Annotated in this window: 54 protein-coding genes (1 of these 54 only partly in view); 30 read left to right on the top strand and 24 right to left on the bottom strand. The window is 62.6% G+C overall.

All coding sequences use genetic code 11. From position 1 onward, the window contains the following. Nucleotides 1-773: the 3' portion of a LacI family transcriptional regulator gene (locus tag ACE04I_RS22055; protein WP_052760408.1), read on the top strand. Its footprint begins 280 nt before the window's first position; the window shows 773 of its 1,053 coding nt (coding positions 281-1,053); its start codon lies off the left edge, out of view; it ends in the stop codon at nucleotides 771-773. Nucleotides 774-813: 40 nt separating this feature from the next. Here ACE04I_RS22055 and ACE04I_RS22050 read toward each other — a convergent pair whose 3' ends face one another. From ACE04I_RS22050 to ACE04I_RS22030, 5 genes are all read right to left on the bottom strand, one after another. Then, nucleotides 814-2,319 (bottom strand): tripartite tricarboxylate transporter permease, encoded by a 1,506-nt coding sequence (locus tag ACE04I_RS22050; RefSeq protein WP_046794865.1) that lies wholly within the window; start codon nucleotides 2,317-2,319, stop codon nucleotides 814-816. A gap of 9 nt (nucleotides 2,320-2,328) precedes the next feature. Next, nucleotides 2,329-2,790: a tripartite tricarboxylate transporter TctB family protein gene (locus tag ACE04I_RS22045; RefSeq protein ID WP_046794866.1), complete on the bottom strand. Its 462-nt coding sequence runs from the start codon at nucleotides 2,788-2,790 to the stop codon at nucleotides 2,329-2,331. Between the two features lie 195 nt (nucleotides 2,791-2,985). Then, complete coding sequence (locus ACE04I_RS22040; protein WP_046794867.1) at nucleotides 2,986-3,969, bottom strand: tripartite tricarboxylate transporter substrate-binding protein; 984 nt, start codon at nucleotides 3,967-3,969, stop codon at nucleotides 2,986-2,988. A 204-nt stretch (nucleotides 3,970-4,173) separates the two neighbouring features. Then, nucleotides 4,174-5,547 carry a sigma-54-dependent transcriptional regulator gene (locus ACE04I_RS22035; protein WP_046794868.1) on the bottom strand — a complete coding sequence of 458 codons (1,374 nt, stop codon included), beginning with the start codon at nucleotides 5,545-5,547 and terminating at the stop codon, nucleotides 4,174-4,176. Beyond that, nucleotides 5,544-7,370, bottom strand: coding sequence for a sensor histidine kinase (locus ACE04I_RS22030; protein ID WP_487207604.1), 1,827 nt, complete (start codon nucleotides 7,368-7,370; stop codon nucleotides 5,544-5,546). The genes ACE04I_RS22035 and ACE04I_RS22030 overlap by 4 nt, the downstream gene beginning before the upstream one ends. A 234-nt stretch (nucleotides 7,371-7,604) precedes the next feature. Between ACE04I_RS22030 and ACE04I_RS22025 the strand changes: the two genes are divergently transcribed. From ACE04I_RS22025 to ACE04I_RS21960, 14 genes are all read left to right on the top strand, one after another. Beyond that, nucleotides 7,605-8,081 carry a DUF4126 family protein gene (locus tag ACE04I_RS22025; RefSeq protein ID WP_046794870.1) on the top strand — a complete coding sequence of 159 codons (477 nt, stop codon included), beginning with the start codon at nucleotides 7,605-7,607 and terminating at the stop codon, nucleotides 8,079-8,081. Continuing rightward, entirely contained in the window at nucleotides 8,078-9,451 is a 1,374-nt protein-coding gene (locus ACE04I_RS22020) for an FAD-containing oxidoreductase (protein ID WP_046794871.1), read from the top strand. Before ACE04I_RS22025 ends, ACE04I_RS22020 begins: the two co-directional genes overlap by 4 nt. 102 nt (nucleotides 9,452-9,553) lie before the next feature. Further along, on the top strand, nucleotides 9,554-11,521 hold the full coding sequence (asnB, locus tag ACE04I_RS22015; RefSeq protein WP_046794872.1) for an asparagine synthase (glutamine-hydrolyzing): 1,968 nt from the start codon (nucleotides 9,554-9,556) through the stop codon (nucleotides 11,519-11,521). Between the two features lie 4 nt (nucleotides 11,522-11,525). Further along, nucleotides 11,526-12,836, top strand: coding sequence for a lipopolysaccharide biosynthesis protein (locus ACE04I_RS22010; protein ID WP_137326642.1), 1,311 nt, complete (start codon nucleotides 11,526-11,528; stop codon nucleotides 12,834-12,836). Between the two features lie 17 nt (nucleotides 12,837-12,853). Then, complete coding sequence (locus tag ACE04I_RS22005) at nucleotides 12,854-13,990, top strand: GNAT family N-acetyltransferase (protein WP_137326646.1); 1,137 nt, start codon at nucleotides 12,854-12,856, stop codon at nucleotides 13,988-13,990. A 110-nt stretch (nucleotides 13,991-14,100) separates the two neighbouring features. Continuing rightward, nucleotides 14,101-15,729, top strand: coding sequence for a GumC family protein (locus ACE04I_RS22000; RefSeq protein ID WP_082118346.1), 1,629 nt, complete (start codon nucleotides 14,101-14,103; stop codon nucleotides 15,727-15,729). A gap of 12 nt (nucleotides 15,730-15,741) precedes the next feature. Then, entirely contained in the window at nucleotides 15,742-17,070 is a 1,329-nt protein-coding gene (locus tag ACE04I_RS21995) for an O-antigen ligase family protein (protein WP_046794876.1), read from the top strand. After that, nucleotides 17,063-17,836 carry a polysaccharide deacetylase family protein gene (locus ACE04I_RS21990; RefSeq protein WP_046794877.1) on the top strand — a complete coding sequence of 258 codons (774 nt, stop codon included), beginning with the start codon at nucleotides 17,063-17,065 and terminating at the stop codon, nucleotides 17,834-17,836. The genes ACE04I_RS21995 and ACE04I_RS21990 overlap by 8 nt, the downstream gene beginning before the upstream one ends. Then, entirely contained in the window at nucleotides 17,833-19,089 is a 1,257-nt protein-coding gene (locus tag ACE04I_RS21985) for a glycosyltransferase family 4 protein (protein WP_046794878.1), read from the top strand. The genes ACE04I_RS21990 and ACE04I_RS21985 overlap by 4 nt, the downstream gene beginning before the upstream one ends. A gap of 388 nt (nucleotides 19,090-19,477) precedes the next feature. Then, on the top strand, nucleotides 19,478-20,593 hold the full coding sequence (locus tag ACE04I_RS21980; protein ID WP_046795102.1) for a glycosyltransferase family 4 protein: 1,116 nt from the start codon (nucleotides 19,478-19,480) through the stop codon (nucleotides 20,591-20,593). Beyond that, nucleotides 20,590-21,645: a glycosyltransferase family 2 protein gene (locus tag ACE04I_RS21975; protein ID WP_046794879.1), complete on the top strand. Its 1,056-nt coding sequence runs from the start codon at nucleotides 20,590-20,592 to the stop codon at nucleotides 21,643-21,645. Before ACE04I_RS21980 ends, ACE04I_RS21975 begins: the two co-directional genes overlap by 4 nt. Beyond that, nucleotides 21,584-23,752, top strand: a complete 2,169-nt coding sequence (locus ACE04I_RS21970) for a glycoside hydrolase (protein WP_046794880.1) — start codon at nucleotides 21,584-21,586, stop codon at nucleotides 23,750-23,752. Before ACE04I_RS21975 ends, ACE04I_RS21970 begins: the two co-directional genes overlap by 62 nt. A gap of 72 nt (nucleotides 23,753-23,824) precedes the next feature. Then, nucleotides 23,825-24,043, top strand: a complete 219-nt coding sequence (locus tag ACE04I_RS21965) for a hypothetical protein (RefSeq protein WP_046794881.1) — start codon at nucleotides 23,825-23,827, stop codon at nucleotides 24,041-24,043. Nucleotides 24,044-24,223: 180 nt separating this feature from the next. Further along, a complete protein-coding gene (locus ACE04I_RS21960; RefSeq protein WP_046794882.1) occupies nucleotides 24,224-24,439 on the top strand; it encodes a hypothetical protein in 216 nt (71 codons plus the stop codon). A 43-nt stretch (nucleotides 24,440-24,482) separates the two neighbouring features. Here ACE04I_RS21960 and ACE04I_RS21955 read toward each other — a convergent pair whose 3' ends face one another. Next, nucleotides 24,483-24,992 carry a ferritin-like domain-containing protein gene (locus ACE04I_RS21955; RefSeq protein WP_046794883.1) on the bottom strand — a complete coding sequence of 170 codons (510 nt, stop codon included), beginning with the start codon at nucleotides 24,990-24,992 and terminating at the stop codon, nucleotides 24,483-24,485. A gap of 213 nt (nucleotides 24,993-25,205) precedes the next feature. Here ACE04I_RS21955 and ACE04I_RS21950 point away from each other — a divergent pair, with 213 nt between their 5' ends. The 3 genes from ACE04I_RS21950 to ACE04I_RS21940 all read left to right on the top strand — a co-directional run bounded on the left by ACE04I_RS21950 (nucleotide 25,206) and on the right by ACE04I_RS21940 (nucleotide 27,214). Next, nucleotides 25,206-25,385, top strand: coding sequence for a hypothetical protein (locus ACE04I_RS21950; RefSeq protein ID WP_046794884.1), 180 nt, complete (start codon nucleotides 25,206-25,208; stop codon nucleotides 25,383-25,385). A 27-nt stretch (nucleotides 25,386-25,412) separates the two neighbouring features. Then, nucleotides 25,413-25,619 carry a hypothetical protein gene (locus ACE04I_RS21945; RefSeq protein ID WP_046794885.1) on the top strand — a complete coding sequence of 69 codons (207 nt, stop codon included), beginning with the start codon at nucleotides 25,413-25,415 and terminating at the stop codon, nucleotides 25,617-25,619. A gap of 98 nt (nucleotides 25,620-25,717) precedes the next feature. After that, complete coding sequence (locus ACE04I_RS21940) at nucleotides 25,718-27,214, top strand: phospholipase D-like domain-containing protein (protein ID WP_487207603.1); 1,497 nt, start codon at nucleotides 25,718-25,720, stop codon at nucleotides 27,212-27,214. Here the strand turns inward: ACE04I_RS21940 and ACE04I_RS21935 are convergent. Further along, nucleotides 27,194-28,135 (bottom strand): lysylphosphatidylglycerol synthase domain-containing protein, encoded by a 942-nt coding sequence (locus tag ACE04I_RS21935; protein ID WP_046794887.1) that lies wholly within the window; start codon nucleotides 28,133-28,135, stop codon nucleotides 27,194-27,196. The two genes, ACE04I_RS21940 and ACE04I_RS21935, sit on opposite strands and share 21 nt — an antisense overlap. A 65-nt stretch (nucleotides 28,136-28,200) precedes the next feature. On the opposite strand from ACE04I_RS21935, the gene ACE04I_RS21930 reads away from it, so the two are divergent. Continuing rightward, nucleotides 28,201-28,953, top strand: coding sequence for an endonuclease/exonuclease/phosphatase family protein (locus ACE04I_RS21930; RefSeq protein ID WP_046794888.1), 753 nt, complete (start codon nucleotides 28,201-28,203; stop codon nucleotides 28,951-28,953). Between the two features lie 7 nt (nucleotides 28,954-28,960). Here the strand turns inward: ACE04I_RS21930 and ACE04I_RS21925 are convergent, their stop codons facing one another. The 4 genes from ACE04I_RS21925 to ACE04I_RS21910 form a co-directional block, all read right to left on the bottom strand. Beyond that, nucleotides 28,961-29,638, bottom strand: coding sequence for a phosphoribosyltransferase (locus ACE04I_RS21925; protein ID WP_046794889.1), 678 nt, complete (start codon nucleotides 29,636-29,638; stop codon nucleotides 28,961-28,963). 145 nt (nucleotides 29,639-29,783) lie between these two features. Beyond that, nucleotides 29,784-30,032, bottom strand: coding sequence for a hypothetical protein (locus ACE04I_RS21920; protein WP_046794890.1), 249 nt, complete (start codon nucleotides 30,030-30,032; stop codon nucleotides 29,784-29,786). 25 nt (nucleotides 30,033-30,057) lie between these two features. Then, on the bottom strand, nucleotides 30,058-30,261 hold the full coding sequence (locus ACE04I_RS21915) for a hypothetical protein (protein WP_046794891.1): 204 nt from the start codon (nucleotides 30,259-30,261) through the stop codon (nucleotides 30,058-30,060). 45 nt (nucleotides 30,262-30,306) lie between these two features. Next, nucleotides 30,307-30,579 carry a hypothetical protein gene (locus tag ACE04I_RS21910; protein WP_046794892.1) on the bottom strand — a complete coding sequence of 91 codons (273 nt, stop codon included), beginning with the start codon at nucleotides 30,577-30,579 and terminating at the stop codon, nucleotides 30,307-30,309. 491 nt (nucleotides 30,580-31,070) lie between these two features. On the opposite strand from ACE04I_RS21910, the gene ACE04I_RS21905 reads away from it, so the two are divergent. Together ACE04I_RS21905 and ACE04I_RS21900 are read left to right on the top strand one after the other, a co-directional pair. Continuing rightward, nucleotides 31,071-31,712 (top strand): TetR family transcriptional regulator C-terminal domain-containing protein, encoded by a 642-nt coding sequence (locus ACE04I_RS21905; protein WP_046794893.1) that lies wholly within the window; start codon nucleotides 31,071-31,073, stop codon nucleotides 31,710-31,712. Between the two features lie 13 nt (nucleotides 31,713-31,725). Beyond that, nucleotides 31,726-32,919 (top strand): pyridoxal phosphate-dependent aminotransferase, encoded by a 1,194-nt coding sequence (locus tag ACE04I_RS21900; protein ID WP_046794894.1) that lies wholly within the window; start codon nucleotides 31,726-31,728, stop codon nucleotides 32,917-32,919. 8 nt (nucleotides 32,920-32,927) lie between these two features. Here ACE04I_RS21900 and ACE04I_RS21895 read toward each other — a convergent pair whose 3' ends face one another. From ACE04I_RS21895 to ACE04I_RS21875, 5 genes are all read right to left on the bottom strand, one after another. Next, nucleotides 32,928-33,218, bottom strand: a complete 291-nt coding sequence (locus ACE04I_RS21895; protein WP_046794895.1) for a hypothetical protein — start codon at nucleotides 33,216-33,218, stop codon at nucleotides 32,928-32,930. 31 nt (nucleotides 33,219-33,249) lie between these two features. After that, nucleotides 33,250-34,233: a TIGR03885 family FMN-dependent LLM class oxidoreductase gene (locus ACE04I_RS21890; protein WP_046794896.1), complete on the bottom strand. Its 984-nt coding sequence runs from the start codon at nucleotides 34,231-34,233 to the stop codon at nucleotides 33,250-33,252. A 3-nt stretch (nucleotides 34,234-34,236) separates the two neighbouring features. Further along, nucleotides 34,237-35,874, bottom strand: a complete 1,638-nt coding sequence (locus tag ACE04I_RS21885; protein WP_046794897.1) for an alpha-amylase family protein — start codon at nucleotides 35,872-35,874, stop codon at nucleotides 34,237-34,239. Nucleotides 35,875-35,955: 81 nt separating this feature from the next. After that, the gene (locus tag ACE04I_RS21880; protein ID WP_046794898.1) at nucleotides 35,956-37,206 is read right to left on the bottom strand and encodes a DUF763 domain-containing protein; all 1,251 of its coding nucleotides are present in this window, start codon (nucleotides 37,204-37,206) and stop codon (nucleotides 35,956-35,958) included. 26 nt (nucleotides 37,207-37,232) lie between these two features. Continuing rightward, entirely contained in the window at nucleotides 37,233-38,402 is a 1,170-nt protein-coding gene (locus ACE04I_RS21875; protein WP_046794899.1) for an aminotransferase, read from the bottom strand. A 74-nt stretch (nucleotides 38,403-38,476) separates the two neighbouring features. Here ACE04I_RS21875 and ACE04I_RS21870 point away from each other — a divergent pair, with 74 nt between their 5' ends. Beyond that, entirely contained in the window at nucleotides 38,477-39,139 is a 663-nt protein-coding gene (locus ACE04I_RS21870) for a sulfite oxidase-like oxidoreductase (RefSeq protein WP_046794900.1), read from the top strand. A gap of 39 nt (nucleotides 39,140-39,178) precedes the next feature. Here ACE04I_RS21870 and ACE04I_RS21865 read toward each other — a convergent pair whose 3' ends face one another. Genes ACE04I_RS21865 through ACE04I_RS21855 form a run of 3 tightly spaced genes read right to left on the bottom strand, consistent with a single transcriptional unit; the run spans nucleotide 39,179 to nucleotide 42,926 of the window. Then, nucleotides 39,179-41,473, bottom strand: a complete 2,295-nt coding sequence (locus ACE04I_RS21865) for a xanthine dehydrogenase family protein molybdopterin-binding subunit (RefSeq protein ID WP_487207602.1) — start codon at nucleotides 41,471-41,473, stop codon at nucleotides 39,179-39,181. Continuing rightward, nucleotides 41,470-42,453 carry an FAD binding domain-containing protein gene (locus ACE04I_RS21860; RefSeq protein ID WP_487207601.1) on the bottom strand — a complete coding sequence of 328 codons (984 nt, stop codon included), beginning with the start codon at nucleotides 42,451-42,453 and terminating at the stop codon, nucleotides 41,470-41,472. Before ACE04I_RS21860 ends, ACE04I_RS21865 begins: the two co-directional genes overlap by 4 nt. Beyond that, a complete protein-coding gene (locus ACE04I_RS21855) occupies nucleotides 42,453-42,926 on the bottom strand; it encodes a (2Fe-2S)-binding protein (RefSeq protein WP_046794903.1) in 474 nt (157 codons plus the stop codon). Before ACE04I_RS21855 ends, ACE04I_RS21860 begins: the two co-directional genes overlap by 1 nt. Before the next feature lie 236 nt (nucleotides 42,927-43,162). On the opposite strand from ACE04I_RS21855, the gene ACE04I_RS21850 reads away from it, so the two are divergent. Then, entirely contained in the window at nucleotides 43,163-43,753 is a 591-nt protein-coding gene (locus ACE04I_RS21850) for a TetR/AcrR family transcriptional regulator (protein ID WP_046794904.1), read from the top strand. On the opposite strand, the gene ACE04I_RS21845 is transcribed toward ACE04I_RS21850, so the two are convergent. Further along, nucleotides 43,754-44,557 carry a helix-turn-helix domain-containing protein gene (locus tag ACE04I_RS21845; RefSeq protein WP_046794905.1) on the bottom strand — a complete coding sequence of 268 codons (804 nt, stop codon included), beginning with the start codon at nucleotides 44,555-44,557 and terminating at the stop codon, nucleotides 43,754-43,756. Next, nucleotides 44,554-44,919 (bottom strand): nuclear transport factor 2 family protein, encoded by a 366-nt coding sequence (locus ACE04I_RS21840; protein ID WP_046794906.1) that lies wholly within the window; start codon nucleotides 44,917-44,919, stop codon nucleotides 44,554-44,556. The genes ACE04I_RS21845 and ACE04I_RS21840 overlap by 4 nt, the downstream gene beginning before the upstream one ends. Before the next feature lie 172 nt (nucleotides 44,920-45,091). Here ACE04I_RS21840 and ACE04I_RS21835 point away from each other — a divergent pair, with 172 nt between their 5' ends. The 3 genes from ACE04I_RS21835 (at nucleotide 45,092) to ACE04I_RS21825 (ending at nucleotide 47,020) form a co-directional block, all read left to right on the top strand. Further along, nucleotides 45,092-45,904 carry an AraC family transcriptional regulator gene (locus tag ACE04I_RS21835; protein ID WP_052760409.1) on the top strand — a complete coding sequence of 271 codons (813 nt, stop codon included), beginning with the start codon at nucleotides 45,092-45,094 and terminating at the stop codon, nucleotides 45,902-45,904. A gap of 94 nt (nucleotides 45,905-45,998) precedes the next feature. Further along, nucleotides 45,999-46,493 (top strand): nuclear transport factor 2 family protein, encoded by a 495-nt coding sequence (locus ACE04I_RS21830; protein ID WP_082118348.1) that lies wholly within the window; start codon nucleotides 45,999-46,001, stop codon nucleotides 46,491-46,493. 11 nt (nucleotides 46,494-46,504) lie between these two features. Then, nucleotides 46,505-47,020, top strand: coding sequence for a nuclear transport factor 2 family protein (locus tag ACE04I_RS21825; RefSeq protein ID WP_487207600.1), 516 nt, complete (start codon nucleotides 46,505-46,507; stop codon nucleotides 47,018-47,020). A gap of 15 nt (nucleotides 47,021-47,035) precedes the next feature. On the opposite strand, the gene ACE04I_RS21820 is transcribed toward ACE04I_RS21825, so the two are convergent. From ACE04I_RS21820 to ACE04I_RS21810, 3 genes are read right to left on the bottom strand one after another with little or no spacing between them, the layout of a single operon-like run. Then, the gene (locus ACE04I_RS21820) at nucleotides 47,036-47,809 is read right to left on the bottom strand and encodes an enoyl-CoA hydratase (RefSeq protein ID WP_046794907.1); all 774 of its coding nucleotides are present in this window, start codon (nucleotides 47,807-47,809) and stop codon (nucleotides 47,036-47,038) included. Beyond that, the gene (gene mmsB, locus ACE04I_RS21815) at nucleotides 47,806-48,714 is read right to left on the bottom strand and encodes a 3-hydroxyisobutyrate dehydrogenase (protein WP_046794908.1); all 909 of its coding nucleotides are present in this window, start codon (nucleotides 48,712-48,714) and stop codon (nucleotides 47,806-47,808) included. Before mmsB ends, ACE04I_RS21820 begins: the two co-directional genes overlap by 4 nt. 19 nt (nucleotides 48,715-48,733) lie before the next feature. After that, a complete protein-coding gene (locus ACE04I_RS21810; RefSeq protein ID WP_046794909.1) occupies nucleotides 48,734-49,888 on the bottom strand; it encodes an isobutyryl-CoA dehydrogenase in 1,155 nt (384 codons plus the stop codon). Between the two features lie 265 nt (nucleotides 49,889-50,153). Here ACE04I_RS21810 and ACE04I_RS21805 point away from each other — a divergent pair, with 265 nt between their 5' ends. The 4 genes from ACE04I_RS21805 to ACE04I_RS21790 all read left to right on the top strand — a co-directional run bounded on the left by ACE04I_RS21805 (nucleotide 50,154) and on the right by ACE04I_RS21790 (nucleotide 56,113). Continuing rightward, nucleotides 50,154-52,382 (top strand): putative bifunctional diguanylate cyclase/phosphodiesterase, encoded by a 2,229-nt coding sequence (locus tag ACE04I_RS21805; RefSeq protein WP_052760411.1) that lies wholly within the window; start codon nucleotides 50,154-50,156, stop codon nucleotides 52,380-52,382. 1 nt (nucleotide 52,383) lies between these two features. After that, complete coding sequence (locus ACE04I_RS21800) at nucleotides 52,384-53,322, top strand: amino acid ABC transporter substrate-binding protein (RefSeq protein WP_082118350.1); 939 nt, start codon at nucleotides 52,384-52,386, stop codon at nucleotides 53,320-53,322. Nucleotides 53,323-53,333: 11 nt separating this feature from the next. Next, entirely contained in the window at nucleotides 53,334-54,233 is a 900-nt protein-coding gene (locus tag ACE04I_RS21795; RefSeq protein WP_046795108.1) for an amino acid ABC transporter substrate-binding protein, read from the top strand. Between the two features lie 104 nt (nucleotides 54,234-54,337). Next, nucleotides 54,338-56,113 carry an ABC transporter ATP-binding protein/permease gene (locus tag ACE04I_RS21790; protein ID WP_046794910.1) on the top strand — a complete coding sequence of 592 codons (1,776 nt, stop codon included), beginning with the start codon at nucleotides 54,338-54,340 and terminating at the stop codon, nucleotides 56,111-56,113. Nucleotides 56,114-56,161 lie beyond the last annotated feature (48 nt).

The raw sequence follows: 56,161 nt of genomic DNA, 5'->3' as shown, positions 1-56,161 counted from the left end.
CGCACGAGGAAATCCTCGGCTATGCGACCTCGATGATCAGTGGGATCACCGCGGCCCTTCGCGGCACGCCCTACCACCTGGTCATCACACCTCATTTTTCCGATCTGCCGCAGGTCGAGCCCGTGCGCCACATCATGCGCAACCGCATGGCGGACGGCATCATCTTCAGCCGCACCGAGCCCGCTGACGAGCGCGTCAAGCTGCTGGTGGAGAACAACTTCCCTTTCATCTGTCACGGCCGGACGGAACTCGCGACCCCGCACCCTTATGTCGATTACGACAATTACGGCTTCGCCTATGAGGCCGCGCGAAGGCTGATTGCCGCCGGCAGCCGGAAGCTCGCGATTATCCTGCCGCCGGAACGCTTCACCTTCGCCCACCACATGCGACACGGCTTCATGACCGCCGTGCGCGAAGAGGGAGTGGCTTTCGAGTTTGCAACAGGGATCACGCTCGACAGCAAGTCGCATGAGATTCGCGACAGCATTTTCAAACGCCTTGGAGAACCTGACCGGCCGGACGGTTTTGTCTGCGGCGGCGAAGTCTCGGCACTCGCGGTCATGGCCGCCTCCCAGGACCGTGGGCTGGAGCTCGGCAGGGACATCCGCCTCGTCGCCAAGCAGACCTCCGGCCTGTTCGACGAGATCCGCCCGCGCGTCGAGACGATCTACGAGGATCTCTCCGAGGCGGGCCTGTTGATGGGAAGACTTCTTCTGAAAAGGATCGCCGGACCTGTACCGGTGGGCGAGCTCCAGGCTTTACAGACGCTCTGAAGCAAGATGGGCCGCGCGGGTAGGCGCGGCCCATCTTATCTCAATCCTCTTCCTGGAACACGGCCTCGCGCTTGGCCTTCACGCTCGGCATGAAGACGACGACGAGAACCAGTGCGGCGAGGAAGAGGAGGCCTGCGCTGATGGGGCGCGTGATGAAGGTGGTTGCATCCCCACGCGACAGGATCATGGCTCGCCTCAGGTTTTCCTCGAGCAACGGCCCCAGCACGAAGCCGAGCAGCAGCGGCGCGGGCTCGCAGCGAAGCTTGGTGAGCACATAGCCGATGAGACCGAAGAACGCGACCGAATAGAGATCGTAGACGTTCGAGTTGACGCTGTAGACCCCGATCGAGCAGAAGGCCATGATGATCGGGAAAAGCACGTAATAGGGGATCGTCAGCAGCTTCACCCAAAGCCCGATCAGCGGCAGGTTGAGGACCACCAGCATCAGGTTGCCGATCCACATGGAGGCGATGATGCCCCAGAAAAGCGCCGGCTGCTCGGATGCGACGTTCGGTCCCGGCACGATGCCCTGGATGATCATCGCGCCGATCATCAGCGCCATGACCGGATTGGCAGGAATGCCGAGGGTCAGCAGCGGGATGAAGGAGGTCTGGGCGCCGGCATTGTTGGCCGATTCCGGCCCAGCGACGCCTGCGACCGCGCCGCGGCCGAACTCTTCCGGATGTTTGGAAACCTTCTTCTCGACCGTATAGGAGGCGAAGGAGGCCAGGATCGCGCCCCCGCCCGGCAGGATGCCGAGCACCGAGCCGATGACGGTGCCGCGCAGCACCGGCGCGATCATGCGCCTGAAATCCTCCTTGGTCGGCAACAGCCCGCTGACCTTGGCCATCAGCACCGTGCGTGTCTTCTCGCTCTCCAGATTGCGCAGGATTTCCGCGACGCCGAAAACACCGACGGCAACCGCCACGAAATTCAGGCCGTCGGAATACTCGCGGATGCCGAGGTTGAAGCGCGGCGTGCCAGTGTAGATGTCGGTGCCGACAAGGCCGAGAAGCAACCCGAGCACCACCATGGCAAGCGCCTTGACGACCGAGCCGTGCGCAAGCGCGATCGAGGAGACGAGGCCGACGATCATCAGGGAGAAATATTCCGCCGCACCGAACTGCAATGCGATTTCCGTAAGCGGCGGCGCGAAGATGGCGACGAGGAAGGTCGATACCGTGCCCGCAAAGAAGGAGCCGAGCGCGGCGATGGAGAGCGCTACCCCTGCCCGGCCGTTGCGGGCCATCTGGTAACCGTCGATAGCGGTTACGGCCGAAGAGGATTCGCCCGGCATGTTGATGAGGATCGCAGTGGTCGAACCGCCGTACTGCGCGCCGTAATAGATGCCCGCCAGCATGATCAGCGAGGAGACCGGCTCGAGCTGGAAGGTGATCGGCAGCAGCATGGCTATGGTCGCAGTCGCGCCGATGCCGGGCAGAACGCCGATCAATGTCCCGAGAATAACGCCGATGAGGCAGAAGAACAGGTTTTCAAACGAGGATGCCGTCGAAAATCCGAGTGCCAGATTGCTGAAAAGATCCATCCGCCCCTCCTAAAAATTGAGCCAGGGGCCGAAGCGCCGGAAAGGCAGGCCAAGACCGTAGCTGAACACCGCTACCGAAAAGACCGTCAGCAGCGCCGCCAGAACGAGCGCCGTCAGCGGCTTCATCCGGCTGGAAGCGAAGGAGGCGAAGAAGGCTGCCAGGAACAGCGCCGGCACGAAACCGAGGCCGCGCACGGTAAGCCCGAAGAAGATCGGCGCCGGCAGAATGAAGAATATGCCGCGCCAGGCGATCGGCCCGATCGGCTCGCCCTCCGCCCTGAATGCCTGGGCGAGGATGATGAGACCGAAGAGAACCAACGCGCCGGAGAGAACCAGCGGAAAATAGCCGGGTCCCATCCGGAAGGCCGTGCCGAGTTCGAGCTGAAACGATTGGAAGGCAAAGAAGAAGCCGAGCCCGACGAACAGAAGTCCGCAGATCAGGTTGGTCCTATCGAATTGCAAGGATTTCATGATGTCTCCGATGGGCTGGAGGAGGCACGGGGGAGGTTCTGCCCCTCACCCTAACCCCCTCCCCGCGCGCGGGGAGAGGGAACGTGCCCAATCCATCGTTCGAGGATGGCGTGACGGCGCGGCATATCCCTTCTCCCCGTCAAGACGGGGAGAAGGTGGCGGCAGCCGGATGAGGGGCAGCCGACCAGCGGAGCCTCAGTCGGCGTATTCGCCGGCCGCTTCGATCACCGGCTTCCAGCGGTTGATCTCGCCTTCGAGCTTGGCCTTCAGCGCTGCCGGGGTGGCGTCCGCTTCCGGCGAGGGCAAGGTGCCGAGTTCGGCGAAGCGAGCGACGACGTTCGGGTCCTTGAGCGCCACCTGCAGCGACTTGGAAAGGCGCTCGGTGACTTCGGCCGGCGTGCCCTTCGGCGCATAGATGCCGTGCCAAATGCCCACCTGCATATCGGGCAGGCCGGATTCGGCGACCGTCGGGATATCCTTGAGAACGTCCAGGCGCTCCGGCGAGGTCACGGCATAGGCCTTGATGGTGCCGCCCGTGATCTGCTTCGTCGTGTTCGTGGTCTGGTCGCACATGATGTCGACCTGGCCGCCGAGCAGATCGGTCATGGCCGGACCCGTGCCCTTGTAGGGAACGGTGACGAGCGGCGTCTCGATGGCGCTCATAAACAGCATGCCGCACAGATGCGAAGCCGCGCCGATGCCGGCATTGGCGACGGTGACCGTATCCTTGTTGGCCTTCGCATACTCGATCAGACCCTTGAAGTCGGTCGGTTCGAGATCCTTGCGGGCGACGATGGTCATCGGCACGTCGGTGACGAGGCCGACATATTCGAAGGCGTTCAGCGTATCATAGGGCAGCTTGCGGTAGAGCGTGGCGCTGGTCGCCATGCCGATGTGGTGCAGAAGCAGCGTGTAACCATCGGCGTCGGCCTGTGCGACGCGGCCAGCACCGAGCGTGCCGCCGGCGCCGCCGACATTTTCGACGATGATCTGCTGGCCGAGGTCCTTCGACATGGCTTCGGCAACGAGACGGGTGACCGTGTCGGTCGGGCCGCCCGCAGAGAAAGGCACGACCATAGTGATCGAGCGCTCCGGATAACCCTGCGCTCCCGCCGAAACGGAGAAGAGCGAAAGAGCCGCGAATGCGGTTGCGCCGAGAACGGCGTTGAACATTTTCATTGTGTTTCCTCCTGCGTCAAAGCCAGTGGGCGCAGCTCCTCCCGCGCCCGGCCTGGATGACCCCATTTGCGCACCATGGCAGTTTGCCGCAATCGCTACGGAGGGCAACTCCGTATTTTCCGTCCATGCGCTTTCACAGCATGGGTGGAAATGGGAACAACCTTCCCAAAGGATGGGTGGATTTCCACCCATCACCCTCTCCGCTCAGGAATCCCGGTCTTCCTGCAACACCTGCTCAGGCCCCAGCAGCTTCTTGTCGAGGCCATATTTCTGCATCTTCTCATAGAGCGTCTTGCGGGAAATGCCGAGAGATTCGTAGACCGGGCGAAGCGCCCCGCCATGCGCCGCGATCGCACCCGCGATGATGTTGCGCTCGAAGGCGGCCACCTTGTCCGCCAGTCGGCCGGCATCCGGGCGCGATGGACTGCCGGGCTCTCCCGGCCCGCTGTCCAGGCCTAGAACGAACCTGTCGGCGGCATTGCGAAGCTCCCGCACATTGCCGGGCCAATCGCGCTGGGCGATGCTCGATATCAGCTCCTGCGGCACGTCCGCATCCTCCCGGCCGTAGCGGGCGGCAGCCTCGCGCACGAGCTGGAGGAACAGAAGCGGGATATCCGGCCGCCGTTGCGCCAGCGAGGGCACATGAATGGTCGCGACGTTCAGGCGGTAGAAGAGATCCGCGCGGAACCTTCCGGCGGCGACTTCGGCTTCCAGGTCCACCTTGCTGGTGGCGATGAACCGAACGTCGAGCGGTACCGTCTCGTTCGAGCCGAGCCGCGTGATCACCCTCTCCTGCAGCACGCGCAGGAACTTCGCCTGAAGATCGACGGGCATGGAGCCGATCTCGTCGAGCAGGATCGTCCCACCCCGCCCGTGCTCGAACTTGCCGTAACGCGGCCGGAGCGCACCGGGAAAGGCACCGGCCTCGTGACCGAAAAGCTCGCTTTCGATGAGATTCTCCGGCAGGGCCGCGCAATTGATGGCGATGAAGGGGCGGTTCGCGCGCGAGCTGATGTCGTGGAGGGCCCGCGCCACCACTTCCTTGCCCGCGCCCGTCTCGCCGATGATCAGCGTATCGGCATCCGATGCGCCGATCGCCCGGATGCGGTAGCGCAGGTCCACCATGACCTGGGTACGTCCGGGAAGCCGCGCTTCGAGATCGTCGCGCTTGCCGGCCACGGCCCTCAGCCGCCTGTTTTCGAGCACCAGGCCCCGCCGATCCATCCCGCGGCGGATGATGCCCGCCAGATGCTGTGGGGTGAACGGCTTTTCGAGGAAATCATAGGCCCCTTCCCGCATCGCCTTGACCGCAAGCTGCACGTCGCCGTGCCCGGTGACGAGGATCACCGGTATTTCCGCGTCGAGTTCGCGGATCCGGTGCAGAAGCGTCATGCCGTCGGTGCCTGGCATGCGGATATCGCTGACGACGACCCCGTCGAAGCTGAAGCCGGTCAGCTCCAGCACATGGTCGGCCGTCGAAAAGGTCTGGACGGTTAGCCCGAACAGTTCCAGCGCCTGGGCGGTGGAACGGCGCAGCTCCTCCTCGTCATCGACCAGCAAAACCCTCTGCTCGCTCACTCGGCCGCCTCCTGCAGGTTCTTATCGGCGACTTCGAGCTCGATCAGGAAGAGCGCGCCGCCCTCCGGATGGTCGGAAACGCTGAGGCTGCCGCCGAAATCCTTGACGATGTTGTAGGAGATCGAAAGGCCGAGACCCAGCCCCTTGCCGATGCCCTTCGTGGTGAAGAAGGGATCGAAGATACGCTCGCGGATGGCGGCGGCCACGCCAGCGCCACGGTCACGCACGGAGACCAGGATCTTGTCTTTCACCCTTTCGGCCGAGACGGTGATGCGCCGGTCATCGAGCCCTTCCACGGCATCCGCCGCATTGGTGATGATATTGACCAGCACCTGCTGCAGGCGCACCGAACCTGCCTTGACGGGCGGAAGAGAAGGATCGAGCTGCAGTTCGAGAACCGCATCCGCCGCCTTGAGCCGGGTCGCGACGATCTCCATCGTATCGCGCAGAACATCGTCGAGGACCACCGGCCCGAGCTTCTCGTTCGGCTTGCGGGCGAAGTTGCGCAAGTGCTTGCTGATCGATGCCATGCGGTCAATGAGCGCCGAAATGCGTAGGACGTTATCGCTCGCCTCCGCCGTGCGCCCCCGCTCGATCAGCACGCTGGCCGTCTCGGCATAGGTCTTGGCCGCGGCGAGAGGCTGGTTGAGTTCATGGGAAAGAGCTGCCGACATCTGACCAAGTCCCGCAAGCTTGCCGGCCTGGATGAGATCGGCCTGGGTCTGGCGCAGCCGCCGCTCCGTGGCGCGGCGTTCGGCGATCTCCTGCTCGATGCGACTGTTGACGCGCGCAAGATCGGCCGTGCGCTCGGCGACCCGCCGCTCGAGTTCGTTACGCGCCTCCGCCTGCAGGAGCAGGCGCTCGTTGAGCCGGGCCCGGCGCTGGAGAAAGATCGTGAGCGCCAGACCCGCCAGGCAAAGCGTCAGCAGCACGGCCGCGATCGCCGTTTTCGTGCGGGCATGCACGGAATTGGTATCCATCAACACGTTGACGGTCCAGCCCGCCTCGGACATCGACTGGGAGACGACGAGATATTCCTTTTCCGCGCCGTCCTCGGCGATCGTCATGATCTGATGCCCGGCGAATGTGCCGCGCCTGACGGGAAGCTCGCGCACATAGGCATCCGCGTAACGACGGGAAGCCTCGGTGCGGGCAATTCGTTCCGGCGTCAGCGGCAGGAGGGTCGAATAGAGCCACTGTGGGCTGCCGGTCATGAAGATGATGCCTTCGGGATCGGAGACGAAGATCCTGTTGTCGCCGCCACTCCAGGAATCCTCGATCATGTCGATATCGACCTTGAAGACGATCACGCCCCTGATGATGCCATTGATCTCGATCGGGGAGCCGAAATAATAGCCGCGCTTCAACGAGGTCGTACCGAGCGCATAGAAGCGCGATTGCTTGCCGGCCGCCGCATCCTGAAAATAGGGCCGATAGCTGAAATTCTCGCCGACGAAGCTCAAAGGCTGGTCATGATTGCTGGCGGCGATGGTCTCACCGTCCATGGTCATGACGTAGATGTCGGAGGACTTCAGAAGTGCATTGATATCTTTGAGGTAAGCATTCGTTCTCGTTTTGAGATAGGGGTCGTCGGGATTTTCGATCAGAGTCTCGATATTGCCCTGGTCGGCAATCAGCGCCGGCAAGGCTTCGTAGCGTTTCAGATGACCGTCGAGCGCCGACACCGCAAGGCGCAGCGTCGTGCCGGCCTGGACCGCGGCCTCGTTCATATAGCTGCGGGCGGCGAAGTCCCTGCCGGGAAAGATCACGGCAACGCCGAGCCCGGCAAGCACGATCAAGGCTAAGAGAACGCGATGTCTCAAGAGATGACGGGCTCCTCTCCCGATTTCCGCGACACCTCCCATTGTAAATTCCGGGCCGCGGATTTCCATCTAATCTTGCGGACCGGCGAGCCGGTCAAGTGAGATACGGTCGGGAAATCCGGAGCGACAGGGCTTCAAACCCGAAATGTCGGCCTTTCCCTTGCTTGACTCGGTCGAGATTCATGATTGGATCAAGCGGAGGGTAACGCCGCGCGAAGGCGGCAAGGAGGGTCTGTGGTCTACTTGCTTGCACTTCTCATCGGCGTCGTTGCCGGGCTCCGTGCCCTGACTGCGCCCGCCGCCATCGGCTGGGCCGCCTGGCTCGGCTGGCTCGATCTTTCCGGAACCTGGCTCTCCTTCATGAGCTCGATCTGGGCTGTCGTGATACTCACCGCGCTCGCCATCATCGAACTCGTCACGGATCAGCTTCCCTCGACGCCGAGCCGCAAGGTTCCGCAGCAGTTCGGCGCCCGCATTCTGATGGGTGCGGTTGCCGGTGCTGCGATCGGCGTCGGCGGAGGTTCCTGGACAGCCGGACTGTTTGCAGGCATCGTCGGGGCGATCATCGGCACATATGGCGGGGCGGCTCTGCGTGCAAAGCTCGCCACGAGCTTCGGCAAGGACCCGCCGGCTGCCTTCATCGAGGATGCCATCGCCATTATCGGTGCCTGGCTCGTCATTGCGGCCCTGCCGATGCCGGTGGCGACATGAAGAGCTTCGACGCCATCATCATCGGTGCAGGCCAGGCGGGCCCGTCCCTTGCCGGCAGGCTCACCGCCGCCGGCATGACCGTGGCGATCGTCGAGCGCACGTATATCGGCGGCACTTGCGTCAACACCGGCTGCATGCCCACCAAGGCGCTGGTTGCCAGCGCTTATGCCGCCCACATTGCCCGCCGCGCCGACGATTACGGTGTGGTGATCGAGGGCCCGGTCAAGGTCGACATGAAGAAGACCATGCAACGGTCGCATCAGGTGACGCTGAACGCCCGCAACAACAATGAAAACTGGCTGCGGGGCATGGAAGGATGCACGCTGATCCTCGGCCATGCCCGTTTCGAAAGCCGCAACACCATCCGTGTCGGCGATGAGCTCCTGACCGCGCCGAAGATATTCCTGAACGTCGGCGGCAGAGCCGCCATTCCCGATTTTCCGGGGATCGACGACGTGCCTTACCTCACCAATAGCTCGATCGTCCTTCTGGACCGGTTGCCCAGACACCTCGCCGTCATTGGCGGCAGCTATATCGGCCTGGAATTCGCACAGATGTACCGACGCTTTGGCGCAGACGTCACCGTCGTGGAGAAGGGTCCGAGGCTGGTAGGACGCGAAGACGAAGATGTTTCGGAGGCGATCCGAGGCATTCTCGAAGCGGAAGGCATCAAAGTCCGCACTAATGCCGAATGCATCCGTTTTCGGCCGCACGAGGAAGGCGTTGCCGTCGGCGTGGATTGCACGGAAGGCGAGCCGGAAATCATCGGCTCGGATGTCCTGCTCGCTGTCGGCCGACACCCGAACACCGGCGATCTTGGCCTGGACAAGGCTGGCGTGGAAACGGATCAGCGCGGCTATATCAAGGTCGGCGAAGATCTCTCCACCAATGTCGAAGGCATCTGGGCGCTTGGCGATTGCAATGGACGCGGCGCCTTCACCCACACCGCCTACAACGACTTCGAGATCATCGCGGCCAATCTGCTGGACGGGGAGAACCGCAAGGTTTCCGACCGATTGCTCGGTTATGCCCTCTATATCGACCCGCCGCTCGGCCGCGTGGGCATGACGGAGACCGAAGCGCGCAAGGCAGGCGGACAAGTGCTCGTCGGCAAGCGGCCGATGAGCCGTGTAGGCCGCGCCATCGAAAAGGGCGAGACACAAGGTTTCATGAAGATCGTCGCGGACGCTGAGACCCGCAAAATCCTCGGGGCGGCCATCCTCGGCACCGGCGGAGACGAAGCGATCCACGGCGTGCTCGACATGATGAACGCGGGCGCGACCGTCGATGCGCTGCGCTGGGCGGTACCGATTCATCCCACCGTTTCGGAACTCTGGCCGACGGTGATCCTGGAGATGCAACCGGCTTAACCTTGCGTTTACCGCGTGTCGCTTTTCACAACCTTCTTAACAGGCCGAGCAAGGTTTTTCCCTTATGAACGGAGTTGATGTCCCTGTTCATGATGGAAACAGATGTGCGGTTTTGCTGGCTTCTTCGGTGACATATCGGCTCCGGGCGGCCCGGAGGCCCTTTTGTCCTCCATGGCGCGCGCGATCGCCCATCGCGGTCCCGATGGTCAGGGCGTATTCGCCGCGCCGGGCATCGGATTGGCGCATGTCCGCTTGTCGATCGTCGGCCTCGCCGATGGCCAGCAGCCGATGTCCAATCCTGAAGGCAACATCACGATCGCCTTCAACGGCGAAATCTTCAACTATGTGGAATTGCGCGAGGAGCTGAAGGCGCGCGGCATCCGCTTCCGCACCGGCAGCGATACCGAGGTCCTTCTGCAGCTCTACGCGATCTATGGAGACGAGTGCCTCGACCGGCTCAACGGCGACTTCTCCTTCGCGATCTGGGATGCCCGCAGGCGCCGCATCCTACTTGCCCGCGACCGCATGGGCGTGCGCCCTCTCTTCTACGCCGAGAAGAACGGCACGCTTTATTTCGCCTCCGAGGTGAAGGCGCTGTTGGAAGTGCCGGGCATAGAGGCTGAGCTTGATCCCATCGCGCTCGACCAGATTTTCACCCTCTGGGCACCCATTGCGCCACGCACTGCCTTCAAGGACATCTTCGAGCTGGAGCCGGGAGGATATATCACGATCGAGAACGGCCGGATGAATGTCCGGACCTACTGGTCGCTCGATTTTCCCGATGCAAATGATGTCGATCCAAGCGCGAACCAATCCGCAAAAGAGGAAGAACTCCGGGCGCTGCTGACGGACGCGACGCGGCTGCGCATGCGGGCCGATGTGCCGATCGGCGCCTATCTTTCGGGCGGTCTCGATTCATCGCTGATCGCAGCGCTGGCCGCACCCATGGCGCCCTCCGGCCTCAACACCTTTTCCGTGACGTTCGACAGCGAGGAACACGACGAAAGCCGCTTCCAGATGGAGATGGCGAAGGCACTCGGCACCAACCACCGCTCGATCCCCTGCCTTGCAGGCGATATCGCCGAAAGCTTCCCCGAAGTGATCCGTTTCACCGAGCGGCCGGTGCTGCGCACCGCACCGGCGCCCCTCTATCGTCTCTCCGGTCTCGTTCGGGACGCGGGCATGAAAGTGGTGCTGACGGGTGAAGGCGCCGACGAGGTTTTTGCCGGATACGATATCTTCCGCGAGGCGCGGGTCCGCCGCTTCTGCGCCCGCCAGCCGAGCTCGACGATCCGGCCGCACCTGTTCCGCAAGCTCTACCCCTATATTCCGGGGCTGAAACAGCAATCTCCCGAATACCTCTCCGCCTTCTTCGGCGCCGGCGACGAGCGGAGCGACGATCCGCTCTTTTCGCATCGCCCGCGGTTCCGCAGCACCTCGGCGGCCAAGATTTTCTATTCGGAAGATCTGCGATCCACGCTCGGCGAGTACGATGCGGCCGAAGAGCTCGCCTCGCGCCTTCCCTCCACCTTCCGCCGCTGGCACCCGCTGCATCAGGCGCAATATCTCGAAAGCCGTTTCCTGCTGCCGGGCTATATTCTCTCCAGCCAGGGAGACCGCATGGCCATGGCGCATGGCATCGAAGGCCGTTTTCCCTTCCTCGATCACCGCCTCGTGGAATTCGCAAGCCGGCTGCCGCCCGGCATGAAGCTCAAGGGCCTGGAGGAGAAGCATATCCTGCGCCGCGTCGCCAAGGATCTTCTGCCCGATCTCATCAGCCGCCGCCCCAAGCAGCCCTATCGCGCCCCGGACAGCCGTTCCTTCACCGGCGGAAGCGAGCGGGGCTATGTCGCGGAAATGCTGTCGGAGGCGGAAATCGGAGGCGGCGGTCTCTTCAACGCCCGCGCGGTATCGAAGCTTCACCGAAAATGCAGCACCCAGCCGGTCTCCGGCTTTCGCGACAACGCCGCCTTCGTCGGCATCCTCTCGACCCAGCTCTGGCTGCGGAATTTCTCGGCCGCAAGGCAGCGGACCGAAACCCGCGTGCTGGCCGCGCAAGGCAGGGGATAGACCGATGCCAGGCCGCCCGTCCAAAATCCAAAGCTACCGCGCCATGCTGCCGATGGTGATGTCCTATGCCGCGTCCGGCACCAGCCTCATCATCAGTTCGGTCGCGCAGCTCGTCACCTTCGCGGTGCTGGCGCGTTCCCTCGGCGTCCACGAATTCAGCCTCTTCGTGGCGATAACGGCGGTTTCCAACATCGCCCTGCACCTGTGCGGGCTCGGCGCGACCGAATGCCTGGTGAGGCGCGTTGCCCGCGATCATGCCATGTATCCGGCCATGCTGGGGCATAACATCATCCTGACCTCGATCAGCGGGCTCCTGCTCCTCGTGGTCGGCGCGATCGTCCTGCCCTTCTTCTTCGATGTCGATCCCGATCCGGTCGCCAATGCCGCGATGATAACCGTGATGCTCGTCACCAACATCGTCCTGGTGCGCGCGATCCTGTTCTGCGAGCAGGTATTCATCGCCTTTTCCGATTTCGCCACGGCCAACAAAGTGGTGGTGGGCTTCGCGCTGGTTCGGACCGCTGCGGCGGTTCTTGCCTGCCTGGTCTTTGGTGTATCGACACTGGAAGGCTGGATCGCCTGGCAATTCGCCGCCCACCTGCTGTTCTTCCTCGCCTGCATTGCAGCGGTTCGCCGGCTGGGAGTCCCGAAATACGGCATCGTCCGCGAGGAACTGCGGCTCGGTCTTTTCTTCAGCATCCCGTTCATCCTGAAGGCCGCCCGCCAGAATGCCGACCTCCTGGTCCTGAGCCTCGTGGCGAGCGCCGAGATCGTCGCCAGCTACAGCGTGGCCCGCCGCATCATCGAAAGCAGCTATCTCTCCGTCGATGCCCTGAACCGGATCGTCTATCCTGGAACGGCAAGGGCCAGCGTCGGCGGCCTTCATCATGCCAGAGAGCGGGTTACGAAGATCTTTGCCATCGCCCTTGCGATCAGCATTGCCGCCGCCGCCGCAGTCTTCGTGCTGGCACCTGTCCTTCCATACCTGTTCGGGCACGAATACACCTCGCTGGTGACCTTCGTACGTGACCTCTGCTGGGTGCTGGTTCCGGTTTCCGGCTGGGCGATCGCCGTCGAGGCGCTGGGGGCATCCGGCCACCAGGGCGCGCGCGCCTCCGTGCTCGGGGTCGGAAGCCTGCTCGGCGCCATCCTCGCCGCCTGGGCCACGTGGTATGCCCCGCCGATCGGCACTTTCGTCTCCTATTACGTCATCGAGACCGCCATGGCGATTGCCGCCTGGGCAGTCTACCTGCGGATCGTCCGGCAGGATGGCAAGCGGGAAACCCTCGTTACGGCGGGAGCGGCGGCCGAATGAATCAAAGCCTCGACAAGATGCCCCTGCTAGACAACACCTCCCTTGCCTCTCTCCATGCACAGCCCCGCAGCGTGCGCGCCATGGAGGCGGGTGATCTTCAGACGGTTGGGCGGCTGTTCAACAAGGCCTTCCGCAACAAGGTCCAGGAGCCCGGCGGGGATCTGCTCGACTATCTCGACCAGGTCTTCCTGAAACCTCCCGGCTATTCGCCGGAGCTGGGAAGCATCGTCCACGAAAACAGCAAGGGGCAGATCGATAGCGCATTGCTCGCCATGCCCATGGCCTTCGACATCGGCGGGCGGAGGATTGCCGCCCGGCTGCTCTGCGCCTTCATGGCGGATGGCCGATCAGGGCTGGTGGGTGCGGCGCAGCTTACCCGCGCGATACGATTGTCTCAGCCCGATCTCTGCTTCTCCGACAATGCCTCGCCCGCCAGTGCCGATCATTGGGGGGCCGCCGGCGGCATGATGCTGCCCATCCAGAGCCTCGAATGGCAGCGTATCTTCAGGCCCTCCCGGGCCGGCTTGCGGGAGCTTCAGACGAAACTCCCCTCATCCCGACATCTACCCCTCGGACCATTGCTTGGAGGTATCGACTCCCTTGCGAGGCGTTATTTCAAGGCCTTTACGCCGCCAATTCCGAAGGGGCTGGTTTCACAAGCGGCAAGTCTGGATGAATTCTTCGCGCATTCCCGGAAGATGACGGAACGCTTCTTCATCCGCCCGGCATGGTCGCGCGACGACCTGGCATGGCTGATGGAGACCGCATCCCTCAACAGGACGCTCGGCAACCTCCAGTGCCGCACCATATTCGATGCGAAGGGTGAGACGGTCGGCTGCTATCTCTTCTTCGGCCAGCAAGGGGGATGGGCGCATGTCCTCAACATACTGTGCCTCGAAGATCGGGAATTCGATGTCGTCGGCCAGATGTTCGCCGATCTCGATGCGAACGGTTATGCGGCCGCCCATGGCATGGCGCAGCCCTTCCTGATGAATGCGCTGATGCGCCAGCGGCAGATGAGTTTCCGGCATCGCGGCTATTTCTGCATGCTGACGCGCCATCGCGAAGTAAACGAAGCAGCCATTCGCCACGATATCTTCGTCGGCGGTCTGGCTTCCGAAAGCTGGAGCCGGTTGTTGACCGATTTCCGATAGATCAGAGCTATCGGATTAACCCGATATTCATGCGGCCCATCTAGTTATCCATGAGAATGCCTGGTGAACCAAGGTCTCTCCGTGCAGGGACGGCGCGGGTGGAGGTGTCAATGTACCGGCCGAAGGAGCCTGAAAACCGACGACCGGTTCAATCCGATGGGATGACCGGCCGCAGGACCGGCATGTCCCGGGTGGGCTCCCTCCTCGACCGTATGGACGAAGCCGAGAGCCACAATGCTCCTCCGGAAAACTATCGGCGATTGGCGCCTTCCGAACCCGCCGTTCGGGAACCGCCGGAGCCTCCCCGTCCGGAACCCGAAAAATCGACGCTGGAGCGCAGCCTGAACGCGCAGTTTCTCAGCCTGACCGAGATCGGCCCGGCGGATATCCTGCTCTGGCTGCGTGACGGTATCAAATGGATCGTGCTTGCCGTCATCATCGGTGTGATTGCGGCGCTGGCCTACGCATTGACGGCGACGCCGCGGTACACGGCCTATACCGATCTCATCGTCGATCCGGCAAACCTCAACGTCGTTTCCGACGATGTGTTCGCCTCCAGTTCGCAGCGGGATTCGCAGCTCCTCGAAGTGGAAAGCAAGCTTCGCGTGCTGACCTCGGGCAATGTGCTGCGCCATGTCATCACCGAACTCGATCTCGCGAACGATCCGGAGTTCAACAAGCCGAGCCTCCTCGACCCGCTCATGCGCCTGATTTCCGGTCCTCAGCCCGAAGGCGACAGGGAACTCGGCATCCTGCGGGCGTTGAGCGAACGCGTGAGCGCGCAGCGCGAGGAACGTTCCTTCGTGGTCTCCCTCGGGGTCTGGACGGAAGACCCGGCAAAATCGGTCAAGTTGGCGGATGCCATCGTGCGTGCCTTCGAAACCGAACTTTTCCAATCGACAGCGGAAAGTGCCGGCCGCGTCGCCGCCGGCCTCACCTCGCGGCTCGATGAGCTGCGTGCTGCCGTGACCCAGGCGGAAGAACGCGTGGAGCAATTCAAGCGGGACAACAAGCTGCAATTGAATGCGGGCGAATTGGCAAGCAGCCGTATTTCGAGCGCGCTGGACACCCAGGTTCTCGATGCGCAGCAGCGGTTGATCCAGGCCGAAGCCCGCTACGAGCAGATGCAAAACGCCGTCGCGAGCCGCCGCGCGGCGACCGACACGGTCTTCGACTCGCCCGCAATGGCCAATCTTCGCACCAGCTACGCCACGCTGCAGCAGCAGATCGGCTCTCTTTCATTGACCTATGGTGCACGGCACCCTCGCCTGATCTCCCTGCAATCCGAGCAGGCCGCGCTTGATAGAGCCATCGGCGACGAGGCCGGCCGTATCCTGCGATCGGCGAAGACGGATGTGGACCAGGCCCGCTCTACGCTGGACGAACTCCGCCGCAGAGCCGATGCCGAGCGCAGCACCGTCTTCACCAACAGCGATGCCCAGGTGCGGCTGCGGGAGCTGGAACGCGACGCCCAGGCGAAGGCCGCCGTATACGAAACCTATCTCGGCCGCACGCACCAGATCACCGAACGGCAGCAGATCGATGCCACCAATGTCCGGGTAATCTCGCCGGCAGTGCCGCCGAAGGCCAAGAGCTGGCCGCCGCGCACGGTGATCCTTCTCGCCGCCGGCGCGGTGGCGGGAACCGCGCTCGGCATCGGCCTTGCGATTGCGCTCGGCCTGCTGCGCCATCTCGATGACGCACGCCGCAGGCTTTCCTATCCGCACAGGTATGCGTGAGGGGAGCGTGCCATGCGATCCCCGACAGCCGAAGCCATAGCCCCCGTCACCCTGGACAGGAACGTTTTCGGCGTCACGCTGTTCATGGCCGTCTTCCTGTTCTTCTGGGTCACCACCGATCCTTACGTGGATCTCACCGGTGCCGCGACGCTCGATCCTTCTGCGGGGGCCTCGAACCGGCTCAACCAGATCGCAACGCTGCTGATCTTCGGCGGCATGCTGCTCTACGGCTTCCTGCACCCACTGCGCTCGATCATCCTGCAGCCCCGCTGGCTGCTTGCCGCCATCTTCGGCTGGTTCCTGTTCACGGCGCTTCTTTCCAACCACCCTACTCTTGGGATCAAAGCGTTGATCCTCGGGATCATCGTGCCCATCAACGCGAGCATTTTTCTGCTGCTGCCCTCCTCCGAGAGACAGTTTGCGAAGCTGCTCGCAATCGGCACGTTGATCATGCTGGGTTTCGCCTATTTCGGCGTGGTCTTCCGTCCCGATGTTTCGATCCACCAGGCCTCGGAATTGCGCGAGCCGATGAATGCCGGCTTCTGGCGGGGGCACTTCACGCATAAGAACGGTGCGGCAGGGGCCATGGTCATCGGAGCCTTCTTCGGCTTTTACGTGATGTCGGTCTGGTCGCGCATGATCGGACTGGTGATCGTGGCACTGTCGTGCTTCTTTCTCGTCCATACGGGCGGCAAGTCGGCATCCGCCATGCTGCCGGCGGTCCTGGTTCTTGCTTGGCTGTTCGAGCGGTTTCGCAGCCTGCGCATCCCTATCGCCGTTGGAGGCGTCGCCGCCTTCAACCTGCTGGCGGTGGGAGCGGCCGTCATTGCGCCCTTCCGCGAATTCGTCACCGGCCTCGGCATCGATGCGACCTTTACGAACCGCTCGGATATCTGGCGGTTCGCCTTTTCTGCAATTTCCGAAAACCCGATCACCGGCTACGGATTGAAGGCCTTCTGGCAGACGCGGGAACTCGTCTATAGCGGCGGCTCCGTCGAAACCTGGGCAGTAGAGGCCTTTAACGGCCATAATGCCTATCTCGACATGCTGCTGCAGACGGGCATTCCGGGCCTCGTCCTCACCCTGATCTTCGTCCTTTTCCTGCCGTTGCGCGATCTCAACCGTGCCGATGGCGGCGGCGCCCATTCGAACGTGACGCGGCTCTTCGTCCGCATATGGCTCTACACGCTCTTCAATGCGGGATTGGAAAGCATCTTTTTCGAAAGCGGCAGCCTGCTCTGGTTCACCTTCGTCGTCGCCCTCTATGGATTCCGGCTGCGTTCGCAGAACCTCGTCAGCGAGCCGCAAGGGGCACGGGAGGGGAACTTTGCTCATGGCTGATCCGACGACGACCGTAGACCACCTGATCGACCGGATCGGCAACCGCCTGATCTGGGAGATCGCGTCGAAGAGACGCCGGGTCGAAACGCAAGTGCCGCTCGTCTCCTTCACCTTCGACGACGTTCCCGATACTGCCCTGACGCATGGTGCGGGCATTCTGGAGAAATACGCGGCGCGAGGCACCTTCTATATCTCAGGCGGGCTTGCCGGCTCGGTGGAGCCGCGCCGCAGGCTGATCGATGCCGAAGGCTGCACGGAGCTTTTCCGTCGCGGCCACGAAATCGGGTGCCACACCTTCTCCCACAACCGCATCCGCAAGTTTGGCCGCGACCTCGGAGCAGATCTGGATCGAAGCGCCCGTTTTCTGCGCGAGATCGGCATCACCCGCCCGGCGACCAATTTCGCCTTTCCCTACAACGCCGCCTGGCCGCTGGCACGAAACACCCTGGCGGATCGGTTCGAGACATGCCGAGGTGCCGGCGAAGCGATAAACCGTGGCCTTGTCGACCCCCTGATGCTCAAAGCCGTGGAAATCCGCCAACCGGAGGATCATGCACTCGACCTCACCGGCTGGATCGACGATGTCGCGACCGATCCCGGCTGGCTGATCTTCTTCACCCACGATATCGCCGAAGAGCCGACACCCTACGGCTGCACCCCGGCGACCTTCGATCATCTCGTCCGCCATTGTATCGAAAAGGGCTGTCGGATCGTCACCGTCGAGGCGGCGGTGCGCGAACTCGGTTGGAAGGCAGACGCGAGATGAACGTCCGCCCCAGCGTGACCGACACCGTTACGAAGCGGCTGCTCAACATCAACAATTACTTCTATCGTCGCGGAGGCGCCGAAACGGTCTTCTTCGATCACACGGCGCTTTTCGAGGAGATCGGCTGGGATGTCGTGCCCTTCGCCATGCAGCATGAGAACAACCAGCCCTCCCCATGGTCGGAATATTTCGTCTCCGAGATCGAATACGGACGGGAGGCGGGCCCGCTCGCCAAGGCGGCACAGGCTGCCAAGGTCATCTATTCGCTGGAAGCGCAACGCAATCTCAAGCGGCTGATCGAAAAGGCGAGACCGAACATCGCCCATGCCCACAACGTCTACCACCACCTGTCGCCGGCGATCTTCTCGACCCTGAAGGACGCCGGAATTCCGGTCGTGATGACCGCCCACGACCTGAAACTCGCCTGCCCTGCCTACAAGATGCTGCGCGAGGGAAAGGTGTGCGAGGATTGCCGTGGCGGCCGCATACACAATGTCGTCGTCCACCGCTGCGTGAAAGAGTCGCTCGCGCTCAGCGCCGTCGTCTTCGCCGAGACCACGCTGCACCGAATGCTCGGACTTTATCGCAACAAGGTCGACCGCATCGTCGTTCCAAGCCGCTTCTATCGCGAGAAGCTGATGGAATGGGGTTGGCCGGCGGAAAGCCTCGTCCACATCCCCAACTTCGTCGATGTCGAGAAGTTTTCGGCCGATTGGGCGGAGAGCGACTATTTCGTCTTCGCCGGAAGGCTGGCTCCGGAAAAGGGCATTGCGACACTGATCCGCGCCGCCGCCAAGGCCGGGCAGCGCCTGGTGATCGCCGGCACCGGCCCCGAGGAAATGAAGCTGCGGCAGCTCGCGGAAGCCATGCAGGCGGACGTCACCTTCGCCGGCTATGTCTCGGGCGAAAATCTCTTTCGCCTGATCGGGCAGTCCCGCGCCCTGGTGCTTCCGTCGGAATGGTACGAGAACGCGCCGATCAGCATCCTAGAAGCCTATGCGCTCGGCCGCCCGGTGATCGGCGCAGCGATCGGCGGCATACCGGAAATGGTCCGCGAGGATGAGACCGGCAGAACCGCGGCGGCCGGTTCGGTGGAAGACCTCGCCGCCGTTCTTTCCGCCATGGCGGCACTTTCTCCGCAAAGGCGGGCGGATATGGGCCGGGCGGGCCGCCGGTGGATATCCGCCGATTTCTCCAGCAATGCCTATCGGCAGCGCATGCTGGACCTCTACCGGAGCCTCGGCGTCGCCTGAGGACAAAGGCCTCGGCAACGTTCCGGCCTTTTGCGTTAAAACCGCACAGCTTCCCTAGAATTTTAGCGGTTCGATTTCCGGTATCGGAACGTTCCATCGGTACAACCTACTCAGAAATGATTTCTGGGCCGGGTCAATGGAAAAGAAAACGCGTGTCTCGCAGATGGAACATCCGCCATTCGCAAACGGGGCGCCGGATCATCTCGCGCTCGGGGACAACCTGAACGCACGACCGGCTCCGGCCGCACCGAGCCTGAACAGGCCGGAGGGGGCGCGGCGGGAGCGCGTGGTGATGAACGAGACACCACGCCTCTCGCCCGCACTCATCGATACCTCCATCACGCCCGATCTTGCGGAGAGCGTACGGGCGATCCGACGACGGGTCGTCATGCTCGGCCTGCGGGGCATTCCGGACATCCAGGGCGGGATAGAAAAACATGTCGAGATGCTCGGACAGGAGCTTCTCCAGCATGGCTGGGATGTCGAGATCCTCGGGCGCAGGCCCTATCTCCGGCAAAAGGCACCTACCGTTTGGCGCGGCATTCGCGTTGTCCCTCTCTGGGCGCCGCGCTCCATGCTCTTCGAAGCAATCGCGCATACCTTTCTCGGCGTGCTCCATGCTGCCGTGAAACGGCCGGATATCCTGCACATCCACGCGATCGGCCCGGGGATTCTGGCTCCGATCGCCCGCCTCGCCGGCCTCAAGGTGGTGGTCACCCATCACGGCTATGATTACGACCGGGAGAAATGGGGGCCGCTCGCAAGGCGGGTGCTGCGGCTCGGAGAAAGATTGGCGATGCGCTTCGCCAGCGCCAGCATCGGGGTTTCGGGGGATGTCGCCCGGACCATGAAGGCGCGGCACTGCAGAGAGGTCAGCCACATTCCGAACGGCGTGAACGTGCGGCCCGGCATTGCCGGCAATGGCGTCATCGAGCGTTTTGGGCTCGAGCGCCGGCGCTATATCGTCATGGTTGCCCGCATCGTTCCGGAAAAGCGGCAGAACGATCTGATCGCCGCCTTCGAGACGCTCGGACGGACGGATTGGAAACTGGTTCTGGTGGGTGCCGCCGATCACGACAGCCCCTATTCGAAAGAGGTGGAGGCCATGGCCGCGCGGGTTCCGGGCGTGGTAATGGCCGGCTTCCAGAGCGGGGAAGATCTCGCGGCCCTCTTTTCCCAGGCAGGTCTTTTCGTCCTGCCGTCGATCCACGAAGGCATGCCGATCGCGCTTCTTGAGGCGCTCAGCTACGGGCTTCCGGTGCTGGCGAGCGATATTCCGGCCAACCGCGAAGTGGAGCTGCCGGCAACGGACTACTTCCCCGTGCGGAACGTCGCGGCGCTTGCCGAAGCGCTTGCCCGCAAGATGTCGGAACCGTTCAGCCAGGAGGGGGCGCTTGCGCGCATCCGCGAGATCGAACGCGCCTACGGCTGGTCCTCCATAGGGCGCGCCACGGCGGCGGTCTATCGATCCGTCGTCGCAAAGAACAGCAAGAGGTTCTCTTGACCGTATCGATCATCATCAAGACGCTCAACGAAGAGAAGCGGATCGCCCAGACGATCCGGCACGCGCTTGCCGGTCTTCCGGGCGGGCGCGGAGAGGTGATCGTCGCCGATAGCGGCTCCTCCGACGGCACGATCGAGATCGCCTCGCGTTACCCGGTGCGCATCGTACGTATCGAGGCGCCGGCGCGTCCGAGCTGCGGCCTCGGTCCGCAACTCGGCTTCCAATATGCCCGGTACGAATACATCTGCCTTCTCGATGGCGACATGGATCTCGACCCTGATTTCCTGCCCGAGGCGCTGGCCTTTCTGGACCGGCACGGCAAGGCGGCGGGGGTAACGGGACATGTCGAGGAGATGATGCTCGACAATCTGGAATATACGCGCCGCGTCCAGCGGAATGCGCCGGAAAATCGCATCGGCTCCATAGACCGGATGAACGGCGGCGGCCTCTATCGGCGGGCGGCGATCGAGAGCATCGGCTACCTCACCGATCGGAACCTGCACGGCTACGAGGAATTCGACCTCGGGATACGCCTAAGGCATGCCGGCTGGAACCTGCACAGGCTCGACCGGCGCTTCGTCAGGCATTACGGCCACAGCATCAATTCCTATCGGCTCCTGGTGCGTCGCTGGAAGACGAAATATCTCTTCGGCATCGGGGAAGTTCTGCGGGCGGCAACCGGCAAACCCTATTTCCGGCAGATGCTGAAGGAATTGCCGGAGCTGAAGCTATGGGCGCTGGTCTGCTGCTGGATCCTTTTCTCGCTCGGCCTCCTCCTCTTCCTGCCGGACAAGCTGCTGGCGCTCGTGCTCGTGGTGGGAATCTTCGCCGCGGTCGTCGCGCTGATGTCGGTCCGAAAGCGAAGCTTCTCGCTCGGCCTCTACACGGTGGTCGCCTGGCTCTTCCATGCGGCGGGCCTGCCTTTCGGCTATGTCGCTCCGCGACGCAGCCCGCTCGACTGGATCGAAAGCCGCTATCTTGGAGGGCCCGATGAAAAGACTGATGAGGGCGGCGGGGATTCTGGCGCTTATCGCAGCGGCTCCGGCGGCTAACGCCACTGATTGGTTGCCGGTTCGTGAAATCGCGCTGACCGTTGCAAGCGGCAGCCCACTCGACTTTTCCGGTATTCTGCCGAACCAACCGATCGACGAGGATCACCGGCTTATTGCCGGTGAAGATGGGCGCATCGCGACCGCCGCTTCGCCTCGGTCCCCGAAGCCCCTGTTTTGCGCCTCGCTCGGCTGGAGCCCAGCGTCCGGCGGCTTTCCCGACCATGCCTCCGCTGATATCTATGCCAGACAACTGGCCATGCGCGGCTACAACATCGCCCGCTTCCATTTCGTCGATGCGAACCTGATGCAAGGCCGCGCCGACGATTTCGACTTCAATCCGGACGTGCTCGACCGCATCCATTACCTGATGGCCGCCCTCAAGCGGAACGGCATCTACTGGATGTTCGACGGGATCACATCCTGGCGGGGCGCCTATGGCGGATATGACGATCGCTGGGATCCCGGCGGCGACGTGAAGCTGGCTCTCCATTTCGACGACGAGGCATTCGAACACTGGAAACGGCTGCAGAAGGAGCTTCTCGCCCGGATCAATCCCTATACCGGGATAGCGCCCATCAAGGACGAGGCGCTTGCACTGGTAATTCTTGCCAATGAAAACGGCATCGAATTCGAGAATGTCGTAAAGGAAGGAAAAGGCTGGCCCGGCTATGCCGGCATGTTACAAAAACCCTTCAATGCCTGGCTTCGCAACAAATATCGCTCGACCACGGAACTTGGGAAAGCCTGGCCCGACCTCCGCCCCGATGAAAGGCTGGAAGCCGCCTCGATCAGCCTGCCTGTCGACCGCTACCTGGACGGACCGCGAATGCGCGATCTTCAGGCCTTCTTCGTGGAAACCGAGCGTCGCTCCGCCGACCGAATAACGAACGTGCTGCGCGATCTCGGTTATCGCGGCCTCATCAGCACCTATAACAACTGGGCGACGGTCCAGACCTCGCTCAGCCGGGAGCGGCTCGATGCCGTCACCATGAACACCTACCAGGATTGGGTCGGTGGCTATGAGCCCGGCTCGGCCATCGGAAACAAAAGCTCCGTCACCGATGCCGCCAGCTACATGCGTTATGCCGCCGCCTCGCGCTGGCTCGGCAAGCCTTTCGCCCTCAGTGAATATGACCATCTCTTCTGGAGCCGCTACCGCTACGAGGCCGGGCTTCTCATGCCCGCCTATGCGACGCTGCAGGGATGGGACATTCTCTGCCGCCACGGACATGCACCAATCATCCTGAAATACGGTGAGCCTTATCCCCACAAGCGAGCCATGCTGCCTTATGCGATAGCGCTCGATCCGGTCGCCCGGGCGGGAGAAACGCTCGCAGCACTTCTCTTCCGTCGAGGCGATGTCTCGCCGGCTCGCAACGTGATCCCTTTCACCATGCGTGGCATGGAAGACCTGAACGATGACATGCAGGCGGCCGAGCCCGACGCGTTGACCGAGCTCGCACTCGTCTCCCGCATCGGCCTCAAATCCTCGGATGGCCTGCGGGAACTGCTTGCGGTCAATCAACCCCGCAAAGACACCCAGGCGCAAGAACTGCTCGACGCGTTGAGAGAGGCCGGTCTCCTGCCGGCCAATAATCGCACCGATCCGGAGCGTGGAATATTCGAAAGCGATACCGGCGAACTGCTGCTCGACCGGGAAGAACAGCGATTGACGCTTTCCACGCCCCGGACCGAGGCAGCCGCTTTCAGCAAGTTGGACGGCCCTCTCGACCTCGGAACCTTGCGGGTTGAAAGTGCCGACGGCGCAGGCTTGATCGCGGCGGCGGCGCTGGATGGCGGCTCGTCGCTTGCCACCGCCAAGCGTATCCTGCTGATCTTCGCGACGGACGCCCGCAATACGAACATGCGCTTTCGGGACCCCGAGGAGAACGTGATCGAGGATTTCGGCTCGCTGCCGGTGCTGATCCGCAAGGGCGAGGTTGCACTGGAGTTCAAGGAACGCGTCGCTCGCTGGCGCCTCTCCTCGGTTGGGCTGGATGGGAAAGTGAAGGCGCCGCTGCGGGTCGAAACAGGACCTATCCGCTTCAATCTTTCGAACGACACCCCCTCCGGGCCGACCACCTTCTTCCTGCTTGAAACCGATTGAGGCGAGCCTCCGGGATCAAAATCCCGGCTCGCTGGTTGGATAGATATACCGACCTGGACAGGAGGAATATCGATGGCCCATGCGAGCACGAAACATGTCGGCAGCGGCACTCGGGGCAAGGGTAGCGGGAGCGGCGCCATGACGGACGTCGACAAGGAGCTCATTCCCGAAAACACGGTGCTTTCCAATCGCGACAAGGCGCAGCATTCCCGCCAGCGTGGCCTCGACAGCAAGGCCGTGCAGACAGAGCAGTTTCACGATCACGAAGCCAATCATTTGAAAGAGGATTAGCGGACCGAATCATCACAACCGGGTGAGATTCACTCCTCGCGGAATTGAACCGGATTTATTGTCAAGATCACCCTTGCAAAGAATGGGGGAAAGAGTCACTGTTGGCTATCGCCAGGGTATGAAGGGGCGATGGCGACGGGAGGCAAGGCACGCTTCGCCCCGTAATGGAGGCCGAAAACAATGAATACGGCAGTCGTTACGCATGCATTCGAACCAAGCGAACTGGCTTTCCTCCAGCGTTTCTTCAACACGCTGTGCGCTGAGCGCGGACTGGATGGTGGAAGTTTGGCCGCCAATGATCTAGCTGCGCAAATTCTGCAGCTTTATCAACAAGGTGTGCGGGACGAAAGAGAACTCCACATCCATCTGGGGGAAATGCCCCACATCAAGAACTGATCGCGCTTCCGCCAGCCGTCCGACGGCGGCTGGTATCTGATCCCTAACGCTTGGCCTGCAGTTCGCGTTCGTCGCGCATGAGGAAGACCCGCGTGACGTTGTCGAGGTTTGCCTCCAACCAGTCGGCCATTGCGATCTCCTCCTCCAGGATACGCTCGAACACCGCTTTCGCTTCGATCTCCCCAAGCTCATCCGCCGCTGCGATCAGCACACGGTAGCTCGCGATCTCCACATGCTCGAACGCGTAGCTCGCCATGGCTCCCTTGATCACCTCATCGCTCGTGAATATGCCTCCGAGCCCCTGGGCGGTTGCGGCAAGCTTTCCCGCGATATCCTTGAGCGTCGAGGCGCCGCCCGCCGCGAACCGCCCAAGCAGGTCTTCCAGGACTTCAGCATGCGCTCGGGTTTCGATCAGATGCTGCTCGATGCGGTTTCTGAGATCGGGATAGTTCTCGAGGCGCCGCGATTGCGCCGTCATCATCGTTATGGCCTGCTCCTCCATCGCATGGGCGTCCCGAAGCCACGCGATGAAATTGTCTCTGGCATGGGTCATGTCGTTTCTCCTAGCATCTTCGACCTCCCGACGGGCCGGGCTCGTCGGGCGCATCGCATCAACTTGAGAAGACGCGCTAAGTTCCGCCGACCGTTCGCCGGGCCCGAAGATACTGCCCGAAAAAGGCTCCGATCGGAGCGCCTGTCGGGAGGAACAATAGCCGCCGGGCTCCGTTGTGCTCCTGCAAGGAAGAGTACCGCAAGGAGACTAATCATGATGCCCGATCCACGCGAACCGAGCGAACAGCCGCCGATGCCGGCGCCGACCTGGAAGCCGGAACCGCCGATCGACGAGCCTGAGCCGGACCGCCTTCCGGACGAGGCACCATTGCCTAATCCGGACGAAACCGAAAATCCGCCGGTCTACATGCCGCCGGGCAACCGCGTTCAATAATGGGTCCGGTGGCAACAGGAGGTGACCATGGCAACCCATAGCGACATGCACACGCATCGCGGAGACAAGCACCCCGGCGAAGAGCATGGAGCGCCCAGGCTGGAGCTCTGGAAGCTATTTGCCGCGGCCCTGTTCATCCTTCTCTGCGTGTTGGCCGCGATGGAGCTCTTCAATGTAGCGGAGTTTGGCGGCACTGAACCCCTCAATCCGCCTCCACACGGCATAGACCAGTAGCGGATCCTTCTCCCGCGCCCCTCAGCGTGGGAGAGACCGTTGGAACAAAGGGAAAATTTCGCACGTTCATCTATCACTCATCTCAGGAGATGGCGCAGGTGGACGTGGCGATAGAGCTTTCCACACCCGAGTTTGTCCAGATCGACCCGATCATCCGGCCCGGACGCAACGCATGGCGCAGCGCAAGGGCCGACAAGGCGGCATTCCTGGTGGATGGCGCCGATTACTTCCGCCGGCTCGATCAGGTTCTCCGCAAGGCCCGGAAATCCATCTTCATCGTCGGCTGGGATTTCAACCCCGATATTCGCCTGCGCCAGGACGAGCCCGATAGCGAAACCTTGGGGCAATTGCTTCACATGCTGGCGGAGGAAAGGCCAGATCTGGAAATCCGTCTCCTCGTCTGGGGAATGGGCCCGGTCTATTCGGGAAGGAGCCTCAAGGTTTTCGGCAAGATGGGATGGAGCGATCATCCCCGCATTTTCCTGCGCTTCGACTTCCGTCACCCGCTTCGGGCAAGCCATCACCAGAAGATCGTCACGATAGACGATCGGACCGCTTTCCTCGGCGGCATCGACATTACCGCCAAACGCTGGGACGATCGCCTCCACCGGGTCGAAGATGCCTGCCGGATTGCTCCGGACGGGACGAGTTACGGTCCGTTGCATGACGTGCAGGCGATCGTGAGCGGAGACGCTGCCGGGATGATTGGCGACGTCGCACGCCGCCGGTGGAAGAAAGCGACCGGTGAAAAATTGACGGCACACGGTTTTCCGGGCGACGCACCCTGGCCCGAGGATCTGGAGCCGGCGCTCACGGATTGCAATGCCGCGCTGGCGCTCACCGAGGCATGGAAGTGGAGGGGACACCGCGGCCACAGGGAAGCGATCCGGTTGACCCACGACGCGCTGAGAAACGCGAAGCGCCACCTCTATATCGAAACCCAGTATCTCGCCTCATTCGGCGTCGCGCGCACGCTTGCCCGGCGCCTGAGAGAAGCTGACGGACCGGAAATCCTGGTGGTCGTGACCCGGAAGTCCCATGGCTTCCTGGAAAAGCTGATGATGGGGCACAACCGCAATCGCCTTATCCGCCGGCTGAAGCGCGCCGACCGCAACAAGCGGCTTCGGGTCTTCTACGCTGTCGTGCCGGACGGAAGGGGCGGCGAGCAGGAGGTAATCGTGCATTCCAAGGTCATCATCGTGGATGACCGCTTCATTCGCGTCGGCTCGTCGAACCTCAACAATCGCTCCGAAGGGCTCGATACGGAATGCGACCTGGCAATCGAAACCGGCTCGCCGGCGGGCCAGAGCGCCATCGCCGCCATCCGCAACGACCTGCTGGCTGAACATCTCGACGCCTCGCCGCGGGAAGTGGCCGAAATCATCGCCCGAACGGGCTCCATGTTCGCAGCCGTGGATGCCCTGAACATCCGCCCGCGCGGACTGCGGCCCTTCGATGTCGATCCTCGCAACGGCGAGACGCAATCCATGATCGGCACCGGCCTTGTCGATCCCAAGCAGCCTTATTGGCCCGTCCCGCAGTTTGAGGCGGGTATCCGGCGCTTTTTCTCCCGCCTAGCTCGTCGCCTGTTCTGACACCTTTTCCGGGCGGCGGCGATAATAGGCTTCGCTCGCGATCAGGATCGGCACGCCGACCGTCAGAGGCACGAAGAAATAGAGAACGCGAAAGGCAACCAGTGCGCCGATCGATTCCGCATCCGGCAGGATACTTAGCATGGTTGCTTCCAGAACGCCGAGCCCGCCCGGCACGTGGCTGATCAACGCCGCGATATTGGCGGTAACGTAGGCGCTCGCAACATCCAGATAGCCGGCATCCGAAAAGCCCGCGAGAAGCTGGTGAATGCAAGCCGCCACGCAGGAAAAATTCAGCGTTCCGATGACGATCTGCCCGAGAGCGAGCGCCGGCCGGGGCGGCTCGAAGCTCCAGCTCCACAGTCTCAGCCGGCGGCGGACGAAGGCGCAGATCAGCATATAGGCAAGCGGCAGAGCGAGGCACACGAGGCCCAGGAGGATCGCCGCCGGCCTGTCGAGCCCCAGCAGATTGGGATCGCCACCCGGTCTCAAAAGCAGGGCGAGCCCCGCGAGCGTGGCGAGCCCCAATCCCACCGTCACTCCGCAAAAGACGATCACCTTGGCGACCTGCTCGGCGGAAAGCCCCCAGCGCGAATAGAAGCGGTATCGGACCGCGCCGCTGCTGAGCGCCGCCAGCCCCACATTGTGGCCGATCGAAAGGCTCGTGAAGGAGGCGAGCGCCGTGCGCGGATAGGAGAGCGGTTTTCCGGCATATCTCAACGCCAGCGCATCGAAGCCCGTGAGGCAAAGATAGGAGCAGGCGACAAAACCGAGAGCGGAAGCCAGCCGCCATCCGGGAATGGCGCCGACGGACTCTTCGATCTCCTCGAAGGAGTATCGCCCCAGGCTGCGGTAAACGAGGAGAACGGCAAGGCAGATCGCCGCGGCGATCAACAATCTCAGCACGTGCCGCCTGGCGATCATTCTCTTCCTCCGTTGCCGGAGTCCCGTGTGGGAACGAAAAGCCGGGCAAAGGGGTTCCCTGCGGCATGACGGATACCGAGACACGACCATTTCCCGCCCGGCAGGCACTCAAGATCCTGAGTTACAACGTCCATAGCTGCATCGGCACCGACCGTAGGCTCGATCCTGTCCGGGTAGCGGAGGTCATCGCCGCTCTCGAGCCCGACATCATCGGGCTGCAGGAGCTGGATGTCGGCCGCAACCGCACCGGCGGCATGGATCAGGCCCATATCATCGCATCCCTCCTGCGCATGGAATTCCACTTCCACGCCGCGCTGAAGGTGGAGGAGGAGCATTACGGCGATGCCGTGCTGACGGCGCTCCCGATGCGCCTGGTCAAGGGAGACGTCCTGCCCTCCCACGGCGAGCAGCGGGGTGCGATCTGGGTGGAGATAACCGCCGGCGATACGCAGCTTCAGGTGTTCAACACCCATCTCGGCCTCCGGCGCCGCGACCGGCTGAGGCAGACGGCCGTGCTGCGGGGGCCCGACTGGCTCGGCCACCCCGATTGCCGGGAGAAGCCGATAATCCTGATTGGCGACATGAACTCCGTCCCTTCCTCGCCGGTCTATCACAATCTCTCGCGGGGAATGGCCGACGTCCAGAACCGTACGGTGATGCAGCCAAGGCCCACATTTCCATCCCGCTATCCCTTCCTGAGGCTGGACCATATCTTCGTGTCCACGGACATCCAGGTGCGCGAAGCCGGAGTAGCTTCGACGAAACTCGCACGCCGCGCCTCCGATCACCTGCCGCTGCTGGCAACCGTTGAGGTTTAGAACCGTTTCAGGGCGCCTTGCCGAATTTCCGCGCTTCCTTCAGCAGCCGAACCACTTCCTGATCGGTCGTCTGGGTGAAATCGCCGTAATGGGCGCCGACCGCCTGAAGGCGCTCGGGAGCCGAGAGGCAGACGATCTCGTCGACCTCGTCCCTCAAGGATTCCACCACATCCCGCGGCGCAACAGGTACAGCGATGCAGATGGAGGCAACACCCATTTGTTTCAGCGCATGGATGCCGGCGCGGATGGAGACCCCGACGGCGATACCATCGTCGATCAGTATGACATCCCTGCCGGAATGGTCGTGATCACGTGGCTCGTCCTCCCCGAAATACATGCGGTGACGCCGCTGGATTTCGGAGAGCTGGTGATCTCGCTCGGTCGCAAGATAGCCGGGTGGGATCGAGAAATTCCGCGCCGCCTCCTCGTTGACGACCACATGCGGCTCCTTGGTATCGACTACGGCGCCGATGCCGTATTCCGGCTGGCCAGGAGCGCCGATCTTGCGGACTATCAAGAGATCGAGGGGCGCATCGAGCCGCCGCGCCACCTCGAAGGCGACGGGTACGCCGCCCCGCGGCAGCGCCATCACGATGGGATTGGCGTGGGCCTGTTCCTGAAGGGCATCCGCCAGCTGCCTTCCGGCATCGCCACGATCTGCAAAGGTGGGGCCAAATCCGAACATGTCATCCTCCCAAGACGCTCCGCCGCGGCGAAGTCGCCACGGCCGGATATTGTTGCCCTGCCCTTCGGGGATCATAGCCCCCGACCGGCACCCGGACAACCTTGCCGGAAACCCTTGGGAGAGCGCCTTCGTTCCGGCGGAGGCGCTATCGGCTGCCGCCGCCGCCCTTGCGATGCTCGCTTTCCTGGTTGCGCCCGCGGATGATGGAAGGATCATCATTCATCGAGACATCCGCCGTGCGCATACTCATGTCATCGCCCTTGCGGAAAGCCTTGCGCGCGGCCTCGCTGCGGTTGAGATCAGCCTTCGCATCGAAGTCCTTGCCGGCATTGGCCGTTTTCTCGCGCTTTTCGATGATGTTCCGCTGCTGCTCGTGGGTCTTCGCACCCTGCATGATGAATTCCTCCTTTTCGTCGCCGCTATTTGTTCGCGCGGCCGCGTTGGTCGGGATCGATACCGCCGGATGGCAGCGTATCGTTCGCGACATCGCCTTCATCCGTATTTTCGCCTGCGATCTCCTCGTTGCCGGTGGCTCGGTTGAGACCTTTCGACTGGCCGATGCCTGGATCGGATTTCAGGTCGGCGTCGCTCGGCTTTCGGGGCTTGAAGTGCTTGGACGTCATGACTCGTCCTCCTTGATCGCGTGTGCCGCAAGGCAGCCGCGGCATTCAATGTCGCGTGCGTGCGACGAACTTGTTGAAACGGCTTGTTTTGCCGTCATCGGTTTCCTCCTGGTAGAGGAACGAAAGCTCGTTATCGTCGAAGACCGCGAAGAAATTCTCCCACGAGATTTCTTCCAGCGCCTCTTCGGGCCTGCCGAAATCGACGCGCAGCAAGCCGCCTTCGCCAGCCGCCGCTTTTACTCGCGCGGGATGGCCGCCGCGTTCCTCGATCCAATGGCGGATTTCATCGTGATTGGTGGTCTGGACTGCCTTGCTCATTGGCTCCTGTCTCCGTTTTTGATGCAAAGACAGAACCGGCCGGCATCGCGATTGTTCCGGCAAGGCGTGGGATATAGACCCGAGATATGCGTACGAAAACGGGAACCTTTGCCTGGGCCCGGTGTTCAGGCGACGTCGATCACAGAACTTTGTCCGATCGACGGCGTCATAAATACCCTCCCAACTGGCGCCTCCTTTTTCAGGGAGGCGCCTTTTTCCTGCCTGACCGGAGGCTCCGCTGATCCCGCTCAGGCGGCGCGGCGCGCGCCGGGATACGATCCCTTAATCGTCCTGGATAAGAATTGAGGCATGAAGCCTGACTTGTGCAGGCATTATTCAAGCGTATAATAACTTCAACCACTGACAAATTTTGGGAGCGGACTCCGCCCCTATCCGCAATTCCGGGAGACCGTTTCGATGCAGGCCTGCGGCGCCTATGCCATGCCTTTTGCCCGGCTTTTCAATGTCATCCGCCCCATGCGGGCATTTCGGTGAACCGGCGCAGCTATCACAGGGCAAGCGAGACCGAGCGGCGTGAGGACCTGATCGCCGCCACGCTCGATTGCATCGCCGAATTCGGCATCCGCGGCGCAACCGTGCGGCAGATAGCCACGCGCGCCGGCGTCACGGGCGGGCTTATCCGCCATTACTTCGCCGGCAAGGACCAGATGCTGCAGGCGGCCTATCGGCAGGTCATGACCGGCATAACGGACGAGGCGATCCGCGCGGCGACGGAGGGCGGCGATGCCCGCACGCGTCTGCGCCGATTCATCGTCGCCAACGTCACGCCGCCCGTCACGGACCCGCGCACGCTCTCGCTCTGGGCGGCTTTCATCAGCCATATTCCGCTCGACCCGACCTTCGCCGCCATTCATCGCGAGAACTACCTGACCTTTCTGGAGGCGCTCGAAGCTCTGCTCCTCGCTCTCCATGCGGAACAGGGCCGGACCGTCAGCCGCGAGGAATGCCGCGCGCACGCGATCGCCGTCAACGGCCTGATCGACGGCCTCTGGCTCGAGGGTACGCTTGCCGCGGACCTTTTTGCCGACAAAGGGCTTGCCGAAACCGCTCTTTCTTCCGTCGAAGCCCTGCTCCGGCTTTCGCCGGGCGAGCTTTCGGCTTCCGAGACATAAAAAAGGAAATGCCATGCGTTATGCTTCGATCACCGATCGCCTCGCCCATCTCGGCTCCGGCCGCTGGGCCGTTCACCTCGCCGCCCGCCGCATGAAGGCTGCGGGCGAGGACGTCATCGAGCTGACGATCGGCGAGCCGGACATCGCACCCGACAGGGCGCTTCTCGATGAGGCTGCGCGGGCCATGTATGCGGGCCGCACCCGCTATTCCAACGGCCGCGGCGAACCCACGGTCTTGAACGCCTTGGTGGAGAAATATTCAAAGCGCCGCAAGGGCGTGACCGAGAACAACTTCCTCTGCTTTCCCGGCACTCAGACGGCGCTCTACAGCGTAATGGCCGGCCTCGTCGAGGCAGGTGACGGTGTCGTCGTCGGTGATCCGCTCTATGCCACCTACGAAGGCGTGATCGCCTCGACGGGCGCGCATATGATCCCCGTGCCGCTAAGGCCCGAGAACAGGTTCCACATGAAGGCCGAGGATCTGGAATGGGCGATCACGCCCGAAGCCCGCGTGCTCTTGCTCAACACGCCCCACAACCCGACGGGCGCCGTGCTGACGGCCGCCGAAATCGCCGCGATCGGCGAGGTCTGCCGCAGGCATGATCTCTGGATCGTCTGCGACGAGGTCTATGAGGAGCTGATCTTCGAAGGCACGCCGTTCGCCTCGCCCTTCGACATTCCGGAACTCGCGGAGCGCACGATCGTCGTCTCCTCCATCTCAAAGTCCCATGCCGCGCCGGGCTTCCGCAGCGGCTGGGCCGCCGGGCCGGAAGAGTTCTGCGAAAAGGTGCTGCCCGTTTCCGAGACCATGCTGTTCGGCGTACAGCCCTTCATCGCCGACATGACGGCCATGGCTCTCTCAAGGCGCTTCGAGACCGCCGACGTGATGCGCGAGAATTATCGCCGCCGTGCCGCGATCGTCGAAAAGGCCTTTGCCGGCAATAATCTTATAACGCCCATGCCGCCGGAAGGCGGGATGTTCATCCTGCTCGACGTCGCCGCAACCGGCCTCGGCGGCGAAGAGTTCGCCTGGGAACTGCTGCAGGAGGAGAAGGTGGCGGTGATGCCTGGCAGGTCCTTCGGCGATCAGGCCGCCGGCTTTCTGCGCATTTCGCTGACCGTGCCGGACGACGTTCTGGCAATCGCCATGGAACGGATCGGCGATCTTGCAAGCCGCCTGGTCGCGCTGACGGAAAAGCGGGCCTGAGCCACGTATTACTCCGCCTTGTCATCCTTGGATGAGGGTTTGCGGGTGGTCTGCCGGCCGACGAATTCAGCCTCCGCCTCCTCGTCATAGGGAAGCGCGCTGCCGCCACCGGCATCGCCCGCATCCGCCACCCGGCCGCTCGGATCGCGGCTGGTCTCGGCCTCCCAGACCTTGCGGGCCTTGTTGAGATCGGCGGTGGCGGGATCGGCCTCGTGGCGGCGTGTCATCTCGCCGGTGCCGGAACTCTTGGTAATGTTCGGCCCACCGCCGCCGGATTTCGCTTTTTCTTTGGGTTCCATGCTCGCCTCCCCGGTTCACAACATGAACCGTTCAGGCGAGGCTTCGTTCCGAAAGTTCGGGCAGCACTTTTTCACCGAAGATCTCGATGAACTCGCGCTGATTGCGCCCGACATTGTGGAGGTAGATTTCCGAAAACCCCATCTCCAGATCCCGGCCCAGCCAGTCCAGATGGTGGGAGGGATCCGCGGATATGCGCACATGCTCGTCCATATCCTCGGGCCGCACCTGCACGCAGGCGGCGTCGAACTCCTCCGGCAGCCTCAGGGTTTCGGCGACGGCCGCGCTGACCGCGTTGCTGCGCCATTGATCGAAGGCGTTCTCCCTCGCTTCGCCGTCTGTCGCGGCCCAGGAGAGATGAACCTGCAGATAGACCGGCTTGTCCTCCCCTCCTCCCCGCTGAAAGGCTTCGATGATTTTCGTGAGATTTTCACGCGGCTGGTTGACGGTGATCAATCCATCCGCCCAGGAGCCGGCCCATTCCGCCGTTTCCGGCGAGAGCGCTCCCGCAACCAGCTTGGGCGGCGTCTTCGCAAGCGTATGGAGTTTCGCCTCGTCCACCTTGATCGGATGATCCCGGCTGATCGTCTCGCCCGAAAACAGCGCCCGGATAATCTCCGCGCCGGCCAGCAGCCGCTCGTTCCTTTCCCCTTTCGAAGGCCAGCGCTCGCCGGTGATGTGCTCGTTCAGCGCCTGCCCGCTGCCGAGCGCCATCCAGGGTAACCGGCCAGGAAACATCTCGCCGATCGTCGCCGCAGCCTGCGCCGTCAGCGCCGGATGATAGCGCCAGCCGGAAGGCACGGTGATCAGCCCGAAGGGAATGCGCTTCGTCGCCTGCATCGCGGCGCCGAGAAAGGCCCAGACGAAGCCGGATTGTCCCTGCCGCAGGCTCCAGGGCGCGAAATGATCGGACGACATCACCGCGGAAAACCCCGCCGCTTCCGCGAGCTTCACATAGCCGATAAGCTCGCTCGGCGAAAATTGCTCATGGGAGGCGTGATAGCCGATATGCGCCATCGCTCACTCCCTCTCCGAACTCAGCCAGAGATATTGATAGGGCTTGAGCTTGAGGCGCAGCCGGGGCGAGGCCTTGTATTCGGACTTGTCGATCAGATCGGTGAATGCTTCCGCCTCCATGCCGCCGAGATGGATTTCGGCTTCCACGACCCGGCCGGCGAGATTGTGGACGATGAGCAGCAAATTGCCTGCATCCTCGAAGCCATGGACCAGGAGGGCCGGATTGCTTGCGCCGAGCCTGACGGGCCGCCCCTTGACGAAGAGCGGCTGGGCGCGCCTCAGCACGATCAATCGCTTGACGGTGTTGAGAAGCGATTGGGGATCTTTCTGCTGCTCCTCGACATTGATCTTCTTGTAGGAGAAATGCCCGTTGTCGACCGGCTTCACCTTCAGCTTGCCTGTCGGCGCATTCGAGAAACCGGCATTCCGCCGCGCCGACCACTGCATCGGTATGCGCACCGCTGTTCGGCCGGGTTGGTTGAGGTCCTCCCCTATGCCGATCTCGTCGCCATAGACGATCAGCGGCGGCCCGCGGAGCGAGAAGATGATGCTGAGCGCCAGTTCGATCCGCCGCTGGTCGCCGTCCAGCATGGGCGCCAGCCTGCGGCGCACGCCGCGGTCGAATACCTGCATTTCCTTGTCCGGCGCGAAGGCGTTGAACACCGCCTCCTTCAATTCCGGCGGCACGCGCGAGAAATCGAGTTCATCGAGATTGCGCAGGAAATTGGCCCAGCCGCAGCCGGCCGGCGGTTCGGGCAACAGGCTTATGGCATGATTGATGGGCCCGGCATCTTCCTTCGCGAGCCCCGCAAAGATGTAGCAGGCGAGCATGAAATTGAAGAGGAGATGCAGCTGGTCGCCCTCGCCGAAATACCGGCCCGTCTCTTCCGGAGGCATGTTGACCTCGCCAATCAGCACCCCCGTCGGACGGCGCGCCCTCAGATAGCTTGCAAGCTCCATCAGGATGCCGTGCGGATCGCGCGGATTGGCGTGCTCCAGCCCCTTGTCGGCAATGATGAGCGGCGCGGCATCGAGCCGGAAGCCGCTGATGCCGAAGGCCAGCCAGTAGTCGACGATCCGCAGGATTTCCTGCCGCACTTCCGGATTGGCGAAATTCAGCTCCGGCTGGAAATCGTAGAAATTGTGGAAGTAATAGGCCCGAGCCACCTCGTCATAGGTCCAGAGGCTGTCCACCTCTCCGGGGAAGATCGATTTGGCTCCCGCGGCTACCGGCGGCGGATCGGGGCTCCAGACATAATAGTCGCGATAGCGGCAATGATTGTCGCGGCGCGCCGCCTGGAACCACGGATGCTCGTTGGAGGTGTGGTTCGCCACGAGATCCATGATGACCCGTATGCCGTGTTCGCCCGCGCTGTGCAGGAAATTGAGGAAGTCGTCGAAGGTTCCGACATCCGGATTGATGGAATAGAAATCGCTGACGTCGTAGCCGTTGTCCCTGTCCGGGCTGCGGTAGAAGGGTAGCAGCCAGATGCAGGTGATGCCGAGGTCGGCGAGATAGGGCAGCTTCTCCGCAAGGCCGATGAAATCGCCGATGCCGTCGCCGTTTCCGTCCGCGAATTTCTCGACATCGATGCCGTAGATGACGGCTTCATTGTACCAGGACAGGGTGGGTGTCGTCATGAACGGCCTCTGCTCGGTTTACCGGGATGCAAGGCCGTAAAGTGCTGGAGGGGGAAGAAAGTTCCCGAAAGGAACCGCGGCTTATCTGCGTTTCGCCGCCGTTTCGGCCTCCGGCATTTCCCAGCCGAAGACGCTGCGGCCGCCCCATTCGTGCGAATGGCGAAACTCGCCGGCCACGATTTCCTTGAGGTCGAGACCGGTGACATATTTCTCGGTGAGACGGGCTTGGTCGTCCAGCCGCTTCAGCGCCTGAAGCTCTTCCTCGCGGCCGAGCCTGCCCTTGCGGACTGCGGATTTCATCACGCCGATCGTCTCGTCATAGACCTTGAGCGGAACCGGGAAAGGGTGCCGGTCCTTGCCGCCATGGGCGAGCGAGAAGCGCGCGGGATCGGAAAAGCGGCAGGGCGCCCCGTGTACCACCTCAGCCACCATGGCGAGTGCCTTGACGGTGCGGGCGCCGACACCCGGAGTGAGCAGCAGATGTTCGAAATCCTGCGGGCCGCGATCGGCCGCGGCGGCGAGCGTGCCATGCAGCCGCTTCATGTTCACATCCTTCTCCCGCACGTCGTGGTGCTCCGGCATGACGAGATGCGGCAGCATGGGCTGCGCCGCAGCCTTTCGCTTCGGCTCCAGTGCGACGATCTCGCGAACGATCCGGTCCGGTCCAAGCGAGGAAAGCAGGTCCAGCTGACCCATGCGGGAAGCCTCGGCCCTGTGATCGGCAAGATTGACGATCTCGCCCTGCTGGCGACCCTCGATCGCAGCGTGCGGTGAATCAACGAAGCTCGTGATCCCTTCCGAAAGCCAATGGTAGCGACGCGCCTGGCGCTTGTCTCCGTTCATGCCCTGCTGCACCACCACCCACTTGCCGTCATCGGTGACAATGAAGCCGTGCAGGTAGAGATCGAAACCATCCTGCACCGCTGCGCTATCGACCTTGGCAACCAGCCGGCTTGCGGTGGCAAGTTCCTCTCCGTCGATGCCGACGCGCTCGCCGATCGTCACGAGTTCGCCCGGCGTCTTGCGGGAATGCTGTCCGCGTCCGCCGCAGACATGTATGCCGAGTTCGCCTGAAAGTGGCGTGAGCCCCCGCTTGAGCGCTCCGATGACGCTGGTGGTGATGCCTGACGAATGCCAGTCCATGCCCATCACGCAGCCGAAGGATTGGAACCAGAAGGGATGCGCAAGCCGCCGGAGGAATTCGTCGCGGCCGTAGTGCTGGATGATGGCTTCGGCAATGAGCGCGCCAAGGCTCGTCATGCGCTCGCCGAGCCACCGGGGAACCCGGCCGCCGTGAAGCGGAAGATCGGCGCTGCCTGCTCTCTGGACCATGGCCGCTTATATCGCGGCCAGCAGCATCAGGACAGGGAAAAGTTCTTCAAACGTTCTTCCAACCGCCCGATCGTCGCCACATCCGCATTGGCGAAGGCGCAACGCAGGTAATCCTGCTGGCTTTCGCCGAAATAGGCACCGGGGATCGAGATGATGCCGGCCTGCTTCGCAAGCTTCTCCGCCACTTCCGCGGAGCCGACGCCGTGGAAGGGATGCCGCACGAAGGCGAAATAGGCACCGATCGCACCGATCTTCCACTCCGGAACTGCTTGCATCACCGCCTTCAGGGCTTCGGCGCGGCGGCCGATCTCCTGGCGGTTTTCCTCGCGCCAACCGCCAAGCAGCGGCAGCGCCTCGGCGACGGCAGCCTGGGCCGCGCGCGGCGCGCAGATCTGCAGATTGTCCATGATCTTGGCGATCTGCTCGATCACTTTTGCTCCGGCCGTAATTGCACCGAGCCGATGGCCGGGAATGCAGAAGGATTTCGAGAAACTGTAGAGGCCGATCAGCGTCTCATCCCAGCCGTCGAGCCCGAGCAATCCATGCGGAGCCTTGCCGGCCTCGGGCATGAAGTCCCTGTAGGTCTCGTCGAGGATCAGCCAGATTCCCCTTTCCCGGCAGAGCTTGAAGATCGCTTCGAGCAGGGAAGGAGGATAGATGGCACCGGTCGGATTGTTCGGGGAAACCAGCGCCAGCGCCCGCACGTCGCCGGTGATCGCCTTTTCGAGATCGACCAGATCGGGCAGGAAACCGTTTTCGGCCCGGCAAGGAACGAACCGCGTCTTCACCCCCATCATGGCGAGCGTCGTCTCGTGGTTGAAATAGAAGGGCTCGATCATCAGAACCGTCTGGCCGGGTCCCGCAACCGTCATGGCCGCGCAGACGAAGGCCTGATTGCAGCCGGAGGTGATGTGGATGTTTTCCGCTTCCACGCGAGCGTAGACATCCGAGACATGCTCCGCATAGGCTTGGCGAAGCGACATTTCCCCTTCGATCGGCCCGTAACCTGTGAAAGCCGCGGAAGAGGCCGTCTCGCCCAAGAGACGCAGCATATCCGGATGCGCCGGATAGCCCGGCACCGCCTGCGAAAGGTCGATGAGCGGCCCCTTGGAGCCGTCATAGGCACGCCCCCAGGCGAAGACGGAGGGAACGGGCGGCGGGCTCAGCTTTTCGACGAGGGCATTGAAGGCGGGCATCGGTATTTCCAAAGGGGCGATTGATTTCACCACCTTCTTTACCAGATTATCGCCGGACGCAAGGAGAACCGGACATGGCCGACGACCTTCAACCGCCAGATTCCAAGCTCACCATCACTAAGCGAAAATGGGCTGAACAGGGAAAGTTCCTGACCGGCCGCATCTCCCGCCCGGAAACCGAACGCCTGCCGCCCGGCCAGCACCTGGTGAAGAACTGGCCCGTCCTCGATCTCGGCCAGCAGCCGCAGGTCACGACCTCACAGTGGCGGCTCGACGTTCGCGGCCTCGTCAACCATCCCCGGACCTTCGACTGGGTAACCCTTCAGGCTCTACCGCAAAGCGAGATGCGCTCCGATATCCATTGCGTGACGACCTGGTCGCGCTACGACAACCACTGGAAGGGCATTTCCACGCATGATTTCCTGGACGCGGTCGATCCGAAGGACGAGGCGGTTGCCGTGATGTTGACGAGCTACGACGGCTATACCACCAATCTGCTGCTTTCCGACTTCGCCTCCCCCGACGCGATCCTCGTTACCGAATGGGAAGGCCAGCCTCTGACGCGGGAGCATGGAGGGCCGGTGCGCCTCGTCTTGCCGCATCTCTATTTCTGGAAGAGCGCCAAATGGCTGCACCGGATCGAGTTCCTCGACCGGGACCGCGCCGGCTTCTGGGAAAGCAATGGCTACCATATGCGGGGCGAGCCCTGGGCCGAGGAACGCTATTCGGGCGATTGATTTAAGCCCTCACCCCGCTTGGACGGGGTGAGGGCTATCTCAGATCAACTTATCAAGCGTGATCGGCAGATCGCGGACCCGCTTGCCGGTCGCGTGGAACACGGCATTGGCGATCGCCGGCGCGACGCCGACGATGCCCACCTCGCCCACGCCCTTGCCACCCAGCACCGAGGCATTGAGATCGGGGATACCGACTGAGATGACCTCGATATGCGGCACATCGGCATTGGTCGCCACGAGGTAATCCCCGAGATTGTTGTTGATGACCCGCCCATTGCGGCCATCGACCAATCCCTCCTCCAGCAAGGCCTGCCCGATACCCATGATAATGCCGCCGCGCCACTGGCTTTCGGCGAGCTTCGGATTGTAGATCCGGCCGCAATCGAAAGCGGAAACGATGCGCGAGACACGGATCGTGCCGAAGTCCTCGTCGACCCTCACCTCGACGAAATGCGCACACCAGCTATACATCGAATAGTCGCCGGCGGTCGGCCCCTGGATGGCCGTCATGGTCGTCCAGGCGCGCTTGTGTCCCTCCGGCCCCTGATCCGCTTCCGGAAGCGTGTTGCGGCGGGTCTCGATCAGATCGCGTCCCGTAACGGACATCAATTCCGCCACCGTAAGCGACGGTCCATCGCCGCGAGGCACGGCAATCCGACCATCGGTGACAGTCAAGGTGTTGGCGCCCGTATCGCGGAAGGGCGAATTGGCATCGTTGAGGGCAAGCCCGATCAGCTCTTCCCGCGCCGCCGTCGCCGCCTTGTGTACAGCGCCGGTGATCGCGCCCGCCAGCATCGAGCCGCCCGCCACGGTCGCGCCCGGCAGCGACGAGTCGCCGAGCCGGACATCGATTTGTCCAACCGGAACGCCGAGCGCTTCGGCAGCCGTCTGGGCAAGGATCGTATAGGTCCCCTGCCCCATGTCGATTGCGCCGCTGACCACTTCCACCGTGCCGTCCGAGAGAAGGCGGATCATCGCCTCGCTCGCTGCCCGCAGCACCGGAAATGTGCCGCAGCCGACGCCCCAGCCGATAAGTTGGCGGCCGTCCCGCATGGAGCGCGGCTCGAAGCTTCGCTTCGCCCAACCGAAGGCTTCGGAACCCGCCGCAAGCGCTTCGCGCATCTGGCGGGTAGACCAGGGCTTGCCCGATTGGGGGTCGTGTTCGGCATAGTTCCTGAGCCTGATCTCGACAGGATCGACACCAGCCGCGTAGGCGAGTTCATCCATCGCGCATTCCAGCCCGAAAGCGCTAGGGTTCTTCCCAGGAGCACGCAAGGCACCCGGCATCACGGTATTGGCCGGCACCAGCCGGTGCTCGGAACTGAAATTCGGCACCGCATACATGAGAGGTGTGGCGGCGCTCGTCTGCTCCGGAAAATCGGCATAGGTGGACGTCTCGCTGGCTCCGCGATGCACGATCGCCTGCAGGATGCCGTCGGAATTTGCGCCGAGTTCCAGAGTCTGGCGCGTCGCCGCTCTTCCGCCATAGGAGGTAAAGTTCTGCGGCCGTGTGACAGCGAGCTTCACCGGTCGGCCGAGCCTGCGGGCCACCGCCGCTGCGACAGCTCCATAGGCGTAAACGGCTGCCTTGGAACCGAAGCCCCCGCCGATGAAGGGCGATAGGAGGCGCACGTTTTCGTCCGGCAAGCCGAAGAGTTCCGCATAGGAACGCGCCATGCCGTGCGTCCATTGGCTCGGCTCCCAGATCGTCAGCCGGTCGCCGTCCCATCTGGCCGTCAGCCCATGCGGCTCGATCGGCACGTGATATTCACGCGGCGTGCTGTATTCCGCCTCGATGCGCAACGGCGATGCCGCGAGCGCCTCTTCGGCATCGCCCCAGGCAATATTGAACTGGTCGACCAGCTTGCCCTCCCCGGCATTCGGAGAGTCCATGCTGGCAACGGCGGTCGTCTCCTCATAGGTGACCTCGACCAGCCGTGCCGCTTCGGTCGCCTGCTCGAGCGTCTCGGCAATAACGGCGGCGATGGCCTGGCCGTTGAAGGCGACTTCACGCGGAAGCGGATGATAGGGCTGATCGTCGGGGCGATTGCCATACCAGTCGGAGGCGACCTTCAGCTCCAGATCGGTTTCGGGCGTAACGACCAGAAGTGTGCCGGGCGCCGCCTCTGCCTTCGTCGTATCGACCTTAACCACCCGGCCGGCCGCGATCGTGCTTTGCACCAGCACGGCATAGGCGAGCCCCTCGACGGGATGCTCCAGCGCATAGGTCGCGCCGCCCGTGATCTTCAGCTTGCCGTCGAGGCGCGAAAAGCGTCCACCGAGCGCGCCATCGGAGGCATCGCCCTGTTTGGTGCGGGTTTCCATGATGGTCATGCCAGACCTCCCATTTGCAGGATGGCGCGCGCGACGACACGCGGCGCAAGTTCGATCTTGTAGCGGTTGGCCCCGTAGGAAACGGCGCCTTCCATGGCGAGACGGCTTGCCTTTTCCACGGAGGCCGCATCGAGAGCCTTGCCGACGAGAGCCTGCTCGACGGCACGCGCCCGCCACGGCTTGGTGGCGACCCCGCCAAGCGCGACGCGGATGTCGCGGACCGTCCGGCCGTCCTCCTCCAGCTCGAGACCGACCGCAGCACTAGCCGCCGCGAATTCGTAGGATTGCCGGTCGCGGACCTTGAGATAGGTCGAATTCTTCGCGGCCGGCGACGCGGGGATGACGATGCCCGCGATCATCTCTCCCGGCTCGATGACGGTATCCCGATCCGGCCTGTCACCGGGTGTCAGGAAAAACTCATCTGCCAGCACGGTCCGTCCGCCGAGATCGACGGAAGCATCGAAAGCGACGAGCGCGACCGCCAGATCGCCGGGATAGGAGGCGATGCAGGCCTCGCTCGTGCCGAGCACCGCATGGTTGCGGGTGACACCACCGATCGCCGAGCAGCCGGAACCCGGACTGCGCTTGTTGCAAGCGGGAAACGTGGCGGGATCGCGGAAATACGGACAGCGCGTCCGCTGCAGGAGATTGCCGCCGACAGTCGCCATGTTGCGAAGTTGGGCGGAAGCCGCCAGCAGCAGTGATTCCGAAACGGCGGGGAAGTTCGCCCGGATCGCGGGGTGATCCGCCACTTCGCCCATTTTGGCGAGCGCGCCGATTCTTGCGCCGGCCGCGTCCATTTCGATATCCGAAAAGCCCGGCAGGTGCGTGATATCGATGACCGCTTCAGGTTCGAAGACACCGCACTTGGCGAGATCGAGAAGCGTAGTACCGCCGGCAAGCAGCATGGCACCTGATTGGATGGCAGCCTGACGGGCTTGATCCGCCGAGGTCGCGCGGGAATAGGAAAAATCTCTCATCACGCCGCCTCCGCCGCTTCGCGGACCGCCGCGACGATGCTGTTATAGGCCCCGCATCGACAGAGATTGCCGGCCATGTATTCGCGGATTTCCTCGTCCGACCCGGCATGCCCCTCGCGGATGCAGGCAACCGCCGACATGATCTGGCCCGGCGTGCAATAGCCGCATTGGAAGGCGTCATGCTCCAGAAACGCCGCCTGCACGGGATGCAGATCGCCGTTTTCCGCGGCCAAGCCCTCGATCGTAGCAATCTGGCGGCCTTCGACCTGGGCTGCCAATGTCAGACAGGAAAGCACGCGCTTGCCGTCGACATGCACCGTGCATGCCCCGCACTGGCCCTGATCGCAGCCTTTCTTGGTGCCGGTGAGTTCCAGATGCTCGCGCAGAGCATCGAGCAGGGTGACCCGCGGCTCGACATCGAGTTCGCGTGTCTTTCCATTGATCTCCAGTGAAAGATGAACCGTTCGTGTCATGGATCAAGCTCCTGCCATCGTCACGAGAATGAGATTTCGATATTGGAATGGGCTGGCAATCCGGCCCTGGCGCCCTAGCTATGGGTTACGGGATGGCCATGAGTGGGTTTCGGCATGACATCCCGCCTCCTTCTGGGTTAAGAGGTGGAAGGCACTCCAGTTAAGCGGAGGAGCCTCCGTTTAATCTAGCGACTTGCCGGCTCCGGTCAAGTCCCCAATGTGCCTGGAGCATTATTTTGGCCTCGGCCGAGCAGAAACCTGCCCCTCCCACGACAAAGCTACGCGCAGACGCGCGCCGCAACCGCGAGAAACTCATCGAGGTCGCGGCAGTCGCCTTTGCGGAACACGGCGTGGAAACCTCACTCGAGGACATCGCCCGAAAGGCCGGCGTCGGCATCGGCACGCTCTACCGGCATTTCCCAACCCGCGAGCATCTGGTCGAGGTCATCTATCGCCGCGAACTCGAAAGCCTTGCGGCTGCAGCAACGGAGCTTGCGCAATCACACGCACCGGATGTGGCGCTGGAGGAATGGATGCGCCGCTTCGTCGGCTATATCGCCGCCAAGCGTGGCATGGCGAACAGCCTGAAAATCCTGATGGGCACCAATTCTTCGTTGTTCGCGGAAAGCTTCGGACGCATTCGCAGCGCGTTCGAGGGACTGCTGAAAACGGCGGGCGATGCGGGCACCATCCGCAAGGACATCGACACGACGGACCTGCTGCACGCTCTTTCGAGCATCTACTCCATGCCGGATACGCCGGAATGGCGCGATCGTTCCCATCGCCTCATCGGCCTCCTGATGGACGGCCTGCGCGCGAAAAAATAATCAGCCGCCTTCAGCAATTCGCCGCAGGCGTTCGGCGGTTTCATCATTCGCCGGAAAGAAGGACTCCACTGCCAGTTCCGACAGAGTGACGTCGACCGGCGTTCCGAAGACGGTGGTCGTGGAAATGAAGGAGAGCAGACCGGCCTCGGTGCGCAATTCCAGCGGAACGGCGATGCCGGCATAATCGCTGGAGGCGGCTTGTTTCGGCGAGGGATTCGGAAAGGGATAGGCCGCAAGCTCTTCAAGAAGAGCGGAGAGAACCGGATCGGCGGTCATCGCGATCTGCTGGTGCAGCCGTTCCAGGAGATGATGCCGCCATTCGGCGAGATTGGCGATTGCCGGAGCGAGACCTTGCGGATGCAGACTTAGCCGCAGCACGTTGACCGGCGGCTCCAGAAGGGCTTGGTCAACAACACCCGCAAGAAGTGGCGCAAGCGCGCCGTTCGCTGCCACCAGCGTCCAATGCCTGTCCACGGCCAATGCCGGAAACGGCTCATGCCCCTTCAATACCATCTCGACCGCGCGCCTTGCTGGCGCAAGCGCCGGATCGTCCAAGGATCGCTCGGCAAAGACGGGCGCGAAACCGGCGGCAAGCAGCATGGGATTGCGCTCGCGAAGCGGCACGCCCAGCCGCTCGGCGAGATGCAGCAACATCTCGCGGCTCGGTTGGGAACGTCCGCTCTCTATGAAGCTGAGATGCCTTTGGGAGATATCCGCCTCCAGCGCCAGATCGAGCTGGCTCATGTGTCGGCGGCGGCGCCAGTCGCGAAGATAGTCTCCCAAAGGACGGACGGCGATCGTCATGCGGCTGCCGGAACCTGATCAAGGAAGCCGTGCACAGCCTTCAGACGTCCGCCTTCGATGAGCGCGAAGTCCGTGCCCTTGATGAGCGCTTCGCCATCGGCGGGGCCGAAACCCCAGGAAAAGCGGAGATTGTCTCCATGACCATCCGCCTCGCCGATCAACTCGAAGCGGAAGCCGGGAAAGCGCTCCTGCACGGCGGCAACCAACCCGTCGATTTCGGCATGGCCCCGGCCCTGCATCAACGGATCGACATAGATCGCGCCCTCGGCCCAGCTTTCCGCAATCAGCGCCTGGCGGCGGGCAGGATCGGTCTCGTTCCAGACGGCGAGGTAGCGGTGGACGGTCTCGTTTGCATCGGTCATCTTCTGTCTCCTTTGATCGCCCGGACCATCCAGGCAGCGCGATCATGCGGGAACCGGCATCCTTCTATCAATTACGCGTCAGGTAATCAAAGCAGCGCGATACATGGACGGCCACGAGGATGTGATGAGCAAAACCGCTCTCCAAAGGTTAGCCTGGCCTGAGGAGGAAGCCATGTGGACGGATATCGGCAGGTTCGGATCGCGTTTGGAACCGGGAAAGCTCGCCTGGGAAAGCGGCCATTCCACATTCCTTAGCACAGCTCCGGGCGAAGGAAGTTTCGCGTTTTCCGGCGTAACGCTCGGCATCGTTCTTCGCTCTCTTCCCTCCCACCACGCCGCATATGGCAGCGACAGGCGCCGCCATATGCCGCTGTCAGCCGGCCAGGGCTGGCTCTTTCCCGCCGGCTTCGACGGCTGGTGCCGCTGGGATGAGCCCAATGATTTCCTCAATCTCGAAGTCGGCGCCGGGTATCTTGCGGATGCCGACCTTGAGGTGCCGACCGCTTTCCGGCCGCTGAAAGGCGACCTCGACCCGCTGCTCGTACAGCTCGGCCTCAATCTGCACGCCGCGGCAAGGGAAAGCTCCACCCTTTACCGCGACAGCCTGGCAGCCGCATTTGCCACCCAGCTTGCCCGCGTCGTGACCGGCGTGAACGAACAGGATCGACGAATAGACCCCCGTCTCGGCCGCGCTCTGCAATACATCCACGATCATCTGGCCGAGGACATCACGCTCGCCGATCTCGCTGCCGCAGCGGCAATGAGTCCGTTCCATTTCTCCCGCTGCTTCAAGGCGCAAACCGGGCTTGCGCCCTATGCCTTCGTCATCGCGCGGCGCATGGAAAGAGCCAAGGAGCTGCTGCGGGCCACGCGGTTGCCAGTGGCCGAGATCGCCTGGCGCGTCGGCTACAGGAACCCGGCGAAATTCGCCACACAGTTCAAACGTCTTACCGGCGCGACGCCCGGTGAGTGGCGCGGCAATTGAAGAGCAGGATCGGATCGCTCTTCCGCAGGATTGGGACCTGATCACGAGGGAAGAAGGCGCTAGCCCTTGAGAAAAAGGGAGAAGCGCCGTGTCCATGATGAATTCTTTCGCAATCCTCGCGGTCTCGGGCCTGCTCGTCGCAAGCTCGAATGCCTACGCCCAATCGAGCGAGGCCAATATCCAGATCATCCGCGATTATTATGCCGCCTACGCCACCGGCAATCCGGAAGCGGTCAGGCCCTTCCTGGCAGAAAACATCGTCTGGCGCATTCCCGGCCATCATCCGCTTGCAGGTGAAAAACGCGGCGTGGACGAGGTGGTCGCCTTCTTCGCAGGTCTCGCCAAGGGCCGCTTCAAGGCCGAACCGACATTCTTCCAGGCGCAGGACGATCTGGTGGTCGATATCCATCGCGGCTGGAGCAATGTCGGCAGCGGACCGGAGATCGACCAGCTCTACGCACTGATGTTCCGCATCGAAGATGGAAAGATCGTTGAGGCGACGAATTTCCTCACCGACATGCACCAGTCGGACGCGTTCTATTGGGCACATTATCCGCTGAACCCACTGCCGCAACGACTGGCCGAGTAAGGGAGAAGGCGATGTTACGCAACCTTTCCCTTGTCATTGGCGCAGTCCTCATGGTCTCGGGGAATGCCGCCGCCACACCTGCGGAAGAGGCAAAGATTGCAGCGGCGATCTCCGCGGTCGCCATCTATGCCGACAACCGTGAGTTCGCGGCCCTTGAGGATTTCTTCGCCTCCGAAACGCTGATCGATTACACCTCTCTTTGGGGCGGCGAAGCGCAGCGCTTTACGCCGCAGGCGCTTATGGCTGCCTGGTCCGGCCTTCTGCCCGGCTTTGACGCTACGCGGCACCAGCTTTCAGATATCAGGGTGGAGCAAAACGGCGAGCACGCAAATGCCATTGCCAGAGTAACGGCCGCCCATTGGCTGGAAGATGCGACTTGGACCATCTCCGGCTTCTACGACTACGCACTGGTGCGCAGCGACTCGCAATGGCGCGTCTCGGCACTGACCTTCCATCTTACCGATGAAAGCGGAGATCGCGGCCTGGTCCGGAAGGCGGCGGAAAAGGTCAGTGCCAAGGCGGAATGACGAATTTCAGCCGATTTACCGGTTCTTGAACTCCGCCTGACGTTTTTCGACGAAGGCCGCCATCCCTTCCTTCTGGTCCTCGAAGGCGAAGAGGGAGTGGAAAAGACGGCGCTCGAAGCGCAGGCCTTCGGCAAGTCCCATCTCCTCGGCGCGGTTGACCGCTTCCTTGGCCATCATCACCGCCGGCAGCGACATGCCCGCAATGGTTTCGGCGGTCTTCAACGCATCCGAAACAAGATCCGCAGCCGGGACGATGCGGGCCACCAGCCCTGCCCTTTCGGCTTCGACCGCATCCATCATCCGGCCCGTTAGGCACATCTCCATGGCCTTGGCGCGGCCGACGAGCCGCGTCAGGCGCTGGCTGCCGCCCATCCCGGGAATGACGCCGAGCTTGATTTCTGGCTGGCCGAACTTCGCCGTGTCGGCGGCAAGAATGAAATCGCACATCATCGCAAGCTCGCAGCCACCGCCGAGCGCGAAGCCAGCGACCGCCGCGATCATCGGCTTGCGAACGAGCGTCAACCGGTTCCAGTCCGAAAACCAGTCGTTCACGTACATGTCGACAGAGTTGTGTTCCTGCATCTCCTTGATGTCCGCGCCGGCCGCGAAAGCCTTTTCCGAACCGGTGATGACGATGCAGCCGATCTGAGGATTGCGGTCGAAGGTTTCTACCGCTTGCAGCAGCTCTTCCCCGAGCTGCCGGTTGATGGCGTTGAGCGCCTTCGGGCGGTTGAGGGTAACGAGGCCCACACGCCCCTTCTCTTCTGCGATGATCGTCTCGTAGCTCATCCTCTCGCCTCTCCGGTCTTTTGCGACTGTTCACGGAAATAGTTGATGATGGAGGAAAAATCCTCCCCACCCCGGCCGAGCGCGTTGAAGGTCTCGTAGAGCTCGGCGGCATGCGCGCCCATTGCCGTCTCGGCACCGGCCGCCGCAGCAGCTTCTTGCGAAAGCTTCAGATCCTTCAGCATCAGCGCCGCGGCAAAACCCGGCTTGTAGCCGTTATTGGCAGGCGAAGTCGGCACCGGCCCAGGGACCGGGCAATAGGTGTTGATCGACCAGCACTGGCCGGAAGATGTGGAGGCTACATCGAACAGCGCCTGATGCGAGAGCCCAAGCTTTTCGGCGAGCACGAAGGCCTCGCAGACGCCCGCCATGGTGATACCGAGGATCATGTTGTTGCAGATCTTGGCAGCTTGCCCCGCGCCGGAATCTCCGCAGTGGACGATGCGTTTGCCCATCTTCTGCAGCACCGGCTCGCCCCTCGCGAAAGCTGCCTCTGCGCCGCCCACCATGAAGGTCAGCGTTCCTGCCGTAGCGCCGCCCGTGCCACCCGAAACCGGCGCGTCGAGCGAGAGGCAGCTGGCTTCCTTTGCCAGCATATGCGCCTTGCGAGCGCTTTCCACGTCGATCGTGGAGCAATCGATCATCAGCGTGCCGGGCTGCACCGCCTTGACGAGTTCGCTCCAGACCGAGATGACGTGCTTGCCGGCCGGCAGCATGGTGATCACCACGGAAGCATCCTTCACCGCCTCCACAGCGCTTGCAGCGATCATGACGCCGTTTGCGGAAGCGGTTTCCAGCGAGGCCGCGGCGAGATCGAACCCATTGACCCGGTAGCCCGCCTTTACCAGGTTTGCCGCCATCGGTCCGCCCATGTTGCCGAGACCGACGAATGCGATTGCTTCAGTCATTGGTGATCCTCCCTGCTTTTCATTTCGCATGCCGCGTCTGCCCGATGATCGATCGCGCGACGATGACGTTCATGATCTCGTTCGTACCCTCCAATATCTGATGGACGCGCAGGTCGCGTACGAGCTTCTCGACCCCGTAATCCGCCAGATAACCGTAGCCGCCATGCAGTTGCAGCGCGTCGTTGGCGACGTCGAAACAGCGGTCGGTCACCATCCTCTTCGCCATGGCGCAAAGCATGGTGGCATCCGACGCCTTCTCCTCCAAAGCCAGCGCCGCGCGCCACAGGAAGGTGCGCGACATCTCAATATTCGCAGCCATGTCCGCCAGCTTGAACTGCAGCGCCTGGAACTCCACGATCGGCTGGCCGAAAGCCTGTCGCTCGCGGGCATAGGCGAGCGCCTTGTCGAACGCCGCTTGCGCTCCACCGAGGGATGCGGCCGCGATATTGAGCCGCCCGCCGTCAAGCCCCGCCATGGCGATCTTGAAGCCGTCGCCTTCCGCGCCGAGGCGGTTGGCCACCGGCACCCGCGCACCGTCGAAGATCACGGCGCGGGTCGGCTGGGCGTTCCAGCCCATCTTCTTCTCATTGGCTCCAAAGGAAAGGCCCGGCGTATCTTTCGGAACCAGCAGGGTAGAAATGCCCTTTGGCCCCTCCTCGCCGGTGCGAACCATCACGACGTAGACGTCGGAGGCGCCCGCACCGGAAATGAACTGCTTCTGCCCCGAGAGCACATAGTGCTCGCCGTCGCGAACCGCCTTCGTCCTCAGCCTCCCGGCGTCCGACCCGACGCTCGGCTCAGTCAGGCAATAGCTGGAAAGCTTGTCCATCGAAAGCAGGCCGGGAAGCCATGCCTGCCGCTGCTCTTCCGATCCGAAGCGATCGATCATCCATGCGCACATGTTGTGGATCGAAATATAGGAGCCGACCGCCGGGCAAGCTCGCGCTAAGGCCTCGAAGATCAGGACAGACTCCAGCCGTCCCAGGCCGGAGCCGCCGATATCGTCGCGCACATAGATGCCGCCCATGCCGAGAGCCCCGGCCTTGCGGATCGTATCCACGGGAAAGTGCTTGTTCTGATCCCATTCGATGGCGAAGGGGGCGATCTCCTCCGCCGCAAACCCCTCGGCCATTTCGCGAATGGCAATCTGCTCATCGCTGAGAGCGAAATCCATTCCATCCTCCTCCGGCTGTTCGTCACAGGCCTTGCCAGGATGTGGCACAAGGCGGTGCAACACGCCAGTCCGTCCTTGGTCTAGACCGGACCTCCGGTCCTGAAAAGAGCCGAGGATTTTCATTCCGTCATAATTGGTCGGTTTACTATGCTCACGCGAGACGGAAGACGCACACTACCGATACGATATTTTAAGGCAGGAGCCGTATATGTTGGTATCGATCCGTCGATGCTTTGGGGAATGGGTGAGGTCCATAAAGGGGGCAATGATCACTGACAAAGCCGAGACCGAAACGACCGTCGGATTTCCTCCGGCAGGGTCAGCGCATTCCCGCTTGCGCTGGCATCAGTCGCTCTTTGGCAAGATCACGCTCTTCCTGATCGCAGGCGTCATCTCCGCCTATGGCGTTGGCGCTCTGGCCGGACTGCTCATGGTGGAGCGGAACTCCCAGGAACAGTGGCGCCGCCAGGCGGAAATGAACGCCCAGATCGCCAGCTTCACAGTCCGCAACATCTACACCTTCGTGGCAGTCGAGGCGGACCCGTCCGGCCAGATCATCCGAATTCTCAGCGAGCGGCCGCTCGGAGACGACGAATCGGTTCTCGATACCGGCTTCAATCCGGTCGACGTCCTGGCGCTTGCCGCGGCGCAGACGAAGAACGAAGTCTGGCTTTTCCGCTACGACAAGGAAACCGGCAGCCTCATCAGCTCCGCCGATGCCACGGGCGCTACATCCGGCGAGCATCTGGCTTTTCCAACGCCGCATCTGCCGAACAATTTCTTCACCGGCTTTGCCACGATCGGCGAAAGGGAGCATTTCATCGCTTCCCTGCCGGTCGCCACCTCGGCGGGCGAGCTTTTAGGGTCCGTCGTCACGAGCATCGGCGAGGCGGAAGAACTTCTGCGCACGCGTGACGACCTGGTCCGCAATTCATTCCTTGCCCTCATCGCCATGCTGGTCGTGATCAGCCTGGTCGTGACGCTGGTCATGCGGAGGCTTTTCCGCCCGGTTCCCGCGTTGGTAAAGGCCCTGACGCGCATCGCCCGGGATGATACCGGCACTGTTACGCCCTTCCAGGGCCGGCACGACGAGATCGGCCGCCTTGCCGTCGCGATCGAAACGCTGCGGGAAGCGGTGGTCGAACGCGAGAACCTTCGCCAGGTCCGCGAAGTGGCCAAGCAGATGGAGCATATGGCGCATCACGATTCCCTGACCGGACTGCCCAATCGCGCCTTCTTCAACAAGGCGCTGGCCGATGCCATCGAGACGACGGCCTCAGAGGGAAGCCGCTTCAACGTCATGCTGCTCGATCTCGACCGCTTCAAGTCCGTGAATGATACGTTCGGCCACGCTGCAGGCGATGCTCTTCTGGTTGCCGCAACCGAGCGCGTCGCGATGCTGCTCGGCCCCAAGGATATCGCCGCCCGCCTCGGCGGCGACGAATTCGCCCTGCTGCAATGGGTGGATCAGGACCCGATGTCCGAAGCTTCGCGGCTCGCAGAAGCCGTCGTGTCGGCGATCGGAACCCCCTTCACCATTCTCGGCAATCGGATCTCGATCGGCACAAGCGTCGGAATTGCCTGCGCGCCCTCCCACGGTGCAACGGCCGCGACCCTTCTCAAGAGCGCCGACGTGGCCCTCTACTGTTCCAAGACCCGTGGCCGCGGCAATCATAGCTTCTTTACGGAAAGCATGGTGATGGCCACTCCGAACCTCTATGCGCTGGAGCAGGACCTCGAGATGGCGCTGGAACGCGGACAGTTCGCGCTGCATTACCAGCCGATCGTCACCGTCGCGGGAGGCAAGATCGCTGGTTACGAGGCGCTGCTGCGCTGGCGCCATCCGGAACACGGCATGATACCGCCGGACCGGTTCATCCCGCTTGCCGAGGAAACGGGCCAGATCGTCAAGATCGGCGAATGGGTTATCCGCCAGGCCAGTCGGGATGCCCGGCAAATGCCGGAGGACACGGTAGTCACCGTCAACATCTCGGCCATCCAGCTTCACCATCGCAGCCTGGTGGATACGCTTCGTTCCGCACTTGCCGAAAGCGGGCTTGCGCCTTCCAGGTTCGAGGTGGAAGTCACCGAATCCGTCATGCTATCCGATGCGATCGCCTCCTCGGTGATCGGGGAGATCGACGCGATGGGCGTCGGCATCGTGTTGGACGACTTCGGAACCGGCTACGCATCGTTGAGCTATCTCCGAAAGCTCCCTATCCGGAAAATCAAGATCGACCGCAGCTTCATCGACGGGCTTGCCGCGCGGACGGAGAACGGAGCGCTCGTCAGCGGCATCGTCCAGCTCGCCAGAAGTCTCGGAATACAGACAACGGCGGAAGGCGTGGAAAGCGAAATCGAATTGGAATTGCTGCGGCTCGCCGGCTGCGATCTCGCCCAAGGCTACCACATCGGCAGGCCGGCGCCTCTCACGCGGGCGTCAGCCCCCATCAAAAGATCGCCGATCCGCACCTCGTCAACGGGAGCATCGTGAAATGCCTGTACGCGTTGCGAAGCTATTTTCCCACGAAAGCCGAAGAGTAGGCCGATATCTTGCCTCAGCCCTGCTCATTGCCTCGCTCTGTCCAGCGACCTCCGTTGCGCAATCCACGGAAGACACGCTTGCCGCAATCGCAAACACCAAAACGATCACGATCGGCTACCGGGAAGACGCTCCTCCCTTCTCCTACCGTCTGAGCGACGGCAAAGTCGTCGGCTACTCGATCGATCTGTGCCGACGGATCGCCGAAAGTGTCCGGCAGCATCTCAAGCTCGACAAGCTGGAGGTCATGCTGGTTCCCTCGACAGCCGCGACCCGCTTCGTGCTGGTCAAGAGCGGCAAGGTCGATCTCGAATGCACCACCACCACCAATACCGCGGAGCGGCGCGAGCAGGTGGCCTTCTCCTATCCGCATTTCATGACGGCGACGCGCTTCGTCTCCCGCAAGAGCGACGGGCTGACCGGCATCAAGGACTTGAGCGGTCGCAGCGTTGTCTCCACCACCGGGACCATCAACGTGGAGCAGTTGAACGCACTCAACCGGCGCGAAAACCTCAACATCTCCGTTCTCCTGGCCAGACAGCACGCCGATGCGTTCGCCATGGTGGAGAAAGGGCGAGCCTCGGCATTCGTCATGGATGGGATTTTGCTTGCCGCACTCGTCGCCTCATCGAAGGACCCGGCCGCCTTTGCCATTTCCGAGGATACGTTCGGTCCGCCCGAACCCTACGGCATCCTGATGCGCAAGGATGATTCCGCCTTCAAGGAGGTCGTCAACGATGCGCTGAGGGAGGTGTTCGTCAGCGGCGAGATCTACGAGATCTACGAGAAATGGTTCATGTCGCCGATCCCGCCGGACAACCGAAATCTCAACCTGCCGATTTCACCCACAATGCAGGCGGCATTCGAGAGCCCGCACGAATACCTCGAGTGAAGGAGGTCGCCTTGCGTGTTTCAGCCATCTTCCGATACGTATCTGCGGCGATCTTCGCCGCTGTCCTCGCAGCCGCGCCGCAAACGCGGGCGGAGGCTCCTGCGTCAACTCTCGAGCGCATAGCCGAGACCGGCAAGATCCGCATCGGCTATGGCGATTCGCCGCCTTTCTCCTATACCGACAAGGACGGAACCATCGTCGGCTACTCGATCGACATCTGCAAGCGCCTGAGCGAGGAGTTGAGGGAAAGGCTGCGCCTTCCGGCCATCGGGATCGAATATGTCTTCCGGACACCCAGCAATCGGGTGCAATTGCTGAACGACGGCGCGATGGACATCGAATGCAACAGCAGCACCAACACGCCGGAGCGGCGGCGCAGCGTCGCCTTCACCCGCAGCCATTTCTATGTCGCCACCCGCTACGTCGCCTTGGCGAAAAACGATCTGCGGACGATCGAAGACCTGAGAGGCCGAACCGTGAGCGTGGCGCTGGGCACGGTCAATGTCGGCCAGATCAACCAGCTCAACCGGGAGCGTAAGCTCAATCTCTCCATCGTGACGTCCGACAGCGTGCAAGGGGCGTTCGACATGATCACCAACGGCATGGCCTCCGCCTATGCCATGGACGAGGTGCTCCTGAGCGCAATGATCGGGCGTACCGGAAATCCGGAAGACTATACGGTCTCGACGGAAGTGGTGGCCGAGCCGCAGCCCTATGGTTTCATGGTACGCCTGAGCGACACGGAATTTCATGACGCGGTAAATACGGCGCTGGCGAAAATCTATGCAAGCGCGGAGATGCAGGAGATCTATGATCGCTGGTTCACGCGCCCCATCCCGCGCGACAATGTCAATCTGCACCTGCCAATGAGTGAGACTTTGAGGCGTTCCTTTGCCGATCCCGGCCGATAGGACGGAAAAATCTCATGACCGCCGATGCCAACTATGGCAGGGAGGTGATTGCTGCACTTATCTAAGTATATTGATTGTGGGGCAGGCGATCGGGACGGTGTAGCATGGCTGATCTGGCAGAGGGCGAAGTCCGGCCCTTCCTCGAAGGACAGGAATACGAACTAGGTTTCTATGATCAGCTCAGGCTGATGTCGCGAGCCTTCTGGGCCTCGCCGGTCCGTAACCGCGTGGTCGTGCTCGCTTTCGGGCTGCTCGCGATCATCCTGCTGACGACCTATGCCCAATACCGCCTCAACCAGTGGAACGTACCGTTCTACAACGCCCTCGAGCGCCGTGATCTCACCAGTTTCATCGAACAGTTGAAGGTATTCGCCGTCATCGGCGGGTCGTTGCTCGTTCTGAATGTCGTACAGGCCTGGCTCAACCAGATGGCCGCCCTCTACATGCGCGAGGGCCTTTCCCGCGATCTCGTAAACCAATGGCTGAAACCGAGGCGGGCGCTGCAACTTGCGCAGGTGGGTGTGATCGGCGTCAATCCCGATCAGCGCCTGCACGAGGATGCCAGGAACCTCTCCGAAATCACGACGACGCTTGCAATCGGCCTGGTGAGTTCGACGATCCTGCTCGTCAGCTTCATCGGCGTGCTATGGGCTGTTTCGGCGAACTTTTCCTTCAGTTTCAGTGGCAGGGAAATCGTCATTCCAGGTTATATGGTCTGGGCCGCCCTGCTCTATGCCGGTTCGGCCTCGATGCTGAGCAACCTCGTCGGCGGAGGCCTGCCGATCCTCAATTCCGAGCGCTATTCGAAGGAGGCGGAACTCCGCTTCGCGCTGATGCACGCCAACGAGAACCTGACGGCGATCACGCTCGCCAACGGGGAGGAGAGCGAGAGGCGGCGTATCCAGCTTTCGATCAGCACCGTGCTTGGGGTGATCCGCCGGCTGGTGACCGCCTATACCAACCTGACATGGGTTTCCGCCGGCTTCGGATGGCTGTCGACGATCGCACCCATCCTGATCGCCGCTCCGGTCTATTTCTCCGGCAATCTTTCCTTCGGGGGACTGATGATGGCGGTCGGCGCCTTCAATCAGGTGAATGCCGCCCTGCGCTGGTATGTGGATAATTTCCGCCAGATCGCCGACTGGAAAGCGGCTCTGATGCGCGTTTCGACCTTCCGCAACGCCCTCGGCATGATCGAGATCGCGCCGCCGCGAAGCGAAATCCGATGCCTGGAAAGCAGCGACGGGACGATGCGCATACGGCACCTCGAGGTATTTTCCGGACCCGAAGAGCAATACGGGCTGCGCTTGCCGGACGAGGAGGTCGTCATCAGGCAGGGAGAGCGGCTGATGATCAACGGCGACCCCGGCGCCGACCGGCGCATGCTCTTCCAGGCTCTTGCGGGCATCTGGCATTGGGGCCATGGCGAAGTTGTCCTGCCGACCAAAGACCGCATGCTCTTCATGCCCCAGAAGGGCTATCTGCCGGCTGTCACGCTGCGTGAGGTTCTGACTTACCCGGCCAATCCCGCCGACTATGACGATGAGAGCCTGATGCTGGCCTTGAACGACGCGGGCCTGGTTCGCATGACGCGCCTGCTCGATTCGGCGGATCGCTGGGACAGGGTTCTGGACGAGGACGACCAGGTGCGGCTGCGCATTGCCAACGCGCTCATCCTCGCGCCGCGTTGGCTGATCATCGAAAATGCGCTTGAAGGCCTGGATCGCGAAACGCAGGAAACGCTCGCCCGGCTGCTCGCCGGAATGCGGGAGACGACGATCGTCTATATCGGCCGCTCGGACGTCTACCACGAAATCCTGTCGCCGCGGCAGATACATCTGGAGGTGATTGCCGGCGGCCAGGCAAACGGCTCGAAATAGGCGAGCTTCACTCGCCCGATATGGCGGTGGGGGGGGGGGGGGGGGGGG

The sequence above is a fragment of the Rhizobium moroccans genome (genome assembly GCF_057559155.1).
Note: the sequence above shows the minus strand (reverse complement) of the source record. Positions and strands in the feature narration are given on the sequence as shown.

Bases quoted from the DNA above. Each gene is read 5' to 3' on its own strand.
- ACE04I_RS22050 (WP_046794865.1), bottom strand. From the start codon at position 2,319: ATGGATCTTTTCAGCAATCTGGCACTCGGATTTTCGACGGCATCCTCG.
- ACE04I_RS22045 (WP_046794866.1), bottom strand. From the start codon at position 2,790: ATGAAATCCTTGCAATTCGATAGGACCAACCTGATCTGCGGACTTCTG.
- ACE04I_RS22040 (WP_046794867.1), bottom strand. From the start codon at position 3,969: ATGAAAATGTTCAACGCCGTTCTCGGCGCAACCGCATTCGCGGCTCTT.
- ACE04I_RS22020 (WP_046794871.1), top strand. From the start codon at position 8,078: ATGAAGAGCTTCGACGCCATCATCATCGGTGCAGGCCAGGCGGGCCCG.
- asnB (WP_046794872.1), top strand. From the start codon at position 9,554: ATGTGCGGTTTTGCTGGCTTCTTCGGTGACATATCGGCTCCGGGCGGC.
- ACE04I_RS22010 (WP_137326642.1), top strand. From the start codon at position 11,526: ATGCCAGGCCGCCCGTCCAAAATCCAAAGCTACCGCGCCATGCTGCCG.
- ACE04I_RS22005 (WP_137326646.1), top strand. From the start codon at position 12,854: ATGCCCCTGCTAGACAACACCTCCCTTGCCTCTCTCCATGCACAGCCC.
- ACE04I_RS22000 (WP_082118346.1), top strand. From the start codon at position 14,101: ATGTACCGGCCGAAGGAGCCTGAAAACCGACGACCGGTTCAATCCGAT.
- ACE04I_RS21995 (WP_046794876.1), top strand. From the start codon at position 15,742: ATGCGATCCCCGACAGCCGAAGCCATAGCCCCCGTCACCCTGGACAGG.
- ACE04I_RS21990 (WP_046794877.1), top strand. From the start codon at position 17,063: ATGGCTGATCCGACGACGACCGTAGACCACCTGATCGACCGGATCGGC.
- ACE04I_RS21985 (WP_046794878.1), top strand. From the start codon at position 17,833: ATGAACGTCCGCCCCAGCGTGACCGACACCGTTACGAAGCGGCTGCTC.
- ACE04I_RS21980 (WP_046795102.1), top strand. From the start codon at position 19,478: ATGCTCGGCCTGCGGGGCATTCCGGACATCCAGGGCGGGATAGAAAAA.
- ACE04I_RS21970 (WP_046794880.1), top strand. From the start codon at position 21,584: ATGAAAAGACTGATGAGGGCGGCGGGGATTCTGGCGCTTATCGCAGCG.
- ACE04I_RS21965 (WP_046794881.1), top strand. From the start codon at position 23,825: ATGGCCCATGCGAGCACGAAACATGTCGGCAGCGGCACTCGGGGCAAG.
- ACE04I_RS21960 (WP_046794882.1), top strand. From the start codon at position 24,224: ATGAATACGGCAGTCGTTACGCATGCATTCGAACCAAGCGAACTGGCT.
- ACE04I_RS21955 (WP_046794883.1), bottom strand. From the start codon at position 24,992: ATGACCCATGCCAGAGACAATTTCATCGCGTGGCTTCGGGACGCCCAT.
- ACE04I_RS21950 (WP_046794884.1), top strand. From the start codon at position 25,206: ATGATGCCCGATCCACGCGAACCGAGCGAACAGCCGCCGATGCCGGCG.
- ACE04I_RS21945 (WP_046794885.1), top strand. From the start codon at position 25,413: ATGGCAACCCATAGCGACATGCACACGCATCGCGGAGACAAGCACCCC.
- ACE04I_RS21935 (WP_046794887.1), bottom strand. From the start codon at position 28,135: ATGATCGCCAGGCGGCACGTGCTGAGATTGTTGATCGCCGCGGCGATC.
- ACE04I_RS21930 (WP_046794888.1), top strand. From the start codon at position 28,201: ATGACGGATACCGAGACACGACCATTTCCCGCCCGGCAGGCACTCAAG.
- ACE04I_RS21925 (WP_046794889.1), bottom strand. From the start codon at position 29,638: ATGTTCGGATTTGGCCCCACCTTTGCAGATCGTGGCGATGCCGGAAGG.
- ACE04I_RS21920 (WP_046794890.1), bottom strand. From the start codon at position 30,032: ATGCAGGGTGCGAAGACCCACGAGCAGCAGCGGAACATCATCGAAAAG.
- ACE04I_RS21915 (WP_046794891.1), bottom strand. From the start codon at position 30,261: ATGACGTCCAAGCACTTCAAGCCCCGAAAGCCGAGCGACGCCGACCTG.
- ACE04I_RS21910 (WP_046794892.1), bottom strand. From the start codon at position 30,579: ATGAGCAAGGCAGTCCAGACCACCAATCACGATGAAATCCGCCATTGG.
- ACE04I_RS21900 (WP_046794894.1), top strand. From the start codon at position 31,726: ATGCGTTATGCTTCGATCACCGATCGCCTCGCCCATCTCGGCTCCGGC.
- ACE04I_RS21895 (WP_046794895.1), bottom strand. From the start codon at position 33,218: ATGGAACCCAAAGAAAAAGCGAAATCCGGCGGCGGTGGGCCGAACATT.
- ACE04I_RS21890 (WP_046794896.1), bottom strand. From the start codon at position 34,233: ATGGCGCATATCGGCTATCACGCCTCCCATGAGCAATTTTCGCCGAGC.
- ACE04I_RS21885 (WP_046794897.1), bottom strand. From the start codon at position 35,874: ATGACGACACCCACCCTGTCCTGGTACAATGAAGCCGTCATCTACGGC.
- ACE04I_RS21880 (WP_046794898.1), bottom strand. From the start codon at position 37,206: ATGGTCCAGAGAGCAGGCAGCGCCGATCTTCCGCTTCACGGCGGCCGG.
- ACE04I_RS21875 (WP_046794899.1), bottom strand. From the start codon at position 38,402: ATGCCCGCCTTCAATGCCCTCGTCGAAAAGCTGAGCCCGCCGCCCGTT.
- ACE04I_RS21870 (WP_046794900.1), top strand. From the start codon at position 38,477: ATGGCCGACGACCTTCAACCGCCAGATTCCAAGCTCACCATCACTAAG.
- ACE04I_RS21865 (WP_487207602.1), bottom strand. From the start codon at position 41,473: ATGACCATCATGGAAACCCGCACCAAACAGGGCGATGCCTCCGATGGC.
- ACE04I_RS21860 (WP_487207601.1), bottom strand. From the start codon at position 42,453: ATGAGAGATTTTTCCTATTCCCGCGCGACCTCGGCGGATCAAGCCCGT.
- ACE04I_RS21855 (WP_046794903.1), bottom strand. From the start codon at position 42,926: ATGACACGAACGGTTCATCTTTCACTGGAGATCAATGGAAAGACACGC.
- ACE04I_RS21845 (WP_046794905.1), bottom strand. From the start codon at position 44,557: ATGACGATCGCCGTCCGTCCTTTGGGAGACTATCTTCGCGACTGGCGC.
- ACE04I_RS21840 (WP_046794906.1), bottom strand. From the start codon at position 44,919: ATGACCGATGCAAACGAGACCGTCCACCGCTACCTCGCCGTCTGGAAC.
- ACE04I_RS21835 (WP_052760409.1), top strand. From the start codon at position 45,092: ATGTGGACGGATATCGGCAGGTTCGGATCGCGTTTGGAACCGGGAAAG.
- ACE04I_RS21830 (WP_082118348.1), top strand. From the start codon at position 45,999: ATGATGAATTCTTTCGCAATCCTCGCGGTCTCGGGCCTGCTCGTCGCA.
- ACE04I_RS21825 (WP_487207600.1), top strand. From the start codon at position 46,505: ATGTTACGCAACCTTTCCCTTGTCATTGGCGCAGTCCTCATGGTCTCG.
- ACE04I_RS21820 (WP_046794907.1), bottom strand. From the start codon at position 47,809: ATGAGCTACGAGACGATCATCGCAGAAGAGAAGGGGCGTGTGGGCCTC.
- mmsB (WP_046794908.1), bottom strand. From the start codon at position 48,714: ATGACTGAAGCAATCGCATTCGTCGGTCTCGGCAACATGGGCGGACCG.
- ACE04I_RS21810 (WP_046794909.1), bottom strand. From the start codon at position 49,888: ATGGATTTCGCTCTCAGCGATGAGCAGATTGCCATTCGCGAAATGGCC.
- ACE04I_RS21805 (WP_052760411.1), top strand. From the start codon at position 50,154: ATGATCACTGACAAAGCCGAGACCGAAACGACCGTCGGATTTCCTCCG.
- ACE04I_RS21800 (WP_082118350.1), top strand. From the start codon at position 52,384: ATGCCTGTACGCGTTGCGAAGCTATTTTCCCACGAAAGCCGAAGAGTA.
- ACE04I_RS21790 (WP_046794910.1), top strand. From the start codon at position 54,338: ATGGCTGATCTGGCAGAGGGCGAAGTCCGGCCCTTCCTCGAAGGACAG.